Source organism: Aquimarina sp. AD10 (assembly GCF_003443715.1).
Taxonomy (GTDB): domain Bacteria; phylum Bacteroidota; class Bacteroidia; order Flavobacteriales; family Flavobacteriaceae; genus Aquimarina; species Aquimarina aggregata.
Window position 1 is genome coordinate 3,804,945 of record NZ_CP031965.1, and the last position, 57,671, is coordinate 3,862,615.

The 57,671-nt window shown below is 32.9% G+C and carries 59 protein-coding genes (2 of these 59 cut by a window edge); 23 read left to right on the forward strand and 36 right to left on the reverse strand.

Annotated elements, in window-relative coordinates; genetic code table 11:
- The 3 genes from D1816_RS15765 to D1816_RS15775 form a co-directional block, all read right to left on the reverse strand.
- On the reverse strand, positions 1-683 hold the start of the coding sequence (locus D1816_RS15765; protein WP_066312117.1) for a hypothetical protein. It extends 973 nt beyond the left edge of the window; the window shows 683 of its 1,656 coding nt (coding positions 1-683); it begins with the start codon at positions 681-683; its stop codon lies beyond the left edge, outside the window.
- Positions 684-695: 12 nt separating this feature from the next.
- Positions 696-1,562: a DUF58 domain-containing protein gene (locus tag D1816_RS15770; protein ID WP_118504051.1), complete on the reverse strand. Its 867-nt coding sequence runs from the start codon at positions 1,560-1,562 to the stop codon at positions 696-698.
- An 82-nt stretch (positions 1,563-1,644) separates the two neighbouring features.
- Entirely contained in the window at positions 1,645-2,646 is a 1,002-nt protein-coding gene (locus D1816_RS15775) for a MoxR family ATPase (RefSeq protein ID WP_118504052.1), read from the reverse strand.
- 275 nt (positions 2,647-2,921) lie between these two features.
- Between D1816_RS15775 and D1816_RS15780 the strand changes: the two genes are divergently transcribed.
- The 3 genes from D1816_RS15780 to D1816_RS15790 all read left to right on the forward strand — a co-directional run bounded on the left by D1816_RS15780 (position 2,922) and on the right by D1816_RS15790 (position 5,708).
- On the forward strand, positions 2,922-3,674 hold the full coding sequence (locus tag D1816_RS15780; protein WP_118504053.1) for an SDR family NAD(P)-dependent oxidoreductase: 753 nt from the start codon (positions 2,922-2,924) through the stop codon (positions 3,672-3,674).
- Positions 3,675-3,756: 82 nt separating this feature from the next.
- The gene (locus D1816_RS15785; RefSeq protein WP_066312129.1) at positions 3,757-4,896 is read left to right on the forward strand and encodes an ATP-binding protein; all 1,140 of its coding nucleotides are present in this window, start codon (positions 3,757-3,759) and stop codon (positions 4,894-4,896) included.
- A gap of 83 nt (positions 4,897-4,979) precedes the next feature.
- Positions 4,980-5,708 carry a metallophosphoesterase family protein gene (locus tag D1816_RS15790; protein ID WP_118504054.1) on the forward strand — a complete coding sequence of 243 codons (729 nt, stop codon included), beginning with the start codon at positions 4,980-4,982 and terminating at the stop codon, positions 5,706-5,708.
- Positions 5,709-5,758: 50 nt separating this feature from the next.
- On the opposite strand, the gene D1816_RS15795 is transcribed toward D1816_RS15790, so the two are convergent.
- Positions 5,759-5,962, reverse strand: coding sequence for a hypothetical protein (locus tag D1816_RS15795; RefSeq protein ID WP_066312137.1), 204 nt, complete (start codon positions 5,960-5,962; stop codon positions 5,759-5,761).
- Positions 5,963-6,078: 116 nt separating this feature from the next.
- Positions 6,079-7,815 carry an AraC family transcriptional regulator gene (locus D1816_RS15800; protein ID WP_118504056.1) on the reverse strand — a complete coding sequence of 579 codons (1,737 nt, stop codon included), beginning with the start codon at positions 7,813-7,815 and terminating at the stop codon, positions 6,079-6,081.
- Positions 7,816-8,098: 283 nt separating this feature from the next.
- Between D1816_RS15800 and D1816_RS15805 the strand changes: the two genes are divergently transcribed.
- The 3 genes from D1816_RS15805 to D1816_RS15815 all read left to right on the forward strand — a co-directional run bounded on the left by D1816_RS15805 (position 8,099) and on the right by D1816_RS15815 (position 11,475).
- The gene (locus D1816_RS15805; RefSeq protein ID WP_118504058.1) at positions 8,099-8,926 is read left to right on the forward strand and encodes a hypothetical protein; all 828 of its coding nucleotides are present in this window, start codon (positions 8,099-8,101) and stop codon (positions 8,924-8,926) included.
- Between the two features lie 231 nt (positions 8,927-9,157).
- Positions 9,158-10,297 carry an SPFH domain-containing protein gene (locus D1816_RS15810; RefSeq protein WP_066312147.1) on the forward strand — a complete coding sequence of 380 codons (1,140 nt, stop codon included), beginning with the start codon at positions 9,158-9,160 and terminating at the stop codon, positions 10,295-10,297.
- A 74-nt stretch (positions 10,298-10,371) separates the two neighbouring features.
- On the forward strand, positions 10,372-11,475 hold the full coding sequence (locus D1816_RS15815; RefSeq protein ID WP_118504060.1) for a DNA helicase PriA: 1,104 nt from the start codon (positions 10,372-10,374) through the stop codon (positions 11,473-11,475).
- A gap of 53 nt (positions 11,476-11,528) precedes the next feature.
- Here D1816_RS15815 and D1816_RS15820 read toward each other — a convergent pair whose 3' ends face one another.
- From D1816_RS15820 to D1816_RS15850, 7 genes are all read right to left on the reverse strand, one after another.
- Entirely contained in the window at positions 11,529-11,999 is a 471-nt protein-coding gene (locus tag D1816_RS15820; protein ID WP_118504062.1) for a hypothetical protein, read from the reverse strand.
- A 63-nt stretch (positions 12,000-12,062) separates the two neighbouring features.
- Positions 12,063-15,818: a T9SS type A sorting domain-containing protein gene (locus D1816_RS15825; RefSeq protein WP_118504064.1), complete on the reverse strand. Its 3,756-nt coding sequence runs from the start codon at positions 15,816-15,818 to the stop codon at positions 12,063-12,065.
- Between the two features lie 270 nt (positions 15,819-16,088).
- Positions 16,089-16,463, reverse strand: a complete 375-nt coding sequence (locus D1816_RS15830; protein ID WP_118504066.1) for a hypothetical protein — start codon at positions 16,461-16,463, stop codon at positions 16,089-16,091.
- 68 nt (positions 16,464-16,531) lie between these two features.
- Complete coding sequence (locus D1816_RS15835) at positions 16,532-17,917, reverse strand: trehalase family glycosidase (RefSeq protein WP_205504650.1); 1,386 nt, start codon at positions 17,915-17,917, stop codon at positions 16,532-16,534.
- A gap of 100 nt (positions 17,918-18,017) precedes the next feature.
- Complete coding sequence (locus D1816_RS15840; protein WP_066312158.1) at positions 18,018-19,571, reverse strand: aldehyde dehydrogenase family protein; 1,554 nt, start codon at positions 19,569-19,571, stop codon at positions 18,018-18,020.
- A gap of 158 nt (positions 19,572-19,729) precedes the next feature.
- Positions 19,730-20,269, reverse strand: a complete 540-nt coding sequence (locus D1816_RS15845) for a 3-hydroxyanthranilate 3,4-dioxygenase (RefSeq protein WP_118504071.1) — start codon at positions 20,267-20,269, stop codon at positions 19,730-19,732.
- Positions 20,270-20,457: 188 nt separating this feature from the next.
- The gene (locus D1816_RS15850) at positions 20,458-21,384 is read right to left on the reverse strand and encodes a nicotinic acid mononucleotide adenyltransferase (RefSeq protein WP_118504073.1); all 927 of its coding nucleotides are present in this window, start codon (positions 21,382-21,384) and stop codon (positions 20,458-20,460) included.
- 125 nt (positions 21,385-21,509) lie between these two features.
- On the opposite strand from D1816_RS15850, the gene D1816_RS15855 reads away from it, so the two are divergent.
- The 10 genes from D1816_RS15855 to D1816_RS15900 all read left to right on the forward strand — a co-directional run bounded on the left by D1816_RS15855 (position 21,510) and on the right by D1816_RS15900 (position 31,412).
- The gene (locus tag D1816_RS15855) at positions 21,510-22,505 is read left to right on the forward strand and encodes an NAD(P)H-dependent glycerol-3-phosphate dehydrogenase (RefSeq protein ID WP_066312162.1); all 996 of its coding nucleotides are present in this window, start codon (positions 21,510-21,512) and stop codon (positions 22,503-22,505) included.
- Positions 22,506-22,545: 40 nt separating this feature from the next.
- Positions 22,546-23,007, forward strand: coding sequence for a nuclear transport factor 2 family protein (locus D1816_RS15860; protein WP_118504075.1), 462 nt, complete (start codon positions 22,546-22,548; stop codon positions 23,005-23,007).
- A 10-nt stretch (positions 23,008-23,017) separates the two neighbouring features.
- Positions 23,018-23,860, forward strand: a complete 843-nt coding sequence (locus D1816_RS15865) for a sulfurtransferase (protein ID WP_233565238.1) — start codon at positions 23,018-23,020, stop codon at positions 23,858-23,860.
- Between the two features lie 20 nt (positions 23,861-23,880).
- Complete coding sequence (locus tag D1816_RS15870) at positions 23,881-24,981, forward strand: glycoside hydrolase family 3 N-terminal domain-containing protein (protein WP_158597718.1); 1,101 nt, start codon at positions 23,881-23,883, stop codon at positions 24,979-24,981.
- 48 nt (positions 24,982-25,029) lie between these two features.
- Complete coding sequence (locus D1816_RS15875) at positions 25,030-27,477, forward strand: zinc-dependent metalloprotease (RefSeq protein ID WP_118504079.1); 2,448 nt, start codon at positions 25,030-25,032, stop codon at positions 27,475-27,477.
- Positions 27,478-27,620: 143 nt separating this feature from the next.
- Entirely contained in the window at positions 27,621-28,265 is a 645-nt protein-coding gene (locus D1816_RS15880) for a hypothetical protein (RefSeq protein WP_118504081.1), read from the forward strand.
- Between the two features lie 203 nt (positions 28,266-28,468).
- Complete coding sequence (locus D1816_RS15885; protein ID WP_118504083.1) at positions 28,469-29,032, forward strand: TetR/AcrR family transcriptional regulator; 564 nt, start codon at positions 28,469-28,471, stop codon at positions 29,030-29,032.
- 71 nt (positions 29,033-29,103) lie between these two features.
- A complete protein-coding gene (locus tag D1816_RS15890; RefSeq protein WP_066312176.1) occupies positions 29,104-29,655 on the forward strand; it encodes a carboxymuconolactone decarboxylase family protein in 552 nt (183 codons plus the stop codon).
- 206 nt (positions 29,656-29,861) lie between these two features.
- Positions 29,862-30,512, forward strand: a complete 651-nt coding sequence (locus tag D1816_RS15895; RefSeq protein WP_118504085.1) for a DUF2459 domain-containing protein — start codon at positions 29,862-29,864, stop codon at positions 30,510-30,512.
- Positions 30,513-31,412: a PD40 domain-containing protein gene (locus tag D1816_RS15900; RefSeq protein ID WP_118504087.1), complete on the forward strand. Its 900-nt coding sequence runs from the start codon at positions 30,513-30,515 to the stop codon at positions 31,410-31,412.
- Between the two features lie 18 nt (positions 31,413-31,430).
- On the opposite strand, the gene D1816_RS15905 is transcribed toward D1816_RS15900, so the two are convergent.
- The 3 genes from D1816_RS15905 to D1816_RS15915 form a co-directional block, all read right to left on the reverse strand.
- Positions 31,431-32,063: a DsbA family protein gene (locus D1816_RS15905; RefSeq protein ID WP_118504089.1), complete on the reverse strand. Its 633-nt coding sequence runs from the start codon at positions 32,061-32,063 to the stop codon at positions 31,431-31,433.
- Positions 32,064-32,144: 81 nt separating this feature from the next.
- Positions 32,145-32,492 (reverse strand): hypothetical protein, encoded by a 348-nt coding sequence (locus tag D1816_RS15910; protein ID WP_066312185.1) that lies wholly within the window; start codon positions 32,490-32,492, stop codon positions 32,145-32,147.
- A 192-nt stretch (positions 32,493-32,684) separates the two neighbouring features.
- Complete coding sequence (locus D1816_RS15915) at positions 32,685-32,990, reverse strand: helix-turn-helix domain-containing protein (RefSeq protein WP_066312187.1); 306 nt, start codon at positions 32,988-32,990, stop codon at positions 32,685-32,687.
- Positions 32,991-33,094: 104 nt separating this feature from the next.
- On the opposite strand from D1816_RS15915, the gene D1816_RS15920 reads away from it, so the two are divergent.
- The 3 genes from D1816_RS15920 to D1816_RS15930 all read left to right on the forward strand — a co-directional run bounded on the left by D1816_RS15920 (position 33,095) and on the right by D1816_RS15930 (position 35,259).
- Positions 33,095-33,961: a GyrI-like domain-containing protein gene (locus tag D1816_RS15920; protein ID WP_118504091.1), complete on the forward strand. Its 867-nt coding sequence runs from the start codon at positions 33,095-33,097 to the stop codon at positions 33,959-33,961.
- Positions 33,962-34,027: 66 nt separating this feature from the next.
- The gene (locus D1816_RS15925; protein WP_118504093.1) at positions 34,028-34,909 is read left to right on the forward strand and encodes a sterol desaturase family protein; all 882 of its coding nucleotides are present in this window, start codon (positions 34,028-34,030) and stop codon (positions 34,907-34,909) included.
- Positions 34,906-35,259 (forward strand): SnoaL-like domain-containing protein, encoded by a 354-nt coding sequence (locus D1816_RS15930; protein ID WP_118504095.1) that lies wholly within the window; start codon positions 34,906-34,908, stop codon positions 35,257-35,259. The genes D1816_RS15925 and D1816_RS15930 overlap by 4 nt, the downstream gene beginning before the upstream one ends.
- A gap of 5 nt (positions 35,260-35,264) precedes the next feature.
- Here D1816_RS15930 and dprA read toward each other — a convergent pair whose 3' ends face one another.
- On the reverse strand, positions 35,265-36,368 hold the full coding sequence (gene dprA, locus D1816_RS15935; RefSeq protein ID WP_118504097.1) for a DNA-processing protein DprA: 1,104 nt from the start codon (positions 36,366-36,368) through the stop codon (positions 35,265-35,267).
- Positions 36,369-36,386: 18 nt separating this feature from the next.
- On the reverse strand, positions 36,387-36,833 hold the full coding sequence (locus tag D1816_RS15940) for a GNAT family N-acetyltransferase (RefSeq protein ID WP_066312194.1): 447 nt from the start codon (positions 36,831-36,833) through the stop codon (positions 36,387-36,389).
- 231 nt (positions 36,834-37,064) lie between these two features.
- Between D1816_RS15940 and D1816_RS15945 the strand changes: the two genes are divergently transcribed.
- Positions 37,065-38,060 (forward strand): SPOR domain-containing protein, encoded by a 996-nt coding sequence (locus D1816_RS15945; RefSeq protein WP_118504099.1) that lies wholly within the window; start codon positions 37,065-37,067, stop codon positions 38,058-38,060.
- Positions 38,061-38,270: 210 nt separating this feature from the next.
- Positions 38,271-38,780 (forward strand): acyl-CoA thioesterase, encoded by a 510-nt coding sequence (locus tag D1816_RS15950; RefSeq protein WP_066312199.1) that lies wholly within the window; start codon positions 38,271-38,273, stop codon positions 38,778-38,780.
- A 24-nt stretch (positions 38,781-38,804) separates the two neighbouring features.
- On the opposite strand, the gene D1816_RS15955 is transcribed toward D1816_RS15950, so the two are convergent.
- The 9 genes from D1816_RS15955 to D1816_RS15995 form a co-directional block, all read right to left on the reverse strand.
- Positions 38,805-40,037, reverse strand: a complete 1,233-nt coding sequence (locus D1816_RS15955; protein WP_066312221.1) for a murein hydrolase activator EnvC — start codon at positions 40,035-40,037, stop codon at positions 38,805-38,807.
- Entirely contained in the window at positions 40,034-40,813 is a 780-nt protein-coding gene (locus D1816_RS15960; RefSeq protein WP_233565201.1) for a DUF4292 domain-containing protein, read from the reverse strand. Before D1816_RS15960 ends, D1816_RS15955 begins: the two co-directional genes overlap by 4 nt.
- Positions 40,813-42,186 (reverse strand): lipopolysaccharide assembly protein LapB, encoded by a 1,374-nt coding sequence (locus D1816_RS15965; RefSeq protein WP_118504103.1) that lies wholly within the window; start codon positions 42,184-42,186, stop codon positions 40,813-40,815. The genes D1816_RS15960 and D1816_RS15965 overlap by 1 nt, the downstream gene beginning before the upstream one ends.
- Positions 42,187-42,221: 35 nt before the next feature.
- Positions 42,222-43,238 carry a sugar phosphate nucleotidyltransferase gene (locus tag D1816_RS15970; protein WP_066312226.1) on the reverse strand — a complete coding sequence of 339 codons (1,017 nt, stop codon included), beginning with the start codon at positions 43,236-43,238 and terminating at the stop codon, positions 42,222-42,224.
- A 41-nt stretch (positions 43,239-43,279) separates the two neighbouring features.
- Complete coding sequence (gene dut / locus D1816_RS15975; protein ID WP_118506274.1) at positions 43,280-43,714, reverse strand: dUTP diphosphatase; 435 nt, start codon at positions 43,712-43,714, stop codon at positions 43,280-43,282.
- A gap of 64 nt (positions 43,715-43,778) precedes the next feature.
- Complete coding sequence (locus D1816_RS15980; protein WP_118504105.1) at positions 43,779-45,236, reverse strand: oligosaccharide flippase family protein; 1,458 nt, start codon at positions 45,234-45,236, stop codon at positions 43,779-43,781.
- Between the two features lie 46 nt (positions 45,237-45,282).
- Complete coding sequence (locus tag D1816_RS15985) at positions 45,283-45,774, reverse strand: hypothetical protein (protein ID WP_118504107.1); 492 nt, start codon at positions 45,772-45,774, stop codon at positions 45,283-45,285.
- Between the two features lie 139 nt (positions 45,775-45,913).
- The gene (locus D1816_RS15990; protein ID WP_147405003.1) at positions 45,914-46,375 is read right to left on the reverse strand and encodes a hypothetical protein; all 462 of its coding nucleotides are present in this window, start codon (positions 46,373-46,375) and stop codon (positions 45,914-45,916) included.
- A 479-nt stretch (positions 46,376-46,854) separates the two neighbouring features.
- A complete protein-coding gene (locus tag D1816_RS15995; protein ID WP_118504112.1) occupies positions 46,855-48,702 on the reverse strand; it encodes a serine hydrolase domain-containing protein in 1,848 nt (615 codons plus the stop codon).
- A gap of 164 nt (positions 48,703-48,866) precedes the next feature.
- Here D1816_RS15995 and D1816_RS16000 point away from each other — a divergent pair, with 164 nt between their 5' ends.
- Together D1816_RS16000 and D1816_RS16005 are read left to right on the forward strand one after the other, a co-directional pair.
- A complete protein-coding gene (locus tag D1816_RS16000) occupies positions 48,867-50,546 on the forward strand; it encodes a histidine kinase (protein ID WP_118504114.1) in 1,680 nt (559 codons plus the stop codon).
- Positions 50,547-50,549: 3 nt separating this feature from the next.
- A complete protein-coding gene (locus tag D1816_RS16005) occupies positions 50,550-51,251 on the forward strand; it encodes a LytTR family DNA-binding domain-containing protein (RefSeq protein WP_066312247.1) in 702 nt (233 codons plus the stop codon).
- Positions 51,252-51,303: 52 nt separating this feature from the next.
- Here the strand turns inward: D1816_RS16005 and atpG are convergent, their stop codons facing one another.
- From atpG to D1816_RS16055, 10 genes are all read right to left on the reverse strand, one after another.
- Entirely contained in the window at positions 51,304-52,164 is an 861-nt protein-coding gene (gene atpG / locus D1816_RS16010; protein WP_066312248.1) for an ATP synthase F1 subunit gamma, read from the reverse strand.
- Positions 52,165-52,207: 43 nt separating this feature from the next.
- Positions 52,208-53,788: a F0F1 ATP synthase subunit alpha gene (gene atpA, locus D1816_RS16015; RefSeq protein WP_066312251.1), complete on the reverse strand. Its 1,581-nt coding sequence runs from the start codon at positions 53,786-53,788 to the stop codon at positions 52,208-52,210.
- Between the two features lie 74 nt (positions 53,789-53,862).
- Positions 53,863-54,390: an ATP synthase F1 subunit delta gene (atpH, locus tag D1816_RS16020; RefSeq protein ID WP_066312253.1), complete on the reverse strand. Its 528-nt coding sequence runs from the start codon at positions 54,388-54,390 to the stop codon at positions 53,863-53,865.
- Between the two features lie 7 nt (positions 54,391-54,397).
- Positions 54,398-54,898 carry a F0F1 ATP synthase subunit B gene (locus D1816_RS16025; protein WP_066312255.1) on the reverse strand — a complete coding sequence of 167 codons (501 nt, stop codon included), beginning with the start codon at positions 54,896-54,898 and terminating at the stop codon, positions 54,398-54,400.
- A 97-nt stretch (positions 54,899-54,995) separates the two neighbouring features.
- Positions 54,996-55,187 carry an ATP synthase F0 subunit C gene (gene atpE, locus D1816_RS16030; protein WP_066312258.1) on the reverse strand — a complete coding sequence of 64 codons (192 nt, stop codon included), beginning with the start codon at positions 55,185-55,187 and terminating at the stop codon, positions 54,996-54,998.
- 36 nt (positions 55,188-55,223) lie between these two features.
- Positions 55,224-56,291: a F0F1 ATP synthase subunit A gene (atpB, locus tag D1816_RS16035; RefSeq protein WP_118504116.1), complete on the reverse strand. Its 1,068-nt coding sequence runs from the start codon at positions 56,289-56,291 to the stop codon at positions 55,224-55,226.
- Between the two features lie 101 nt (positions 56,292-56,392).
- Positions 56,393-56,818, reverse strand: coding sequence for a DUF6168 family protein (locus D1816_RS16040; RefSeq protein ID WP_118504118.1), 426 nt, complete (start codon positions 56,816-56,818; stop codon positions 56,393-56,395).
- A 31-nt stretch (positions 56,819-56,849) separates the two neighbouring features.
- The gene (locus tag D1816_RS16045) at positions 56,850-57,014 is read right to left on the reverse strand and encodes an AtpZ/AtpI family protein (protein WP_118504120.1); all 165 of its coding nucleotides are present in this window, start codon (positions 57,012-57,014) and stop codon (positions 56,850-56,852) included.
- A 34-nt stretch (positions 57,015-57,048) separates the two neighbouring features.
- Positions 57,049-57,492, reverse strand: a complete 444-nt coding sequence (locus tag D1816_RS16050; RefSeq protein ID WP_066312266.1) for a polymer-forming cytoskeletal protein — start codon at positions 57,490-57,492, stop codon at positions 57,049-57,051.
- Positions 57,493-57,515: 23 nt separating this feature from the next.
- Positions 57,516-57,671, reverse strand: the end of a protein-coding gene (locus tag D1816_RS16055; protein WP_233565202.1) for a hypothetical protein. It continues 2,478 nt past the right edge of the window; 156 of the gene's 2,634 nt are visible here — the last part of the coding sequence; its start codon lies off the right edge, out of view; it ends in the stop codon at positions 57,516-57,518.

Below are 57,671 nucleotides of genomic sequence, written 5' to 3' on the forward strand. Positions count from 1 at the left end.
GAGTAGTATTCTTTATGTGAATCATCCTCTAACAAATGGGATTCATCTATGCGTTTAAGTGCTAACATTGCTTTCTCGTAAGGCGGAAGTTCGTCTTTTTTAGCATCTTTTCGTTTTTTTCTTCTAAAAAGTAAAAACGCTATTAATCCAATAATTAGTAATGGTGTTAAAATCCACCATATATATTTCTTCCAATTAAAAAAAGAAGCATCGACATCTGCCATTGGTTTGATCTCAAACATCTTTTGTTTGGTAGTGTCTACCAAAACGTCCCGCACCTCTACTTTTAGTGAATCTGTAAAGAATATTTGATCTCCAACCATTACCTTTTGTCTAGGAATCGTATAATGACCAGAATCAAATTGTGTAAGTGCATATTCTTTTGTTAATCCTAATTTATTACCATTCTTAGCGGTATCAATTTTATAGGATTCTATGACTTCTAGCGGAGTAAATGTTTTCCCCTCTGGAAAAACAACAATCTGGGTAGAATCTGCTTCTACTTTCATTTTGTATCGCAACTCATCTCCTATTCGTATCGAAGTAGAATCAATAGTGGCGGACACCTGTGCAGAAGCCCCATGACTCGCAAATGTAGCCAGTATAAGGATAATGATTATCCGTAGCGCATTTATCCGATGCAAACTTTGTCTATTTTTAATTGCTAATTCGTAATTCTTCATTCGTAATGTCTGCTATCCTCTTCGTTTAAAATATCCTAGTAATTTTTTTACATAGCTTTCATCTACTCTGCTACTTAATGAACCTGCACCACTTCTAGTAAAGCTATCTTTAAAATAATCAACTCTTTCTTGATAATATTTACTATAATTTGTTCGTGTCTTTTTTGAACCTGTATTGACTAATAATAACTCTCCTGTTTCTTCATCTTCCATTTGTACCATCCCTAGATTTGGAATTTCTTCCTCTCTACGATCATACACCCGTATTCCGGTAACATCATGTTTACCTCCTACGATTTTGAGCGTATGTTGATAATCATCTGCTACAAAATCTGAAAGCATAAAAACTATAGCTTTCTTTTTCATCACATTTGATAAAAACTTTAATGCTTCTGTGATATTTGTTTTTTTGCTTTTAGGTTGAAATTCTAAAAGCTCTCTAATAATACGAAGCACGTGAGATCTACCTTTTTTAGGTGGTATAAATAATTCTATTTCATCTGTAAACAGAATAAGGCCAATCTTATCATTATTTTGAGTGGCAGAAAAGGCCAATGTAGCAGCAATTTCAGTGACATTTTCTTTCTTAAACTGCTGTTGTGTACCAAATAATTGAGATCCCGAAACATCTACCATTAGCATCATGGTAAGTTCTCTCTCTTCTTCAAATACTTTGATATAGGGTTCGTTATACCTGGCTGTTACATTCCAGTCTATATTACGAACATCATCACCAAATTGATATTGCCGTACTTCGCTAAATGTCATACCTCTACCCTTGAAAGTAGAATGATATTCTCCTCCAAAGATATGGTCGCTTAAACGACGCGTCTTAATTTCAATTTTTCGAACTTTCTTTAGTAACTCTTTAGTATCCATAATCTTGTTTCAGGTTGTTTCACTTGATGAATGTCTTAGTTTTGTATTTTACATTGAAACTAAAACTTCAAACAATAAACTACTATGGTACCTCTATTTCGTTTACAATTTTGCTTATAATATCTACTGAAGTTACATTTTCGGCTTCGGCTTCATAAGTAATACCAATACGATGGCGCAATACATCATAAACTACTGCACGAACATCTTCTGGAATAACATACCCTCTTCTTTTAATAAAAGCATAACATTTTGCTGCGGTTGCCATATTAATACTACCACGAGGAGATGCTCCAAAACTAATTAATGGCTTTAACTCTTCAAGCCCATATTTCTCAGGATAACGCGTAGCAAAAATGATATCAAGAATGTATTTTTCGATTTTTTCATCCATATAAACTTCTCGTACTGCTTTCTGTGCATTTACGATTTGCTCTATAGAAACTACTGGGTTTACTTTTTCAAATGATCCTTTAAGGTTTGCGCGAACAATTAACTGCTCTTCTTCCAGTTTTGGATAATCGATAACTGTTTTTAACATAAAACGGTCAACCTGAGCTTCTGGTAACGGGTACGTTCCTTCTTGCTCTACTGGGTTCATGGTAGCCATTACCAAAAATGGTTTATCCAGAGTAAACGTCTCATCACCAATAGTTACTTGTTTCTCTTGCATTGCTTCCAATAATGCACTTTGTACTTTTGCCGGAGCACGATTAATCTCATCTGCTAAAACAAAATTAGCAAAAATGGGTCCTTTCTTAATTAAGAAATCACTCTCTTTCATATTATAGATCAAAGTTCCGGTAACATCTGCAGGTAATAAATCCGGAGTAAACTGAATTCGACTAAAACTACCATGAACAGCTTTAGACAAGGTATTAATAGCTAGAGTTTTTGCTAATCCAGGAACACCTTCTAGTAAGATATGCCCTTGGCCTAATAGTCCAATTAGCAGGCGCTCTACCATATCCTTCTGGCCTACAATTACTTTGTTAATCTCTAAAGTAAGTAATTCTACAAATGCAGATTCTTTTTCTATTTTCTGATTGATTGAAGCAATATCAATAGCACTATTTTCTTCCATCTATTTTATTTTTTTAAAGGGGTGAATTTAATACTCCTAATCCAACATTGCAAATTGTCGAAATAATTTTCACATTCTTGTTAATTCTTGGTTAAAAGTACATTGATGCACCGGCAATACCCACAAATTTTACAGTATATTTAAACCGCTTTACAAAAAATTAGACATAACAATTTACATCATATTCATGATGAGTTTATCAAAAGACGAACGATATACATTGGTGTTGCATTTTTTAAACAAAGATTAAAAAAAGTCTCAAATCTATTATTTACATGAAAACAGCATTAATAACTGGTGCCACTAGTGGAATTGGAAGATCTACTGCAATTGAATTGGCTAACCACAATATAAACCTTATTATTTGTGGAAGAAGACAAGATCGCCTTAACGCTTTACAAAACGAATTAAGCAAAACTGTAAATGTTCATACACTCTGTTTTGATATTAGGGATAAAACAGCGGTTCACGAAGCCATCGAAAGCCTTCCTGAAACATTTAATCAAATCGAAATTCTTATAAATAATGCGGGAAATGCTCATGGTCTTGACCCAATACAAACTGGGGATATCCAAGATTGGGATGCTATGATTGACATTAACGTAAAAGGTCTATTATACATTTCTAGGGAAATTATTCCTAAAATGATAGCCCAAAAATCCGGTCATATTATTAATATTGGCTCTACAGCAGGAAAAGAAGTATATCCTAACGGAAATGTGTATTGTGCTAGCAAACATGCCGTTGATGCTATCAACAAAGGTATGCGTATCGATCTTAATAAACATGGTATTAGAGTAGGCGCTGTACATCCTGGATTAGTAGAGACCGAATTTAGCAATGTGCGTTTTAAAAATGATGATAAAAAAGCAGATAATGTGTACAAAGGTTTTGACCCGTTAACTCCAGAAGATATTGCAGACGTTATTGCCTTTGTAGTCACTCGACCCTATCATGTTAACATAGCTGATCTGGTAGTTTTACCTACGGCACAAGCAACTAGTACTATTTTGAACAAGAATTTATAACTTCTTTGTAACCAATGTATTGTTGAGCCAATAAAAATGGCTAAGTTTATCTAGGGAAAATATCAATTGCTATTTCAAAGGAATGATTAACAAACGTCTTCTTATTAAAAACCTCTTAGCTCATAATGACGAGAATAGTTTTTATGATAAGAAACGTAAACTCAATATTGGTGAGAAAGAAGGCAAAGCTAAGCTTTTGAAACATATTTGTGCCCTTGCCAATTCTAACCCAAAAAACAACTCGTATATTGTTATTGGTGTCGAAGATGAAGACAATCAAATTATAGGTGTCGATTTTTTTGACGATAGCAAAATTCAAAACCTGGTTAATGCATACCTAGCTAACCCCCCAAGAGTAGCATACGAAAATATTCCTTTTCCTCATCTTCCTAGCGATAAAGTGGTGGGTTTGGTTTCTATAAAAGCCCAGACCAACAAACTTTGTTCTCTAAGAAAAAACATATGGAAATACTACGGTGGAGCTGTCTTTTTAAGAGATGGTAGCATTAGTATGCCCAAAGTATTTGATATCGAGATTAAAGATGTTAATTCAGAAATTGTAAGCGCAATTGAAAGTCATGCCCAAAACAATATCGAACTAACTTTGGATGGGGTTTTTGATTTTATGAATTCTAGAAAAGATTACAATCCAACTTATAAAGTTTTTAAAGAGTATTTCGTGGTTTGCTGGGCGGGTAAAGAGAAAAGACAAAATGGCAAAACATATTATTCAAGAGTTGATATTGAACTTATAAATGAACAAGTAAAGTTATTTTATTCAGAACTCGACGAAGTAAGTATATCAATAGACGATGATCAATATAAAATTATTGAATACGTACAACTAGGGCTTCATGACACCAATAAATATTATCCTCTTGAAGAAGTAGTAATAACCTTTAAAGATAATGCAGGTTATGATATCGAAAGCAAATTGTTATTTGAACCTCCACAATTTGATCGCAAAACACTATATCATCTTTATAACAGCAACAATGCTTTATTGGATAAATTAAAACATAAATCCCAACTATCTAAACGTGAAGAAAAAGACCTTCTTAATCTTTCTGCAACTTATCTAATTTGTTATTTTAATGACTTTAGTGAAGCCAAAGAAAAACTAGAAGAAGCAAAACCATATTTAAAAACATACAACAACCCAACTGTGTATTCTCTTTACAAAGAGAGTATACGTATATTAAGAAAAGTACGATACAGCTAAAAACCCAAAGGCTATACATTTAGCTAAAGTCTTTTTAGTACAGAATAAAATTAAAACCAAACCAACAACAATCAATTATTAAAATGGGCAGAACGCTAGTCATAGGAGATATACATGGTGCATTAAAAGCATTACAACAAGTATTTAGCAAGGCAAAAATAACACAAGAAGACACCTTGATTTTTTTAGGTGATTATGTCGATGGTTGGAGTGATAGTGCTGCATTAATATCCTTTTTGATCACCTTAAAAAAAACTCATAACTGTATTTTTATTAGAGGCAATCATGATGAACTGTGTTATGAATGGCTTACTAAGACCACATACAATCTGGATTGGATAAAACATGGTGGTCAAGCGACTATGGATTCCTACGCAAAATTATCCTCTGAAGAAATTAATACCCATCTTCAATTTTACCAAGAACTGGTTAATTATTATGTAGATGATAACAACCGCCTATTTTTACACGCCGGCTTTACGAACCTACATGGTCCGGATCGTGAATATTTTAGCAAGTTGTTTTATTGGGACAGAACACTTTGGGAAACAGCACTTGCAATAGATCCCAATCTTAAAAAAAGTGATATGCTCTACCCACAAAGGTTGCGTTTATTTAATGAAATCTATATTGGGCACACACCGGTAACTAGAATTAATAAAACTACTCCGGTAAATGCCACTTGTGTTTGGAACATTGATACCGGAGCAGCTTTTAAAGGCCCTCTTACTATTTTGGATGTACGCACTAAAGAATTTTGGCAAAGTGAGCCAGCTTATAAACTATATCCTAATGAAAGCGGAAGGAATTAAGTTTTTTTCTCTCTATGCTCCAAAATGACCCTTTTTAAATGACGAAATGATTATCTCCCTAAGATAACACAACGTATCATACTTTGACATCCCATACCTTTGGTGTCTCCTGGACATTCTCTTTCAATATCACTTTCAACAGGAGGTATTGGCACTGTGATAATAATACTACCCCCATGCACAGTATTTATATTATCAAGTTTTGCAATTTTAAGTTTTTGGAGACTTAGTTTTTTTGTTTTTGAATTTTTCATAATCTGAGTTTTTACATTTTTTCCATTATACTATTGACAAACAAACATAGCTTAAGAGTCAACAAATCAGCACTATAACATCCGCTGCTATCAAGAAATTCATGAATTTCGATAAATTACTCTGCATTTAATGCGCAAAGTTTTTGCAAAAAGTAAGATGGTTTAATTCCTGTGCTTCTTTTAAAAGCTGATGAAAAAGATTCTGCACTATTAAATCCCATTTCTTCAGCAATTCCTTGAATAGTATAGTTTTTAAGTTTTTCGCTTTCTTGCAATTGCTCTACACTATACTCTACTCGCAATTCATTTATATAATGAGTGAAACTCTTATCTTTATGATGGTTAATTATCTTTGACAAATACTTTGTATTTGTATTCATCCTTTTAGCCAAAGAACCAATACTAAGGTTTTTCTTTAAAAATTGATTTTTTTGCTCAAATACTTCTAGGCTGTTTAGAATATGTTCAACCACCTCTTCTGCTATTCCAATTTCATCAAGAGATTTTTTTTGTGTCTTATGTATCGTTTTATTCTTATTTACTAACTCATTAAATTTTTGCTTATACTCCTTCTTATTTTTATACTGATAATACATAAAGACACCAATTATAATAGAGAGAATTATTAAAAAGCTAATCAGAAAAATCATACCTCTTGCACTATTTTTTAACTCTAATATCAATGACTCTTTATCTTTTAATAGCATTGGAGTATCAAACTCTTTAAACAACTTATTAGAAATTGAATCTCTTTGTTGATTTAGAATTTTGTCAAAACTTAATAAGCGATTAACATATACTAACTCTTGTTCTGTATTATTGTTTGCTTTATTCAAACTTATCAAAAACTCATACCCTTTTCTAGTTTCTAACAATGCAATTTCTTCTCTTTGAATAATAGAATCCATTTTAATGAATTCTTTTTGAGCTAATAACGTATCCTTTTGTTCTAATTTTAATTTCCCTAAGTAAAAAAAACCAAGTATATAACTTTCTTGATTTGCTGCAGAACTGTTATGTAATAAAGAAATACCCTTAACTATGCTATCATAAGAACTCTCATATTGTTCTTTATAGAATAGGTTGATTCCCTCATTTAGGACAAGTTTTCCATAATATCTACTACGTAGTTTTTTATTTCTTATCGATAACCGTATTCCTTCTCTATTATATATAGTAGCAGAATCCAACATTTTATTGTACCTATATGACTCTGCCATAGGGATTAGAGATTTCAAAACATAAGTATCATTTTTAGGATATTTCTTTTTCTTGTATTCAAAATTTGCTTTAAATAATATAAGTGCTTCTTTATGCTTAGCTATTTTTGTTTTAATACATGCTATATTATGTTTTGTAATTTCAATATACGGTTCGTTATGTACTTCTTCAGATAGTTTTAATGCCTTTATATAATTATCTAATGCTAATTGATACTGACCTTTCTTTAAATAATATCCCCCTTTAAAAGAATAAGATTTAATGGGGTATTTATCATCATTTAATCCTTCACTAATTGCTATAGCCTCGTCTAACAAAGCAATTTTTTCTGATTCTTCAGAAATATAGCAGGATATAGCACTATATGCCATTGCCATTTTTATAGTATCCTTGTCTTTGATTGCTTTTTCTAAATATGCCGATAAATATAATTTTGATTGTATCGTATCTCGATTCACATTTCTATATGAAGCGTACAACTCATCATAACTCTGTTTTTTTAGAGAATCAGGAACTTTAAAACCTTGTTCCTGACCAATACTAAACTGTATTCCGAAAAGAATATATATACATAGTAGTATTAAACTACATGATTCATAAAAGAAGTATGTTTTTTTTGGTTTCAAAAGCATCAATTATTGGTTAAAATAATCTAATTGCAGGTAGTACAAAGGTACTATCTAGAATAAAAAAAACACTTCATAAAACACCCCATATCACTATCAGAAAAAACCTACTTTTCAACAATAACTATTCTTAAATATTGATATTGAATTTCCGTGAATCTGGATACTGATTTCCGTGAATTTCGATATACACCACTTGTTTACAAGCATATAAGCTAATTACATTTGCCTCGTGCACAGATCATTAAATTTTAAAAAAATAACACACTAATCTTAAAAGAGACCAAAAATGAAAAAACTATTCAAAATAAAATCAAGCATAAGCATGATCATGATTGCCACATTACTATTATGTTTCTCATGCTCAAAAGAAGACGAGTCTATTCCTGAAAATAATGCAGAAATAGAAACAGAAGACATTGCATTACAGCCAAAAACTTTAGCCACTATTGAATTTTCTAATGATGTAGAAATTACTTTTAAAAGCGAAGAAGATGGAGTAATATTTGAAGCAACCGGCCATCCTGATACATTTAAAGGATTGGGAGACTTAGAAAACTTAAGCATTTTGGGGAAATTTTTAGCACTAACTAATGACAATGTGTTGGTTCCTGAAGACCTTGTTCTTCTAGAAGACAATCAAAAACTCAAGAGTGAAGCTTTAAAAAGAGGTACAAACCAAAAACATATCACAAAAATAAACGCTAAACTATCCTTATCAGATCTTAAGGCTCCAGCTAATCCCGCTCATTGTTCAGGATCTCCGGGCTACTATAGTACAGATGCTTTTGGTCAATATTATCGTACTTATAAAAACTATCTTGCAGGTGGCAATGGCACTACTATCTATAGTTCCTGGAAAAGTGGTGGTAATAAATGTAAAGAAGTAAAACTGTGGCTTTCGAATTGTAGCAATAACAAAACATTAAAGGCCAGAACATATTACAAAAATGCATTCAATAATTACAAACATCGTCACACCATTAATATTGCTCCAAATACTGCTAGATTCTGGAGTAAAGGATATCTATCAAAGCGTTACAGAAAGACTACTGTGAGTGCTACAGGACAAGCGGGGCATCGTTTTGGAGGGTATTTATTGTTCACAAATTATTAATACAAAACATAAAATTAATTACCAGAAAAAGTTGTTTCTGATTCTACCCCTCACAGATTCAACCATTAGATCAATACAAACGATCATTAAGCACTTCGGAGGATCTTTATCCTTCGAAGTTTTTATATCTACCTACTATTACTCCCTTCTTTTCTATAAATGTAAAATTAATTTTTCTTCAACCCCACAATTTTGTAGATTTAGGACACCAATTTTAAAATTTATTCATCAATGGGAATTTTTGACAAGATAAAGGAAAAGCTTAGCCACGAATTTATAGATATAATAGAATGGTTAGATTATACAGATGATACCATTGTACATCGGTTTGAACGCTATCAAAATGAAATAAAAAACGGAGCGCAACTTATTGTTAGAGAAGGACAGACAGCTGTTTTTATTAATGAAGGACAATTGGCTGATGTTTTTAAGCCTGGCACTTATACCTTAAACACTCAAAATTTACCCATTTTAGCAACCTTGAAAGGTTGGAAATACGGATTTAACAGCCCATTTAAGGCAGAAGTATATTTTGTGAATACTCATTTATTCACAGACGAAAAATGGGGAACAAAAAACCCAATCACATTAAATGATGATCGTTTTGGATTAGTAGAAATTAGAGCTTTTGGTACTTATGCCTTTAAAATTAATGACGCCGGTAAATTTATCGTAGACATTGTTGGTACTGATGCTAATTTTACCAATTTTGAAATTAATGAGCATCTTAAAAGTTTAATCTCAACTCGTTTTACAGACACTATCGGTGAAGCAAATTTACCTATAGAGCTATATGCCGCTAATACTACAGAATTATCCGAGACTTGTCAGGATGTTATGCAACCAGAATTTAATTCGGTAGGAATATCTCTTGAAAAATTCTACATAGAAAATGTATCTATGCCAGAAGAATTGAAAAAAGAGATTTTTGAATACAGCCGAATCGACAAACTAGATCTTGATAAGTTAACCAAATTCAAAACAGCAAAAGCTATAGAGGCGGCAGCTGCAAATGAAGGAGGTACTGCTGGCGCAGGAATGGGAATGGGAATGGGATTTGTACTCGCTCAACAAATGGGAGGTATGATGAATCCAATGACAGGACAACAAAATGCTGCTGTGCCACAACAAAATGTTCCTGTTACACCACCGCCAATGCCAATACAAGTACAGTATTTTTATGCTAGTAATGGTCAACAAGCTGGACCCGTAACCATGGATCAGTTAAAAGTCCTTTTTGCCAACAGAACCATTAACAAAGATTCTCTAATCTGGAAACAAGGAATGGCCAATTGGACTGCATTAAAAGATATCGAAGAATTAAAATCATTTCTTGGCGGAAACACACCCCCACCATTACCAGGTGCCTAATTTTATTGATATATTCATGAAGATTCTTACCTAAAATTTATCCTAGCGATATAAAGGTCAAGAATAACAGCCATATGGAAGAAGAAGCAAACAAAGTCGTTTCAGAGCGAAAGAAATCCTGTGTCAATTGTGGTGCAGAATTAAAATATAAGCCAGGTACCACGCAAATTACTTGCGAGTACTGTGGCCACGAAGAAACTATCGTTCAGCATCAAGATGGGTTACAAGAATTAGACCTTATACCTTATCTCGATGAGATGGGTTCCCAGTCACACTCTGAAGAGATTATGATGCTACATTGCAAAAACTGTGGTGCAAATCAGCATATCGAAGAGAATTATAAGTCATTGCATTGTGTTTATTGTACCATGCCTTTAATTATCGAAGACGCCTACAAAGAAGATTGGATTTTACCAGGAGCTGTACTTCCTTTTCAGTTCGATCAAAAAAAATCGCATCAAATATTTTCTAAATGGGTAAAGGGATTATGGTTTGCACCAAATAACCTTAAAAAGGCTGCATTAGATCCTCAAAAAACAAAAGGACTGTATTTGCCCTACTGGACTTTTGATGCGCAATTATACGCATCTTATACAGGGCAACGAGGAGATTATTATTATGTAAGCGTTCCGTATACCACTAAAGTAAATGGAAAAACTGTACAAAGAACGAGACAAGAGCGCAGAACAAGATGGACACCCGCTCGTGGAAACGTAAATGGTTTTGTCGATGACACATTGATTAAAGCCTCTCATCAAAGAAAAAATACAATCCCCCAAAAAATTTCAAATTGGAACCTTAATGCCCTTGAAGCTTTTAATACTAGTTTCTTATCGGGATTTGTTACAGAAAAATATACTATTCCGTTAAAAGACGGTCATTTATCCTCTACCAAAGAAGCAGAAAAAATAGCAATCACTTGGGCAAAAAGAGATATTGGCGGGGATACACAACGAGTAAACAGTGTTGATATGAGTTTGAGTGAAGAAACCTTTAAACACATTTTGTTACCTGTTTACATTAGTGCATACCAGTATAATGGTAAAAAGTATAATTTCTTTGTGAATGGGCAAACTGGTAGTATATCAGGAAACAGGCCTTATTCTTTCTGGAAGATATTCTTCTTTGTACTATTTATCTGTAGCATTATAGCACTACTATTTCTTGTTTCTAAGTAACAACTTTCGAAAGTTTAGATAGAGTTAAAGAAAGTATTATCAGCTGCATAAAGCTAATCCAAAACTTTATAATAGTCGATAGTATAAATAGTCTGAGTCATATCAAGACATAACCCTTCTCTAACTTGCATAGACATTTCACTACCCTTCACCAATTTATTTTTTAAAATATCATAATCTGTACTAGAATTTTTACTATTCATAAACACTAATGTAACCTCTTGTCCTTTTGAAAGTAAATTTACGATCCCTTGACCAGAATTAACAATACGACTTACCTTTGCTAAAACTGACACTTTATACGAGGTACCACAAACCACTGTATCTTCATTAAGAGATACTATAGATCCTATAAGTTTTATTGTACCGGGTTCGATTCTATGGTTGTCTTCTAAACCACTTTGTACAAGTTTCTGTTCTGATTTCGGTTTTAAATCTGTTTTTTGCACTTTCTCCTGGGCTATACTATTAGATTTACAAGAGAATAACATTACTACAATTATAAAGTATACTATTTTATTCATGTTCTTAAAATAAAAAAAGGAGCTGAATAAATCAACCCCTTTTAAATATATAATAATTTTCAATTAATTTTTAGCTAGTTTAAAAAGCATTGGTGACATTTTACCTGTAATTCTTGCATAATAAAATCCAGAAGATAAGTTAGCCGCATCCCAAACAAAACCTTTACTCATATCAACATTTTTATCAACATGAACTAAATTTCCAGTAGCATTAAATATACTAAGAGTAGCTTGTTCTCCCGATTTAGATAATTTATCTCCAAAGTTAAATATAAACTGTCCATTAGATGGATTTGGATACACTGAAGCACTTTTTACTGCATCTACAACAGCTAATGGATTAACTTCTCCTTCACCAGTTCCTCCATCAGAACCAACCACATCACCAAAAATTCTAAAGGTTTGATCAAGTGGGTTTCCTCCAAACACAACATTAAAAGGTGTCCAGTCAGTAGCTCCTGCTCCAAAAATGTTTGCAAGATCTCTAAATTGAGTTTCTTCACCTACAGCATTATCTTGTGATGCCCAAAACCATCGGTTAGCTCCAGGATTAAATGCTAGGTTAACATAGATTGAAATCCAGTAATTACCACTTTCTAAAGTTAAAACCTCTGGAAGTACTATATTAAGATTTGCATCATCATCATCTGATATTGGTGCTATTCCTCCACTATTATAAACCTCTTCACCTGGTACTCCTGCATTATCTTCGTATATTACTATATTTACATTATTAAAAACAGCAGCATCTCCTCTACCTACTCCGAACGCTAATACTCTATTTATGTTCCAAGTATTACCAGCTGGGATTGTAAAATCGTCTGCAGATTGTGTTAATGCTCCAAAATCTAAGAAATTCTGTGATGTTGTACTTTCTACCACAGCATTAGTTTGCTCATAGATTGATGGTTCAGAAACTGTTACTGTGAAACCTTCAGAAACTTGCTCTTCACCAGAAGTCGCTACAAAACCAATTGAAGCACTTCCTAAAGAATCTGGAGCATATGACAATGTCAATATACTACCTACCAATGTAGCGGTTACCAGTTCTGGATTTGTATTGATTAATTCAATATTTATTGGTAATCCTGCAGATTGCACAAATAGACCTGTGATATCTATTTCTGTATCATCTCCATTTTCATCTACTCCAAAATCATCCAAAGTAAATGCAGTACTTAATGTAGATTCTGGTAATGGATTAGAAATTATCGGAAAACGTGCACTAAAAGCTCCATTTCCATGAGAAGCTACTGCGATAAATCCATCTTTTCTAGTTACTACTTCATCAGTAACAGCATTTCCAATTGCAATATTTTCTTTTCTCCAAACAGTATTTTGCCCATTCAATCTATTAGCGTAATATAAACCAGTACTAGTAGCAGCGAATACTCTTTGTAATCTTGATCCAAAGAATCCTCGACTACCTCCTAAAAATGCTGTGCTTCTTACTGAAGGTCCATTTCCAGAACCATCTGCATTTTCTTCAAGGTTACCACTAATATTAGTCCAAGTTTCTCCTGCATCCTCAGTAAGAAATAAACTTATGACTCCGTAATTAGAATATGTTATAATAACACGATCAGAATCAGAAGGATCGATATTAACATCATTAACAAACGCTCCAACTGGCAAGCCTTCTTTTCCTGTTGTTAAATCGACAACTTCTTGTCCATCAATATTTGCATTATCCATTCTAAATACTGTACCTCTATTTGTTCCGTAATACAATCTATTTGCTACAGGAAATTTAGAAATATCAACGGCAGTAATCGTTGAACCTGCAGGAGCTGCAGTTGTAGTTAAATTCACCCAATTTACGGTAGGGTTAGTACCTGCGAACAATGGTATTTCATCTAAATTGTTATTTCTCCAGATAGAAGTACCTACTGGCATGTACATTACATTATCATCTATTGGATCTAGTATAAATGGATTGATAAATGCAAAACCACTTGCAGCGCCAGGGGCAATTCTAGTAAAAGAAACTCTGTTTCCTTCTTCATCAAAATTAAGACGACGAACGCCTCCATTTTGAGAAGAAACATAACGTGTTCTTCCTCCATCTGCAATAGCACTATATGCACCGTCTGCTCCTAATTGTTCCTGCCAAGCTACTTTTGAATCATTTGAATTTGTAAACCAAGATCCATTATCTTGAAGTCCGATTACTAAATCTTCGTTTTCTGCTTCAGGATCAACAGCAACATGATAAGGTTGTGTAGTAATATAACCATTACTTAAAGATCTCCAAGTCACTTGCTCTGCTTCGTCACTTACCACTGTAATATCTTCTGTTATAGAAACACCTCCGTCATGACCAGATATAGCTCTATTCGGATTTGAAGGATAAAATACCAAAGCATGCTGATCGGCATGATGATTAGGATAAGAAGCTCCAGTACCTATGGTATTCAATAAAACATCTAAATCTCCTGCTCCGTTTCCACCAATCCAACTTTCTGCTCCTGCTGGCGTCGTAAATCCTGTTGTTGATCTATATAAATTAGTCCCTCCAATAAATACAATATTTGATTGAGTAGGGTGTACTTTCATGACCATATCGTATCCTCCTTGAATACTTAAATTTCCTAGGCCTTGATTTACTGGTATGAAAGTAGGTAAATTAGCACTAAGATCAACCCAAGTTTCTTCTGCAGTAGTTGCAGATGCATCATATCTCCATAATACTGCTTGGTTATTAGGATTTCGGTCGGCGGTAAAGAAATATACTATGTTTTCATTTGAAGGATCAATTCCTACCTTAGTTCTTCCAAAATTAGGAATGAAATTTGGTGGTGTAATATTTACCCATGTTTCTCCATCTTCTGATGTTAAGAAACCTGCATTAGGTGCTCCATCAGATTCTATAGTAGCGTATAATGTTCCAGTAGAAGAAACACTAATTTCTACAAAGTTATCAAAACCTGATTCAAGTACTTCTGCAAAAGAATTACCTCCATCTTGAGATCTAAATAGCCCGTTAAACGTAGCTACATAAAGATCTCCATTAGTTGGGTCTATTGCAAGAGAGTTAATCAGATCAAAACCGGATTCAAAAGTTCCAACATTTTCATTGGCTGTTGCTCTTAATTGTTCCCATGTACGCCCACCATCTTGTGATTTATAAACTCCGTTTCCTTGAAAGAAAGACCCTCCTCCACTAGCAGAGTTTCCAGAACGCTCTCCAGAAGCGTAATACCATGTAAAACTACGTCCAGGTCTTGGATCTTGCACAATTGCAGTGATACTTGGGTTTTGAAAAGTTCTAGTTACTTTTCTCCAAGTTTGTCCACCATTTTCTGATCTCCAAAGACCTCCAGAAACACCTCCTGCAAGGATTACATTTTCGTTTCTACGGTCAATAGCCAATGCTCTTGTTCTTCCTCCAACATTGAAGGGACCTCTATTTTTCCAAAAAGAAAAACGACCTGCTTTTGCAGATTTTGATACACTCTTTAGAGATTTTTGAGAATCATCTCCAGTAGCAATTTTGCTTGAAAATTTAAGCTCTTGTTTTCTGATGTCTCTTGGTATATCACCATTTGGAGTTTTTAATCGATTAAATTCATAGTTAGCTCTTTCGACAGCGTTATCTACTTGTATTCCAAGTTTAGTACTTATAGAACCATCTTTGCTATCAAAGACTTGTACGTTTTTGACAACCTGATTCTTTTTGGTCTTAGAATTTTTAGCCTGCGCTTTGCTAATTTGACTTCCCCCTGTAGGGCTTAATTGTTGGGCATTTGTGAAAGTAATAGCCCCCAACATAGCTACTCCCCAAACAGAACGTTTGAGATAACATAATGATGTTTTCATTTTTAAAGCTGATTTGTGAGTAATTCGCAAATCTAACTCAAAAATTTTGATTTTTTTCTTAAAATTTAAGGAATTTTAGCAAATTATTGGTTTTTCTGTAACAAAAACTTAAAATATTACGGTTACATATCCCGTGTTATTTAGCCATTACTGGGGTTTTAGAGTATTTTTTACAAGGTTTTAAAGGACCTAAGTTTACGGTAATCAACTACTTTAATCTATACAGGGTAAAGAATGTATTAAGATGAACAAATGATTAAAATGTTAATTTTAATTACTTTTTTCTAAAATTACCTCTAGGTTTTGAGTAATCACATGACAAGCATCTTTTGTCACTACAATAGGTTCTGTGGTCATTGTACCATATCCTTCTTTACTAACGGTTATAACATATGTTCCTATACGTTCTTGTGCACCATAAAAAATATCGATTCCATTATTTAATAACGTTTCTTTATATTCATTTTCTGTTGCAATAACTTCTACCCCATCAATAAGAGGTGACCCTCCAATACCATCCTTTACTTGCACTACTAATCCTGATTTAACATCTAGTGTGCAAAAGATTGGATTATCTGTAGCATCATCATCGTTTCCGCATGCTATTGTTATACATAATAGACCAATCAAAAAAAACTTATTCATCTCTCCTATAATTTTTGTTTATGTTATAAAGATGCTATAAACTTAATGTGGTTGCGTTTGTTTACTAATTAGCTAAGGTATTCATGATATATCGCAACAGGAATCAAAGCCGTCCAACCACAAAAATCTTTTTTAGCTGGCATACCATAAGATACTAAATCTGGTGAATAATTTTCCCAAAATGTATGCGTCATTGCGAAAACTTCTGCTACCCTTGAATATGTTTTAGTAGCAAGTCGCTTTGCCAAATCATGATGGCTGTATTTTGTTAAACCTTTAAGGACCATATATGATGTTGGAGCCCATACCCCACCGCGCCAATAATCTCCCCACCCTTTATACTCTGGTTCGTCTGCAGAAAGTGCAGGCAATGGTGTTTTACGACCAAATTCTTTTGGGTTTTCGAGATGAGAGATAAATTTTTCTATTCTATTATCAGGAACAACTTTTCCTAATAAAGCCCAATACATACCAATATGTTTACGCTTTATTTGTTTACCAAACCCAAGGTCATAATACATTCCGTCCTCTTCATTCCAACAGTACTTATTAACTGCTACTGTTATGGTATTATGAATTGAAGTATACTCTTTAATATCTTCTGAAACATTTATCAATCTTGCAATAGTTCTAAGTTGATCAGCTACCATTGCCATTTGACAAGAAAAATCAACTAACCTTCCTTGTACATTCCAAACACCTTGCAGAGTCTTTTGATACTCTAGGATGAAGGTACTTAACCATTCTTCTCCAGAAACGCCCATTTTTCCTAATTTTTCACCAAGCTCATGATGCGAAATCCCCTTACCTTCATTATTCCATCCATTCGGATATCGCTGTATGTTATCCATACCCATTCCTAAAGTGTCTGCATAAAAAAGACTATCTTCTGCCTGATAATTTTTAATCAAAAACTCAAAATTCTTTTTTAAACTAGGGTACACTTTTTTTAACCGTTCTTTATCATTTGTAACAGAGAATAGTTCTAATTCTGCAAACGCCAATAACGGTGGGTTTATAGAAACAGGATGGTCTTTTGGCCAAAGAGGTTGTCCGCTATGACGATATTCTCGACAAATAAATCCATCATCATCCATCTGATCATAAAAGTTATCTAAAGCCTGAAAAACAGGAAGTTCATCAAGATGATATTTAGCAAAACAAACCATAAAACACGTATCCCAAAGAAAGATGTTTTTGGAAAAAGCAGCATCTATAAAAGGTTTTTTAAAAAATGCTTCGGTATCTCCGCCTCGTACTTTTGATTTTGTAATTTCTATCGCTCTATCGTACATCTGTTTAGACAATTCGTGAGTTACTTTAAATATTGAAGGGCATTCTTTTTCATTTTCTAATTTAGTGGTAGTTTCAGTATTGCAGGCATATATTCCTGAAAGACTTGCAAAGCTTGCGCTCACTCCTATTTTTTTTGCAAATTCTCTTCTTTTCATCATATCGATGTTTGTTTGTAGAAAGTTACGCAATCCAAAGAAGTCAACAAAAAAAGCATCTTGATTGATCAAGATGCTTTTTTTGTTTTAAACTTATTTTATGTTACAAATCGAATTTGATCCCTTGTGCCAAAGGCAACTCTGTTGTATAATTTATGGTATTCGTTTGACGGCGCATATATACTTTCCAGGCATCTGATCCAGATTCTCGACCACCACCGGTTTCTTTTTCTCCACCAAAGGCACCACCAATTTCTGCTCCGGATGTACCTATATTTACATTGGCAATACCACAGTCTGATCCAGCATGTGATAAGAATCGCTCTGCTTCTCTTAAGTTATTTGTCATAACGGCTGATGATAATCCTTGAGCCACTCCATTTTGCACATCAATTGCATCTTCTATATCGCCACTATATTTTAAAAGATAAAGCACAGGCGCAAATGTCTCATGTTGTACAATTTTGAATGAATTATCGGCCTCTGCAATTGCCGGTTTTACATAACATCCACTTTCATACCCTTCACCAGATAACACTGCTCCTTCTACAACAATAGTTCCGCCTTCTTCTACTACTTTTTCTAATGCATTTTGATATCCTTTTACTGCATCTGTATCAATAAGCGGACCTACGTGATTATTTTCATCTAAAGGGTTTCCTATTCTTAATTGCCCATAAGCATCCACAACAGCATTCTTTACTTTATCATAAATTGACTCGTGAATAATCAATCTACGAGTAGAAGTGCATCGTTGACCTGCGGTTCCTACAGCTCCAAAAACAGCACCGATAACAGTCATCTTTATGTCGGCATCTGGAGTAACAATAATGGCATTATTACCTCCTAGTTCTAAAAGTGATTTTCCAAGACGTTCACCTACTGTTGCACCTACAATTTTACCCATTCTTGTAGATCCAGTTGCAGAGATCAATGGAACACGTTTATCTGTGGTCATCATCTCTCCTACTTTATAATCTCCATTGATTAAACAAGAGATTCCTTCTGGTAAATTATTATCTTTTAAAACCTTGGTAATAATGTTTTGACAAGCCACTCCACAAAGCGGTGTTTTTTCACTTGGTTTCCAAACACAAACGTCTCCGCAAATCCATGCCAAAGCGGTGTTCCATGCCCAAACAGCCACAGGAAAATTAAATGCAGATATAATTCCTACGATTCCTAAAGGATGATATTGTTCATACATTCTATGGCCCGGACGCTCAGAGTGCATTGTTAAACCATGAAGTTGTCTTGATAATCCAACAGCAAAATCACAGATATCGATCATTTCTTGAACCTCTCCTAATCCTTCTTGATATGATTTCCCCATTTCATAAGATACTAGCTTACCTAATGGTTCTTTTAGTTTACGAAGTTCTTCGCCAAATTGTCGTACAATCTCACCTCGTTGCGGAGCCGGAAGAATTCGCCAACTCTTAAAAGCTTGGGTAGCTGTTTGAATTACTTTTTCATAATCTTCGGCAGTAGTGGTTTCTACATTTCCGATTAATTCACCATCGACTGGCGAAAATGATGAAATAGTCTCTTTTGACGAAAACCAATTAGCTCCCGTTGAAGTTCCTTTATTATGATCTGAAACACCTAGTTCTTTAAGTGCTTCTTTAATTCCGAAATCTACTATTGCTGTTGCCATATACTATAATGCTTTTTGAAAAGGTAAAGATACTGCGTTTTGCAGATAAATTAAATTTTGATAGATTCTAAAGTTAAAATTGAATGATTTTTCAGAAAAAGGCATCTAAAAAAATCAAATCGATAAAAAAATAAAATTGAAAGCATCAATTTGACACCCTATTCTTCTGATATAAATCGTTTATCTGTTGGCATCACTGTGCCGCAATTATTACAAGTTCTTAATGTCTTGTTTCCATAAAAATCTTTAAAATGTTTTAGGAAATCTTTTTCTATATCTTCTAATTTAAAATATACATCATGTAATTTCTCATTACAATTATCACAAAACCATAATAATCCATCTTCTGCATTAAGATCTACTCGTTTTCTCTCTATTACCAACCCTATTGATCCTTCATGTCGCACGGGAGAATGTGGAACTTTGGCTGGATGTAAATACATATCACCAGGTCCTAATTTCATGGTTTTCTTTTCACCTTCTTCTTGTATATGTACCTCGATTGTTCCTTCTAATTGATAGAAAAGCTCTTCTGTTTCATTATAATGATAATCTTTTCTGGCATTTGGCCCTGCAACAATCATTACGATATAATCTCCTGCATCTTTATATAAGTTTTTATTGCCAACAGGAGGTTTAAGCGTCTCTCTATTTTCTTCAATCCATTGATTAAGATTGAATGGTTTTTGAATTGCCATATATGCTATTTTAAAGTGCTATAAAAATAAGGAATTGGCATTGAAAATTTTAAAATTCAATCAATAAAGAGTTTTCTATTTAGAAAAAACAGAAAAAAGAAATCGCTCAAACAAAATTTCTTTTGTAGAGCGATTCCCAACTAAATAACCAACCAAAAAGTTAATGCTGTAAAGTGCTGTCCTTACTTTTATTTTGAAAGCTTAAGAAAATCAGCCTTTTTTAGTCTTTTTATATCATTTTGAACAGATTTGCTTCCGTTCTTAGCATTTTTAAATTGTAATTGCCCTAAGCCTTTAAAATGATAGACTGTACCTGACGGTTCGTGCAACAATTGTATTTTACTGTCATTAATAACGGATAATTCAAAGATTTCATTGTCCGGAGAATCGTAATCAAGTGTTAAAGTTTTCTTATCAAAAATATTTGCAATGTCATATACATCATAATGTCCTGTATAATCATAGTAAATATCATCTATCGGAATTCCGTTTTGATCTTCAGAACTCTTAAAATTATCGCCTGCTCCGAAATATTCGAACCTTAAATAGTTTTCATTGTCAAATGCATTTAATGCTCCAAATTCACTAGTGTATACTTTTTCCCATGTTTCATACTCTTGTAAGAAATAATGAATATTATCATAAAACACTCTATCATAATCAAACGAATTTCTTTGATAACCTATTAAATAGTAACTCGTATTTGTTGAACGATTATAAACTTCTATTTCGTTATTAGAAAGTTGTGATATTACCAATCGATAAAATCCATCGATATCATGATCTATCTCAAGTTCCATTCTGTTAGTATCATAATAACCAACATCTAACCCAAAACCGTTTCCGTTGCTACCTAGCCCTACTAAATTATTATTGGCATAAAACGCACCATTTTTAAAAGATACTGTAAACGCTTTTTGAAAAAATGGGATTTCGACATTCCCTTTAGTTCGTTCTACATCAACATACCAAATTTCATATGAATTTAATAACGCATTTAAACTAATTCTAGGTTCATCAATAATAGTATCATCATCAATTATTACCTCTGCAGTACATGCAGATAATGCTATAGCGCCTAAAAATATGATCGAAAGTAATTTAATAGTTTTCATAAGCCGTGTATTTTTCAATATTCTTTTACTGAAAACCAAAAGGCGTGCCAAACTTATATTTAATTGATTATCAGTTTTTTAATTTGCGCTCTATTTTACTTATTTTTGACTACACAATCTTCTCTATGGAAAAAAAGCTAAAATTTGCTGTTTTAGGTGGTGGTAGTTGGGCTACCGCTATTGTAAAAATGCTTACCGAAAACCTAAATGAAGTAGGTTGGTATATGCGCAGCGTCTATGCAATAGAACACCTAAAAAGACAACAACACAATCCTAACTACCTTAGTTCGGTAGAATTCAAAATTGATCAGCTTAAACTTACAAATGATATTAATGAAGCTGTTGAATATGCAGACTATCTTATTTTTGCGATTCCATCTGCATTTCTGCATACAGAACTTCAAAAGCTCACAGCATCATTAAAAGACAAAGTGATTTTTTCTGCTATCAAGGGTATTGTTCCGGAGACTGGCCTTATTGTAGGAGAACATTTTCATGATACATATAATATTGATTTTAATAATATAGGTGTTATCACCGGGCCTTGTCATGCAGAAGAAGTAGCTTTAGAGCGTTTATCCTATCTTACTATTGCTTCAAATGATGAACAGAAAGCCACTATAATGGCAAATCATTTAAGCAGTGATTACATTAAATGTAAAACAAGTGATGATATTATAGGTACAGAATATGCTGCTGTATTAAAAAATATTTATGCCGTCGCCGCTGGAATTGCACATGGATTAGGGTATGGAGATAATTTTCAAAGTGTTTTGATGAGTAACGCAATTCGTGAAATGAAACGTTTTATCAAAAAAGTACATAAAATGAAACGAAATATTAATAACTCGGCCTATCTAGGTGATTTATTGGTAACCGGTTATTCTATTTTTTCCCGTAATCGCATGTTTGGGAATATGATCGGTAAAGGGTATACTGTAAAAAGTGCCCAAATGGAAATGAATATGATTGCAGAGGGATATTATGCTGCCAAAACAGCCTATGATTTAGATGCCACAGCAGAAGCTAGAACTCCAATTATTGATGCCGTACACGATATTTTATATGAGAATAAAAATCCAAAAAAAGTTTTTAAAAAGCTAGCAGATAAATTAGATTAAGCACAAAAACATACATTATTCACACTTAAATTTAGTACTTATGAAAGAGCTTATTACAACATTTTATACTGGTTTAAGTGAACTTGATGCCGATAAGATGATTTCTTGCTATCATGAAGATGTTATTTTTGAAGACCCTGGTTTTGGTCAACTAAAGGGAGATCGAGCAAAAGCTATGTGGCGTATGCTGTGTAAAAATGCTAGAAATTTTAAAGTAGAATTTTCAAAAATCGAAAGCGATGACCAACATGGTTCTGCACATTGGGAAGCATGGTACACATTTAGCAAAACAGGAAGATCTGTTCATAATATCATCGATGCTAAATTTGAATTTAAAGATGGTAAAATTATAAAACATACAGATCACTTTAACTTACACCGTTGGGCATCACAAGCAATTGGTTGGAAAGGAAAATTACTTGGTGGAACTAAATTTTTTAAGAAAAAACTAACGCTACAAACCAATACATTGCTAGATAAATTTATGGCCTCTATATCTTAATACCTAAGTAATGAACACTCTAGAAATCTCACAACCACTTGTTTCTGTTTCCTGGCTTGCAGAACATATCAATCACCCTGACCTCATTCTCTTGGATGCTACTATTCCAAAAGTGACTTCAAAAAAAGATTCAGACACGATTACTACTATTAAAAACGCAAGGTTTTTTGATATTAAAAAGACTTTTTCTGATACCACTACAGACATTCCAAATACACTTCCTTCTCCAGAAGATTTTAGTGTTTCTTGTCAAGAATTAGGTATAAGTTCTAATAGCACTATTATCATCTATGATCGATTAGGGATTTATTCGAGTCCAAGAGTATGGTGGATGTTTATGACTATGGGACATAAAAATGTTGCTGTATTAGATGGTGGTTTACCAGAGTGGGACAATTTAGGATACCCTTTAGAAAAAACATATGCCCAACAATGGGATAAAGGTAATTTTACAGCTACTTATAATCCTCTTTTAAATTCGAACGCCGCAGTCGTTTTGGATAAAATAAATAGTGAAAACACTTTAATATTAGATGCACGATCACCAGGAAGGTTTGAAGCCAAAGAACCTGAACCAAGAGCAAGTCTTAAAGGTGGTCATATCCCTAATTCTATGAATTTATATTATGCCACTGTATTACAAAATGGCAAAATGTTACCTACCAACGAACTCAAAGAGTTACTTAAGAATTTTAATATTGAACATAAAAAACTGATATTTACTTGCGGATCAGGAATCACAGCATGTATTATTATGTTAGCTGCAACGCTTGCAGGATATAAAAATATGTCTGTTTATGACGGGTCTTGGAGCGAATGGGGGCAATTAGACAATGTTCCAATCCAATGTTAATACTATATACCTTTCCAAACATGAAATATTTTTTCGTATTACTCCTACTTATTATTCTTCCATTTTCTATATGTAATGCTCAAAATTCGAAATTTGATTTGGATGATTTTTATACTGTTAATCCAAAACTAGACCGTGCTGTAGACTCTATATTTAATGCACTAACCGATAAACAAAAAGTAGCGCAGATGATTATTAGCTGCACTGGCGAATTAGGTAAACCAGAGGCTATAGTTAAAAAATTAACCGAAGATGACATTATTGGAGGAGTTGTTTTTCTAAAAGGAAGTAAAAAAACCCATACAGAAACAATTGATGAGCTTAATGCGATTTCTAAAAAAAACAAAACCTTACCGCTTATCTTTAGTATGGACGCAGAACCAAGTTTATTTGCAAGTAGAATAAAAGGTGCCCAAGATGTGGGAAAAACTATAGATATCAAGACAAAATCAAAATCCGATTCTGTAGTAACTATTATCAATCGCGAACTTAAGGAAATTGGTGTACATCATAATTTTGCTCCAGTCCTAGATATAAGCCCTAGTAACGAAGCTATTAAATCTCGAAGTTATGGCAATAATAAAGACTCAGTTATTAATCTGGCCAATCGTTTTATAAAATGCACTCAAGAAGGAGGCATTATTGCCACCGCTAAACATTTTCCTGGTCATGGTCTAGTAAAAGGCGATACGCATAAACAAAGCGTTTATATAGATGGCCCTTTACAAGAAGTAGACAACTACATCCCAATTATTGCAGACGGTGTACTATCCATTATGATTGCTCATATTACTGTAGTAAATAATGATGTTTTTGGAACTAATGGACTGCCATCTAGTTGTTCTCGAAGAATTATAACTGATTTGTTAAAAGATGGTATGTGTTTTGACGGCATCGTTATTTCTGATGCCTTAAACATTATGAAAGCCGTTACGATCTTAGACAATGCACCTCTACTTGCCTCAAAAGCAGGTTGTGATATGATATTGATGCCACAAGATGAGAAAAAAACTATGAATTCAATATTAGAAGAAATCAAAATTAACGAAGGTTATAAAACACAGGTAACCGAATCTGTTAAAAAAATATTACGATTAAAACTTTGCGCAGGAATGATATAAATGTTCTCTTGACACGCATTTAGATAAATCAATAATACCAAACTAAGAATGCATCAAATAATTAAAAATATTTTAATTCTCTCTTTAAGTGTTTTGTCAGTACAACCCATTTTAGCACAAAAAGAAAAGAATCAAAAACAAGAGGATAAGACAGACATCGAAATAAAAAAGTATAATGAAATAATTAACACAAAAACAATTTCTGATAATGGGCTTTTTAAGGTTCATAGAGATGGAGAAAAGTTTTATTATGAAATTCCATTTACCTTACTTAATCAAGATATGCTTTTGGTAAGTCGTATTTCTAAAAATGCTTCAAAACTGGGAGGAGGATACATGAATGCTGGCTCTAAAACTAATGAACAACTTGTGCATTGGACACGAGTGCGAAATACAATTCATCTTAAATCTGTCTCTTATAATAGTATTGCGAATGATAGTTTACCTATTTATAATTCAGTAAAAGACAATAATTATCAACCTGTTATATCTGTATTCAAAATTACTGCGTTTAACAACGATTCTACAGCAGCCGTAATTAAAATAAACGATTTGTTCTTAACAGATGTTCCTGCAATTAGTGGTTTATCTCAAAGGTTACGCAAGCAATACAAAGTAAAAAGTTTAGATAAAAAGAGGAGCTTTATTAATTATATTTCTAGTTATCCAAAAAATATCGAAGTAAGGCATGATATGACTTATGCCGCTACAGAGCCCCCTTCTAATTCTAGAACAGGAACTATTTCATTAGAAATGAGTCAATCCATGTATGTATTACCTAAAAAACAAATGCAAGCAAGGTCATATGACAAAAGGGTTGGCTGGTTTACTATAAATCAATTCGATTACGGTTCTGAAGCTCTTAAGGCCGATCGTAAAACTTACATTACTAGATGGAAATTAATTCCTAAAGACCTTAAAGCTTATCAGCGAGGAGAGCTGGTCGAACCAAAAAAACCAATTGTATATTACTTAGACCCTGCAACTCCAAAAAAATGGCGCCCTTATTTTAAAAAAGGTATTGAAGATTGGCAAGCCGCTTTTGAAACTGCAGGATTTAAAAATGCAATTCTAGCTAAAGATGCACCAACAAAAGAACAAGATCCTGACTGGAGTCCAGAAGACTCAAGGTATTCTACGGTAAGATATGTAGCCTCGACTACAAGAAATGCTGTTGGACCCAGTGTAGTTGATCCCCGATCAGGAGAAATTATTGAAAGTGACATTATTTGGTATCACAATCACCTTAAATCGTATCGCAATAGATATCTACTTGAAACTGGTGCCGCAAATCCTCTGGCACGCTCTCTTGATACTCCAGAGAGTGAAATGGGAGAGATGATCCGAAGAGTTATTTCTCACGAAGTAGGTCATGCTCTTGGCCTACCTCATAATATGAAAGCCAGTTTTGCGTATCCCACAGACTCTCTAAGATCGGCTAGTTTTACACAAAAATGGGGTCTGGCAAGTACAATAATGGATTATACGCGGTATAACTATGTAGCGCAACCTGGAGATAAAGGAGTACGATGGATACGTATGTTAGGTCCTTATGACCATTATGCTATAAACTGGGGCTACCGATATATTAGCAATACTGATACTCCACAAAAAGAAAAAGTAACTTTAAACACCTGGATTAACGAAAAATCAGGAGATCCAAAATACCTCTTTGGTGGTAGAAATTCATATGACCCCAGTTCTCAAACAGAATCTGTAGGTGATGACCCAATTGTAGCTAGTTCGTATGGTCTCTCAAACCTAAAAATAGTAGCTCCAAATCTGGTAAAATGGACTACTGCCAATGGCGAAGGTTATGAAGATCTTGAAGAATTATATGCAGAATTAATTCAAGTTTGGTCAAGATATGTCGGACATGTAATAACGAATATTGGAGGAATATATGAAAAAATTAAAACCTCGGATCAATCTGGTATTACCTATACGCACCTTAATAAATCCCAGCAAATAAAAGCTATGGAGTTTTTAAATAAGAATGTATTTACTACTCCAAAATGGTTATTGCAAAAAGAAATAATAAATAACATAAGTCCAAGTGGATCTGTAGACAGAATTAGAAGTATGCAAACAAGACAACTTACTAATTTATTGAACAAAGATCGACTAAATCGAATGATTGATAACCAAGCTCTTAATGATAAACAAGCGTATTCGATAGTACGTATGTTTAAAGAATTGCGTATTGGCCTTTGGAGTGAATTAGAAAAAAATAAATCTATAGATGTTTTTCGTAGAAACCTGCAAAGAGAGCATGTAGCCATTTTAAGAAAACTAATGTTCGAAGATAAGAAACAAAGATCAGACATTAGTGCCATTGCAAGAGCAGAACTTAAAACAATTCAAGCAATGACAAGTAATTCTGCATCAAGATATAATGATGGAATTATTAAATTTCACTTATTAGATATAGAGGCCTTGATTAAAAGATCCCTTGAAACCGAAAATTATAATAGTATTCATAAAACGGCGGAGTAGTAATTTCAATTTTATAGATAATTTGTCATCCTTTTTGGATTAAAAATATTGCGATTTGTTAAGATCTGTAAAATAGAGATGTCTATTTTATTTGATCATAATTGTTTTGAGAAATTAATCAAAAATCATCAAACTCTTAGTATATGATAAAGTGGACAGACATATTGATTAGTATATCAGGTGCATCTGCAATTTTTATTGCATTTTTAAAGTTTTTTGGAAAAAAGTTTATCGACTTATCATTTCAAAAAGAAATGGAAAATCATAAACAAACTTTGATTTCAAAAACAGAATACTTAAAAAACGAATTAGCTGTCTATACACATCAACAAAACATAAGATATAGTAGGTTAGATGAAAAAAGAGCTTCGGTTTTGGAACAAATATTTGAATCCATTTATGAAATTCAAAGAGTAATTTATGATGGGTTGGACTTTGATTCTAAAGACCCTGAAAATTATATCGATAATCTCATCCACTCAGATAATTTAACAAGTAAATTGTCTACTTTAATTAGAGACTTATCATTTTACCGTGGCGTTAAAAAGATTTACTTCACTTCTAAATTAGATAAGCTTTTAACCAACGCATGTGTAGAATTAACAAAAGTAAGAGAGATAACCTACACTTTAGAAAATTTCACTGAAATGCCTAAGGATGATTTAAAACTGTTACATCAAAAAACCCAATTAAAATGGGAAGCAGTTCACAAAATTTATACAACAAACTTTGGACCACTAAAAAAAGAAATAACAAAAGAGTTTAGAACACTTCTTGGAGTTAAGTAATGTCTAAAATAGATGAGTATGACAATTCTTATTTGAGTATACCTCATTGAGAAGTAGTATATTTTAGCACACTTCGACATACATCAAATAAAGAATCATCATAGTAAAAACCTATACTGATCTTTATGCACTCTTAAAAACAAAATGTTAAAACATTTTTTGTTTCTAAACGGTTGTTTAGATTTGTATGGTATTTAGAATATATGGCTCGAAAAAAAGAATATATTGAAGAAGAAGTAATTGAAAAGGCTATGAATTTATTCTGGCAAAATGGATACGAAACTACATCAATGCAAATGCTTGAAAAAGAAATGGGCATTAACAAATTTTCTATATATTCTAGTTTTGGCAGCAAAAATGGCGTCTTCCTTGAAAGTATAAAATGTTATAAAGAAAAATTAAGAAAAATTACCGATAAGCTAAAAGCCTCTTCTAATGGGTCTATAGGATTAAAACAATATTTCTATGATTTCGTAGAGTTTTCAAAAGAAACTAATATCGCTAAAGGTTGTTTAATCACTAATACCGCTAATGAATTGGGTGAAGATGCTGATCCTAAAATACAAGAAGAGTTAACCAAATTTATTAATACTATTAGAAGTTTGTTTGCAAATAATTTAAAACAAAATTCAACTCAAGATGATGCTACCTTGATAGAACAAGCAGATTATTTAATTGTTGCTATGTTCGGATTGTCTTCTGCCTCTAGAGTTTTTAATACCAAGCAACTAAACAATTATATAGAGAATACATTTACTAATCTTTAACCTTTTTTTTAATCCATAACTAAACGATCATTTAGTTTTAAATATATATAACAATAAAAATTAGAAAACCTATGAGTACATTACAAATTCACAGTATTGAAACAGCTCCAGAAGCCAGTAAATCACAACTAGAAGCATCTGTAAAAAGCTTCGGTATGCTTCCTAACTTGCACGGTGTATTATCTGAAGCTCCAGAGCTATTAGAAGCCTATAAAATGCTTCATGACTTGTTTCAACAATCTTCATTCAACAATGAGGAGTTAACAGTGGTATGGCAAACTATAAACGTAGAACATGAATGTCATTACTGCGTACCGGCACATACTGGTATCGCCCATATGATGAAAGTTGATCCAGCTTTAACCGAGGCTTTGAGAAATGATGAAACCTTACCTGATGCAAAATTGCAAGTATTAAAAGAAACAACACTTTCGATTGTAAGAAACAGAGGAAATATAAGTGGTGCAGAAATAGAAACGTTTTATGCAGCTGGTTATACACAAAGGCAATTGTTAGAGATTATTTTAGGGTTGTCTCAAAAAGTAATTAGTAATTATACCAATCATATAGCCAAGACCCCTGTTGATGATGCTTTCCAAAAATTTGCTTGGGAAAAGAAATAACTTCTAGTATTATTTAAACAAAAGTTATAGCGGCTTGAATTAACATTCGAGTCGTTACTTTTTTATGATTACTTCAATAAAAACCCTCATCCACCAACTTCAGTTTATATGCTTAAAATACAATTGGTTTTAAGCTATTTGTCACTTACTATCATGATTTTTACCTTTTAATTGTAAATCGCAGCTTATTTTTCTTAATTAGCAATATGGTCGAACTAAAAAAGATACTAAAATACATATCGTTTGTTGTGTTTCTTCCTATTACATATTTTTTACTATCCTTAGTTCTTAGTTATATCACTATAAATCCAGAAATAACAGGAACACATAAAAACTCGAGTATATACTTAGCATCTGATGGCGTTCATCTTGAGATTATTATCCCCAAAAACAAATTAGACACAGCACTTTTAAATGGTTTAAAACAAAATAGTCAAGAAAACTATTTATCTTTTGGTTGGGGAGATAGAACTTTTTACATCAAAGCATCCACTTCGTCTAATTTCACATTTAAAAATAAACTGCAAGCAGCATTTATGAATACTCCAACTTTATTACACATTAAAGGGTATTTTACTAAACAAAATGACTGGGTAGAAATAAAAATAACCGCCTCTCAACTTGCTACACTACAAACGTATATAAACAACACTTTTAAAAGAACAACTACACTTCAAAAAATAAGATTACCAGATATTAGCTATGGCACTACTGATAATTTTTATGAAGCTAACGGTAACTATAATTGCTTTAATACTTGTAATACATGGGTGAACGAAGGTTTAAAACAAAGCCAAATAAAAGCTTGTCTTTGGACCCCATTTGATTTTGGACTATTGCATATTCATAAAAAATAGATGAAAAAAACCTTACTAATTTTTACGGTATTCCTTTATTTGGGATGTACTAAAAGAGCCGAAACTCTGAAACCTAAAGAACAGTTCTTGGCGGGTCAGGTTCCTAAAGAAATTCCTGTTGCATTTATGCCTAATCTAGTATCCAAAGATTCTCTTATTCATAAAGGGATATTCTCTAATGATTATACAAGATATTACTACACTGTTTCTGACAAGAAATTCTCAAAATTTGATATCAAAATGATCCATAAAAAGAATGGTAAATGGTCGAAGCCTACTATTGCCTTTTTTAATAGTTCGTATAATGATCATGGTATGAGTTTTTCTCCCGATGGAAACACTTTATATTTTAGTTCAACAAGACCTACGGATATTAAAGGTATTCCGGATACCTGGCATTTATGGAAATGCGAAAACATAAACGGAAATTGGAGTACACCAAAATTCATAGACATTCCAAATTTAAGCAACAAACTAATTTCTCATCCAAGTATTACTGATAAAGGCACATTGTATTTTCATTCTAGCAACATAGATTACAGTGACATGACCATCTATTTTTCGAATCAAAAAAACGGCAAATTTGGAGATGCAAAAAAAGTACATTTAATACCACAACACTCTAATGGATATTGTACGCCCTATATTGCTCCAGACGGTACTTTCTTACTTTATGCCTCAATAGGTGAACCTCTAACACTAAATATTAGCTACAAAAAAAATGACAGGTGGTCAACGCCAGAACAATTACCATCCCCCATTAATCAAAATAATCAAGGAAATCCATATATAACACCAGATGGTGCTTTTCTTTTTTATACACATCAATATAAAGACGACAAGATGGGGTGGGACATATTTTGGGTATCTACAAAATCCTTTTTACATATTGAAGAATAATAAATCTCTTTTTGATTATTATATTAATTGACTTAATTTTTGGTCAAGCACCTCGAAATCAACATACCCATTTGATAATAAAATCCTGTCTTCTCCACTCTTCAATAGTGTAGCAGGATAACCTCGCACCCCATCAGAAGCCACTGTGGCAAATTCTTCTTTGGCTATCTTTACATATTTTGGATCTCTTATTTTTGTATTAAAATCATCTAAGTTAATATCAAGTTTTTGAGCATAGTTTGAGAAATTAGCTATATCATCTGGGTTTACACCATCAACATAAATTGCTTTATGTAGCATAGCCGCAAATGCCATTTCTTTTTCAGGATAGTTCTCTTTAACTACACAAAGAGCTATTGCTGGAGGCAAAGAATTTAATACCATCGTATTGTGTTCTAGTGATTCGTTGATAAATTTTTCACCAAATTTAGTTCCAGTTCGTTCCTCTACAGTTTTATATGCTCCAGCTTTTATGTAGGGAGCAATATCATTAATTGCTCCTACTCTATCTCCTAAAAACAATCCACCACTTACTACCTCAAAATCTATTATGTCTTTATACTTATGATAAATTTTCTCTATAACTGGGCTAAATCCATAACACCAACCACATAGTGCATCATAGTAATAGGTAATCTTGTGTTTTTTCATGAAAATAATATTATTTACAAATTATATATTCTAATATACCGAATCTACCAAATAACAATGAGTATATAGAATCATTGCTAATTATACACTCTTTTTTTCTGTTTCTAACTTTACTTGTAGTATGACATAAAAATCAAAAACCACCTCATTAATCGAATTTTGATTTTCGATATCAATTTTTGCTGCATAACTATCTAAAGTAGTATGATACCAGTCCCATAAACTATCATTTCGGTTTTTAAACCCCATTAACGATAAGATCATTGTACCTAACTCGATAGTAAAAGCAGAGGTGTCAAATCCAATTGTATGTAATTGGTTCACAAATTTAATATGTAGCAATTCATTTTTAATCAAAAACAAGATAATATCTTGTGATGTAGACAACTGAAACTTCGGAAAGTTTTTAGGATCCAGAACTAATTGCATCTTTTATTTATTTTAGATTTTTAAAATTATAGTATAAAATAGCGTAGTTCCCGGCCTTTGCTGAAAATATGCATTATATCTTAATGTCATACCAAGTGCTGTCTTTCTTATGAAAGCGGGTATAATTTTGCTCTTTGTTAGAGCGTGGCTTTAAAATGAAACGATTGGTTTAAATTTAAATATTGTACAAAATTACTTTTTTAATGTTCTTCGATAAGCAGCTTTTTCTTCTGCAACTTTTAATAGTTCTGAAGAGCAATCCATTTCATAAATATGCTTTGCCAATCGATCACTAACATATTCATCTTGCAATTCTTGAGCGCTTAGCTCAAAAATAGCTGCTAATTTACTAAGCCGCTTCTCGTCAAAATCACGTTTGCCATTTTCAATTTTACTCAAATTTGCGGCATCTAAATCTAACTGAGCCGCTAGTTTTGTTAATGTGAGCCCATTTTTGGTTCTAAGAAGCTTGATGTATTCTCCAAAAGTTTCTTTCATTTGACTTGTCAATCTTTGACAAAGATATTTTTTATTTTTTGATTGTCCAAAATAAACAAGTACCTATATTCAAGATATTAGTACCTTTCTCAAAAGCTATATTCATGAAAAATCTTACTCAATTAGATCGATATACGTCTTTACTAGATTTTTTAGATAAAAAATTCAAAGAGGATATTAATATTAATGATATTGAAGAAATCTCCTTTTATTCTTATCGAAACATTAATCGCATTTTCATGGCATTACATCATGAAAGCATCGGGAAATACATCAAAAGAATGAAGCTTGAAAAGGCAGCACAATACTTAAAATACTCTAACACTTCTATAACCGATATTGCTTATGAAATTGGCTATAGTGATATAGCCGCATTTAGTAAGGCATTCAAAAATCAGTTTAATTGCGCTCCCTCACAATTTCGACTCACTCAAGAAATCAAACATACTATCCAAAAAAAAAGCATAGATCATAAACATCCCTCCCCTTCACTAACTTATGAAATTGAAGAACTACCAAGTATCGCCATATTGTACCTAACGTACCAAGGCACCTATGACAACATAAAAGGTATTAAAGAAACCTGGGATCGACTTATAAATTATGCCACTAAAAAAGGCTTATTTAATAAGGATACTATTTGCCTAGCAGAAATACTAGACGATAATGAAATAACAGAAAATGTGTACTGCAGATATAATGCTGGGATTATTATTGAAAACACTAAAACTGTCGAATCAGATGGTTTGTTTAGAACTAAAATTATACCTGAGCAGAAATATCTAAAGTTTATTCATAAAGGTAGTCATGAAGATTCTCTACTCACCTATGATCGCATATACTCCTATTGGATCACAGATATATCTTTGGAACTCGAAGACAAACCGACTTTAGAGTTTTTTCTAAATGATGATGCTACTACTCCTGCGAGTGAACTCCTTACCGAAATTTACATTCCTATTAAATCCTAGATTGTCCAAAAATGACAAACAGTTGCGCATCTATCGTATATATTTTTGTGATATATACTTATGACTATGGATATAGAAGAAATTTTAAGTTTATTTGAGACTTCAGAAATATTAAATTATGTAGCTTATTTTTTTATTTTTAATAGCCTACTCACTCTTTTTGAAATTTTTCTGGATATTTTTACTTCAAAAGAACGTCGATGGAAAGATACGGGTGCTAATATTATAATCTTCTTTTTGGGGCAATTACTAGAAAAAACTATACTTGGCACTATAGGTATACTATGCTTATTGCCATTCTATTATCTATCTCCTTTCGAAATACCACTACATGGTTGGACATGGATTTTTAGTATTATAGCTGCTGATTTTACATATTATTGGATGCATCGACTTGAGCATGAACATCGGATTTTATGGGCAAACCATAGTGTTCACCATTCTTCGCAAGATTACAACTTAACCGTAGCAATGCGATTAAGTATTATAGAAGGCGTCATAGAATGGATTTTTCTTATACCGATGATACTTATAGGTTTTAACCCTTTTCAGGCAATAATTTCATTAGTTTTTGTAGCACAATATCAAACTTGGATACATACAGAACGAATCATCAAACTTGGATGGTTGGATGAAGTGTTTAACACTCCTTCTGTACATAGAGTACATCATGGATCTAATGATAAATATATTGATAAGAACTATGGAGGTATTCTTATTCTTTGGGATAAATTATTTGGCACTTTTCAAAGAGAAGAAGAAAAGGTTGTTTATGGTTTAACTAAAAATATACATACCTATAATCCCATTACAATTAATTTTATTGAATATAAAAACATCTGGAAAGATGTAAAACAATGCAAAACATGGAAAGATAGATTCAAAATCATATTTGGCAGTTTAATCTGGAGACCCGTTTATTTTAAAAATTCAAAACAACAATCATGATCACCAACATAGCGAACACTTTAGTAACATTACTTAGACAAAAACAATTTGTAGCAGCACAAGAACAATTATTTGCTCAAGATGCCATTAGTCTTGAACCCAGTATATATAAAGAACGATCTGTAAAAGGTTTAAAAGCAATACTTAAAAAAGAAAAAACTTTTTTATCTAACATCAAACATTGGCATCATTTTCAAGTTTCTGATCCAGTAATTAGCAAGGACTATTTTAGTATACGTATGATGACAGATGTAACTTTACTAACGAAACAAAAAGTTACTATTGATGAAATCATCATTTACCAAGTAACTAATGGAAAAATTAGCAAAGAACAATTCTTTTATCAATAATGTAATTACACGGCTTCAAAAAGTTTTCCTGGTAAAGGTTTTACAACGCCTTTAAGTTCCATATTAAGTAGTGTAGATGCTACTTTAAATGTTGGCATATCGCAGTGCAAAGCGATAACATCCAGCAATTCTTTTCCGCTATCATTAAGGTAGCTATAGATCTTTTTTTCATCACCTTCTAACTCGATAAAAAGTTTTTTTTGTACTACTTGATGTTCTTTTGTTTCTACATCCCAGTTTAGCATATAGACAAGATCAGCGGCACTAGTAAGCATATGTGCTCGTTGCGTTTTAATCAACATATTACAACCTTTACTTAAAATGTCATTAGCCCGACCCGGTACTGCAAAAACATCGCGATTATAAGAACTAGCAATATCAGCAGTAACTAACGATCCACCTTTATCGGCACTTTCGATAACAACAGTCGCTTCACTAAGTCCAGCAATAATTCGATTACGTCCCAGAAAGTTTTTACGATCAAAAGTATCTGTGCTCCAAAAATCAGTAAAGAAACCACCATTTTCTTCGATTTCGGCAACATATTTTTTATGTGCTTTAGGGTATATTTGATTTAATCCATGTGCAAGACATCCTATAGTTTGCAAATTGTTTTTTACTGCAGCTCTATGTGCCGTAATATCTACCCCATAAGCAAAACCAGAAACGATAACAGGATTAATCGGAGTCAAAGCCTCTATTAGTTCTTCACAGAACTGAACCCCATAGCGAGTCACTTTACGCGTACCCACAATGCTTATTATTTTTTTATGCTCTAAATCTATGTTTCCAGAACCAAATAAAACAACTGGACCATCTATACAATGTTTTAGCTTTTCGGGATACGCTGCTTGATCATATGTCCAATATTTGATGTTATTATCGACAACAAATTTCAATTCGTTTTCTGCAGCTTTTTGATGTTCAGGATTGTACAAATCCTTAATTTTTGTAGTTCCTATGCCATCTATTTTCAAAAGATTGCTAGGCTTTTCAGTAATAACCCCTTCTGCAGAACCTACAGTATGTATTAGTTTTTTAATCGAGCTATCTCCTAGGTTAGGAACTTTTTTAAGCGCAAGTAAAGCAAGCAGATTTTTGGTGATCATGTACAACTTAGTGTTTAATTATTTTAAGATAAGGTCACAATTTAGTTCCACATCACTAATATTGGCTCCTATTTTTTTATAGAACTCTTGTGCATTTTTATTCCAATTAGATACTTGCCAACGTACTCTATTACAATTTTCTTCTTTAGCCAGTTGAATTACAGCGTCAATTAATCTTTTACCAACACCATTCTTTCGAAAAGCCTCTTTCACAAATAAATCATCCATATAAAGGGATTTTCCAACCCATGTGTGGTACGAAAAAAAATAGGTAGCATATCCAATGATTGTATCATCATTGGTATGGGCAACAAAACCATTAAAATAGTGTTTTTCTGCATTCATTTGGGCTACAGAATTTATCATTTTGTCTTCACATTCTTCAAAAATGGCAAACTCCTTAAATAATTTTATCAATTCAGAAAAATCCTTTTCGCCTGCATTTCTAATTGAAATAGTACTCATACATTTTGTTATTTTATTCTTTAAAAACTAGATAATGACCTTACTAGCGTTACTTCTATATTTTATCAAAAAGAATAGCTTGTAAATTTGAAATAAATAATACGTATACAAGAAACAAAAAAAAACAAGACTGTTAATAAAATCACAGACTATTGTTCTGATCGGTTTCATTTTTTCATACCTTTGAAATAAGGAAACAACACTAACAAACATCATATTTTAAGGGGTACAATGAATAACACAGCTACATATATAAGCGAATTATTATATCGATACGAATGCGTAATCTTACCCGGTTTTGGCGCATTTTTAACAAGACGTCAATCCGCTACCATTGAAGAAGCTACACATTCTTTTTACCCTCCAAAAAAACTAATTTCTTTTAATAGTCAGTTAAAAAATAATGATGGATTACTAGCTAATTATATTGCTGCTGCAGAAAACATATCTTATACAGATGCCGTTGCAAAAATTCAGCGCTATGTATTATCTCTAAAAGAGCAAATAGGGCAAGGTAAACGAATCACTTTAGACAAAATAGGTTCATTTTATTCTTCTGTAGAAGACACATTACAATTTGAACCATTAGATGACGTAAATTACTTGTCAGAAGCCTTTGGTTTAAGTTCTTTTGTTTCTCCTGCCATAAAACGTGAAGTTGAGATTACACGTGAAGTGTATAAAGAAGAAGTTGAAGCTATTGAAGAAGCCATACCGCTTACTTTTACTCCTGAAAAACGAAGAGAACAACCATATTTGCAATATGCAGCAATTGCAGTTGTAGTTTTAGGTTTGGGTGGTTTTTTTGGTTTGAATCAAGTAAGTAATCAAAACATTACATACAACGATACTCAAAACAACGAAGCTGATATAGAAGTTAAACATAGAATACAAGAAGCTACTTTTGAAATTTCAAATCCTTTGCCAGCAATAAACCTTGTTGTATCTAAAGAAGAAAGTTTAAAGAACAGCACAACTTCAGAAAGCATATCTGAGAAATACCATATTATAGCTGGAGCTTTTAGAATTGCTTCTAATGCAGATAACAAAGTACAAAAACTTATCTCTAAAGGATATGATAATGCTCGTCTTATCGGCAAAAACAAATATGGACTTCATCAGGTTGTATACCAAAGTTATTCGAATCGAATAGAGGCTTTACAAGCCTTAAGAAAAATCAAAAAAGAACAAAGTCCTAAAGCTTGGATGTTAGTTCAAGAATTATAATCGGTATTCTATAAAATTTTTCTTTCATAAAAAGACCCAAAACACTTCATTTTTAGCACTATTTTGGTGTATTTTGTTTTGTCTTTTCAGTTTATCTATAAAATCTTACAGAAATCTTTAATGCTACGATTATAGGCTTAATTCACTTTTATTCAATCGTATAGTAAAAGTTCTCTCAGCGTCACTATCTTTGTCAAAAAAAGTATTTCTATGGAAGTTAGACACCCTTCAGAATCTCTTGCTATACTCACTGATTTTGTACTAACCGGCGAGACCAATTCGTTAAACAATTTATTCGGAGGAGAGCTATTGGCTCGTATGGATCGCGCTGCAGGAATTGCTGCAGGAAGACACTCTCGTCGTATTGTAGTAACTGCATCTGTAAATCACGTAGCATTTAACAAATCTATTCCTTTAGGAAGTGTTGTCACAGTAGAAGCAAAAGTATCAAGGGCGTTTAACACCTCTATGGAGGTTTATATAGATGTTTGGGTAGAAGATCGCCAAAGTGGTGAAAAAACAAAAGCTAATGAGGCCATATACACTTTTGTGGCGGTAAATGAAACTGGAAATCCAGTAGCAGTACCCCTTATAGAACCACAAACCGCATTAGAAAAAGAACGTTATGACGCTGCTTTACGAAGAAAACAATTAAGTCTTGTTTTAGCTGGAAAGATGAAACCAAACGATGCAACAGAGTTAAAGGCGTTGTTTGTTTAATTTATAGTACATCGTATTTTGTGCTTACATCTTATACACCCAAGTTTGGGGATTTAAACGTTTTGCATTCTGGTAGATTAAAAACTTCATAATAGCTCTACCGGTAGTTGGATTTACTCGTACTTGACCTATTGATTGTTTTGTAGCTACCTTTTGTCCCTCTTTAACAGATATGTTTTCTATATTATAATAGGTAGTAATATAATTACCGTGTCGTATTTGCACTAGGCGGCTGGCTCCTCTTAGTTTTTGTATAGCGATGACTTCGCCTTCAAAAATAGCTCTAGCCTTCTCTCCTTTTCGAGTTTCTATCTCTACACCACTACTATTAATCTGTATGTTTGGAAGCGTTGGATGTGGTTGTCGTCCAAACTTTTTGGTTACGCGCCCAGTTCCTACAGGCCAAGGCAGTTTTCCTTTATTTGAAGTGAAGTTATCTGCTAATATTTTTGCTTCGGCAGTTAACGCAAATGTTGTAGCAGATCCCTTTTTTGTAACTTTTTTACCTGCTTTTTTATTTGCTCTGGCGATTGCTTCACGAATTAACTTTTCGATAGCTTTATCTATCGCACTAGCCTGCTCTTGTTTTTTCTTAATTTGTTTGGTGTAGGTTCCTCGCTTTTTGCGAATAGAAGCCATTAAAACTTGTTGCTCTTTCTTCTCTTCTTTTAGCTTTTCTTGAGCATCCCGATTTTCTGCAATAAGTCTTTGTTTATCTTCTTTTTGATTCGATAAATTAGCATTTAATCTTTGAAGTTCTTGCGTATCACTCTCTATTCTATCTGCCTGATCTTTGCGGTGCTCGTTGTATTGCTTCATGTATTGCAATCGCTTATAGGCTTGTGCAAAATCTGATGAAGACAATAAAAACATAATCCTACTTTGATGTGATTTACTTTTATAAGATTTAATCACCATTTTAGCATAATCCTCTTTCAGCGCTTTTAACTCTGTACGATACGCCTCCATCTTTTTGAAATTAACATTAATTTCACGCGTTAATAAATTAGCTTGTTGATTCGTAATCTTAATAAGGTTTTGTCTTGTATTGATCTGTGAGTTAATTGTTTCAACCTCATCAAGAACCGAACGTTCTTTGAGTTTGTTATTTTCTCTCAACTCGATCATTTGTTGGATCTCTTCTCTAAGACGCTGACGTTCTTCTTCTAATTGCTGTTGTTTTTTACTTTGTGCAAATGATGGTGTACACATGCATAACAGCAAACCAATCAAATATGTAACTTTTAGAACCCTCATTGAATAGTAACTTCCTTATAGCCTGATGGTATTTTAAACGGAAAACTTACCTTAGCATTGTAATCTACTGCCTTATATTCGATATCAATTCTTGTAGTTTCATCTCCTTGTACAGCCTCTATACCAATTTGCTTCGGAAAATCCTGATTGCCAATTTTTTGATACGTGTGATAATTTATAGCAAGATTTCTATTTTCTATAGGTTGCTTTAATTGTTGAGATGCCATCTTAAAACTGTCTGGGCGTATTAAAAACAGCCGTTCAAATAGTGCTAAGTCTGCCTTAGGAACTAATTGGTATGCTTGATCTGCAACTGTAGATTTATACTTATCTTTTCTTAGATTAAATAGCGCTTGTCCTAATAACATTTGCTGTACTTTATCAAAATCCAGATCATTAGTGCCCAGCCATTCACTTAAAACCGTAAAATCTCCTTCAAAATAGGTGTTATTTATTTTCTCGTAATAGCTTACTTTTTCTGGAGTGATCAGGACTTTTGCCAGAGGTATAATCATTTTAACACTAATCCAAATGGCTTTATCTTTTTCCATTCTTAATGTAACTGCAGGGCTATATGAGTTTTTACCATCATCATATTTTACTCTAAGTTTAGCATTAAGTGTTTCAAAATTAAAAGATCGATTATAATGATTAGCAATGATCTTTTCTGAACTTAACTTTTTAAGTCTAGTACCTGTTACTGCATTTGTACTTTTACAAGAACTAAGCAAAACCAAAGAAAATAACATATACCCTACTATCCTTATTTTACTCATTAAGATTTTTTCTGAAGTTTATTTGATTTTTCGAGATATTCTGCTCCTTTTTTTTCGTTACCTGTTTTAAGATATGCTTCTCCTATTTGCTTATAAAAATCAGCTTCCATTTTAACATCATCTATCACATAATCTATACCTAACGATAGAATATCTATTGCATCTTTTGCCTTTTCAAGTTGAATTAAAGAAACTCCATTTACAAGATAAAAAACAGGCTGTGCAGGGTACATTTCTATTGCTAATTCGCTTCCGACCTCTGCTTTCTCAAATCGCTTTAAGTCCAATTGTAAAAGCAAAATTCTTTTAAGAAGACCAAAATCATTTGCATTACTTTTTATACCTCTTTCATAAAAATTAAGCGCCTGCTCTTTTCTATCTTTCTTATAATAAAAGTGTCCTAATTCTGTAAAAACCTTAGCATTATTACTATTACCCGACAACAAAGAAATAATTCCTGTTAGCTCTGACTCATATTGCGGATTTTTATCTAAAAACGGAAGAAAATCATTAATCACCTTATATTTAGATTCTGTATCTATTTTATCACTTTTTAAAGTAATTTTCATAGATTTAATTGCTTTTTCAGTCTGATTATCTTCAAGATAAAACTTATACAAAGCCATATGTGCTAACTCTGATTTTGGCTTTTTGGCTATTAGTTGTTTTGCAATGCTATACGCTTTCTCTTTTTGATTATCCTTACTATATAAGAATATAAGGTTAAGGTAGTTTTGTTCTACTTTAGGATTTTGTTGTATTTTTTTTTCAAGAATAGCAATACGACTATTTGGATTTGTAATTTTTGAAGTTATTCTTTGTCTTAATTGATTTCGATAAAGATCAGTACCATACTCTTCGTTTAATCCATCAAGCACCGTTAGTGCTTCATCATATCGTTTTTCAAGAAAATACAAATTTGCCAACTGTTCTTTAAACATGGTATCAAAATCAACAAGCTTTTCGACAACTTCGATACATTCACTATACTTTTGTTGCTGAAAATAGACTTCGTATAAAAGTTCTAGAACATGCCTATCACTTGGCTTTGCTTCTAGTACTTTATTAAGGTTTTTCTCGGCTTGTCCAAACACTTTTAGTGCCAAATAGTTTTTACCCAACTCATGATATAAAAAATCAGGTTTTGGATCTAATGCAATGCATTTTTCTAATGATAGAATTGCCTTGTCATAATTAGTAATTGCTTTTTGTTTCAAAGCTTCAAAAAAGTGTTCTTGAAATTCGTCTGAAACATTACCCAAATCATCAATATTAATCTCTTGCTTAGGTTCGATATCTTGTGCTACTGCATACGTATATCCAATTCCAAAGAATATGTAAAATAGACCTATATGTTTCCAACTCCTAAGCATAAATTGTATTAAGGGTATTCTTATTTAATCATAAATTATTCTAAAACCGAGTAATCACCAATACTTATTGTTGTGTGACTCCCATTATACACGGCATTATTACCGATCATAGCATTATCTAAGGTAGCGTTTTTTATGACAGTTTTAGTCTGCACAAGGCTATTTTTAATGGTTGTATCTTCTAGAACACAATCATCACCAATTGAAACATTAGGACCAACCGTTGTATTTCTTAGTGTGACATTGTCTCCGATATAACATGGTGGTATTATTGTAGCATTCTCTTGAGTAATAGCACCGCTTATTAATTTTTCTCCATCTTTTTCTAAAAAACCTAGCATTCTAGTATTGGTTTCTACAGTAACATTTTTGTTTCCGCAATCCATCCATTCGTCTACCTTTCCTGTCACAAAAACTTTGCCATTGGCCATCATTCTTTTGATACCATCATTAATTTGATATTCTCCTCCATTAATAATGTTATTGTCTAAAACATATTGTAGTTCATTTTTTAGTACTCCAACATCTTTAAAATAATAGATTCCTATCACTGCAAGATCCGATACAAATTCTTGTGGTTTTTCTACCAATTCTACGATTTCTTTATTATCGTTAAGTTTTACCACACCATAGGCTTCTGGTCTATCTACTTGCTTTACCCAGATTGCGGCATCTGCATCTTTATCCAAATCAAAATCTGCACGTATCAACGTATCTGCATATGCTATAACAGCAGGTCCAGAAAGTGATGGTGCAGCAGACATAATTGCATGCCCAGTTCCTAATGGTTCGTCTTGTCTATAAATAGAGGCTTTTGCCCCAAGGCTTTCTGCCAAAGATGTCAAACTAGAAACCACATCATCACCAAAAAAAGCAGGGTCGCCTAGTATAAAAGCGATTTCTTCAATGGGTTCTCCTAAAACTTTAGCGATATCAGACACTAAACGATGCACAATAGGTTGTCCTGCTACTGGGATTAAAGGTTTTGGAACAGTAAGCGTATGAGGCCTTAATCTAGAACCTCTTCCTGCCATAGGTACAATAATTTTCATGCTATTTTTTTCTTTTTGATTGATTTTAAATGCTATTCTTATTATTTGACTCCCGTACTACCAAATCCGCCTTCTCCTCTTGAAGTTTCAGACAATTCAGCAACTTCTAGCCACTCTGCACGCTCGTGTTTTGCAATCACCATCTGCGCAATTCTTTCACCATTTTCGACTACAAAATCCTCATTAGAAAGATTTACTAAAATTACACCTACTTCTCCTCGATAATCTGCATCTATAGTTCCTGGTGCGTTTAAAACTGTTACTCCTTTTTTTGCCGCTAATCCACTACGAGGTCTAACTTGTGCTTCATAACCCACAGGAAGTTCTATAAATAATCCTGTTTTGATAATGGCTCTTTCTAAAGGTTTTAACGTAACTGGTGCATCTATATTTGCTCTTAAATCCATCCCTGCCGAGGCAATAGTTTCGTAATGCGGTAACTCGTGAGATGATTTATTTATTATTCTTATTTGCATACTACTAGTTTTAAACGATACAAATCTGTTTCTAAACATAAGAAACAACGTTTTAGTAATTCGTTTATTTTTTTAAAATCTGTTTTAATTCTTTTCCTTCAAAGGCGTACAAAATTACTAAAAACACAAGTAACAGGGGAATAGAAACCATATAATTACTATCAAAAACATAAAATGACAGTATTGAAAAACTAATTGATGTGACAAGATACATCCCAATCTTCTTTAGGTTATATGGAATTGGATAGTATTTTCTTCCAAAGTACCAAGATAAAATCATCATAGTCCCGTAAGCTGACAATGTAGCAATCGCAGATCCTACATAAGTATATTTAGGAATCAACAAAAAATTAAGTGTTAGGGTGATTATTGCACCCGTTACCGAGATATATGCGCCAAATTTTGTTTTATCGGTTATCTTATACCAAACTGATAAGTTGTGATAAATCCCCAGACATAAATTAGCCAATAAAATAATTGGCACTATTATCATCGCTTCCCAAAATGTTGAATCGGGAATAATTAATTGTTTCAAAAAATCAGAAAAAACGACTACTCCAAGCAATATACAACTACCCAAAATTGAAAAATACAATGTAATTTTTGCATATGTTTCTTTTGCATTTTTAGAATTTGCATGATTAAAAAAGAAAGGTTCTATACCTAGCCTAAACGCGGTGCTATATAATGTCATAAAAACCCCTAATTTATAGCAGGCTGCATACACTCCTACCTCACCATCTGCAATATTTTCTGGCAATAAATATTTCAGAAGTAATTTATCAAACGCTTCATTAATTGAAAAAGCAATTCCGGCTATTAATACCGGAAAAGCATATTTAATCATTGATTTCCAAATAACACTAGTAAATCCAAATCTGATTTTAGCATAGATAGGAAGCAATAGTAAAAGTGTAACTGCGCTTGCAATTAAATTTGCGATAAATACATATATGACCTTATCGTTTTCAAAATAAATTGAATCCCAAAAAGTATCATTTCCTATGGCTAAACGAGGTAGTATTAAAAAGAAGAAGAGGTTAAACCCCAAATTAATGATAACATTAAAAATTTTAATTACGGCGTACCGCATCGGTCGCTCATTGATTCTAAACCAAGCAAATGGCAGCACTACTAAAGCATCTAAACTTAGGATTAATAATCCAAATACAATATATTGAGTTTCAAATTCTAGGAAGGTTGCTAATTCATTTCGGCATAAAATCCCTATTCCTAATAGAAGAATTGTCGTACTGGTTAATGACGTTAAAGCGGTAGATTGTACACTGTTTTTCGTTTTTGGATCTTTACTTACGAATCTAAAAAAGGCAGTCTCCATACCATAAGAAAACAATATATTCCCGGTAATTAACAACGCCATAATAGATGCATAAACCCCATATTCATTTTTATTTAAAACATCTACATATAGCGGTACTAACACGATACCAAGAACTCTTGGTAACACAGTAGCCAGACCATAAATAAAAGTTTGCTTAAAAAGTTTCTGAAATATGCTCAACTGGTAGTTTAATTGTATGGGTAAAAATACAATTTTATTGCCTCAATTACATTGGAAAGTTTTTCAAGGGTTTTTCTGGTAAATTATCTAGTTTAAAGATTTCTTGTTTATTGTCTTTAGTGTATTCTATGACACACTCTCCTTCTTTTAATGCAAACGGAATCTTTTCGGTTATCCCCGGAGGTTTATTTTTAAACTCTTCTTTGGGGTCACTACTCATGATAAGATCGTTTATTTGTCGGGGATACATGTAATGCCCTATATAAACTGTTTTGTTAGTAGATTCAGGAGCTAGTTTTACCTTTTTGCCTTTGAAATATGCATACTTCAAGTTAATTCCTGAAGTATCTTTAAGTTCTATAGCGATCAAAAAACCATTAGCGCCACCTTTAACTCCAGATAAAATTTTCTGAAAGTACGCTTCTTTAATTGGTAAAGGATTTTTCATATCTAATTGTTGACCACTAGCACATTGTATATGTATCATAAACAAGAATAAAGATCCTATTATTGTGCCCACTGTTCTCAAAGTATTCATATGTAATTGCTTTTAACTACTCTCAAGATATCAAAACTAATACCATTTTGTAATTTTAGTAAAGATAAAAAATTGAAAATAGGCTTAAAACAATTATTTCAATGGTTACTTATTAATCTTAAAATCTATTTTAATTCTATTATTTTTTAACCGATTGACGAACTCCAGAAATACAGATTACATCATCGCCCGATAAATGTTTTACTGCTACATATACTTCTTTAGAATCCTCTAAAAACTCAACAGTATATGTTTCTTCTATATCTGAAGTACTTAGTATTCTAACCCCATAATTTATGAGTTCCTCTTCTGCGATAAAAGAAAAACATTTTTCAATTACAATAGATTCTGCTATACCCCAAATCCATCCTGGATTATCTAATGTATTGGTAGCACCATACATTCTAATAGCACCTGTTCTTGGTATTGAATCCAAATTGTACAGTCTTACGCCGCAAGTTTCATCATCTTTATTAATAAAATCTGCACAAGGATCTTCTTCGATACGGTCATCAAAACTTGTATTGTCATCATTATTACAAGAGACGAGCATGATAGCGTGTAAAAAGACAACCAGTAATTGTATGTGAGATTTTTTCATAATCAGAGCTTAAAATTATTCGTACACCCTTTAGACTGTCTAATTTGTAAAAGTTGCGTCATCAATTAAAAAAAGAAGTTTAAACTAGTTGTCCGCTCAACAAATGCAGTTTATATGTTTTATGCATATAGTCTTCATCAATAGAGCCCCGGGGTGTAATTTTAGGCTTCGCAATCTAAAATTTGAGCTACCTATACCATGCTATGAGCCTTTTTAACCTTCCGTTGGGTCATTTTGACGAAGTGTTGAATCTTTGGGGTGTAATTTTGGGTCAATACGGTTAAAATTTGAGCCCTATAAGTTAAAAATTAGACCATGCCTCTCTAATTTTAGCGCTCTGCCGTCTAAAATTCGGTCTAACAGGTCCAACCGAGGGCCTTTTTGGCCCAACGGTAGGTCTTTAGCACTTACTTAGCACTATTTTTTGTTTATTTATACATCTTTTTGTTTTCGCCAGCAATGTTATTCTGAGCTTATCATTATAATTTACGAGTTAATTCTAAAACTTTTTGCGCCACGCGTTCCTTGTAATCATTAGAAGTATTAAGTGCTGCTGCTTTTTTATAATTAGCGATAGATTTTTTTATGGCTCCAGTTAACTCATAAATCTCTCCTAAGCTATCATATGTATTATATGATGATGAATGTTCTTTTGCATTAAACTCTAATACTGCAATAGCTTTTTCCATATTATTTTCTATATAAAACTGATATCCAAATTCGTTAAGCATTGCTTCATAATTTAAACTAGGTGCTTCTTTTTTTACTTTTTTATATGTGATTATCGCATCATTGATGTCATTCTGCATAAAAGCATTGATCAACTCGGTTTTATGATTTCTAACAGCTTCTTTTTTAATAATCACTTTATTTTTTTTATCTACATCTCGATAAATTACTATTCCTTCGAATTTATTTGTTGCACTTAGATTAAACTGTACATAGTTTGGATAATCTTCAATTTTAAAAGTGTTGTTGCCCAAGTAGAACATTTTATTTTTTTTCTTATTTAATATGAATTCAAACAGAGGAGAATTAATGTATACCTCTCCATTTTCTTCGAAAATTTTATCGATGACTTGAGCACTAAATAAAAAATCTAAATAAGGTCCTTGAATGGCTGATATCAATTCTTGAGGCGCTTTATGTAGTAGTGATTTTTGAATAGGTTTTTTCCAACCGCGCATGGTAATTACCTCGTTTCTTAAAAACCCCATTACTGGCATTCTATTGGGTTTATCTCCGTTAGCTAATATCGCAATCCCATTACCACCGTTCATGGTTGCCATAAATTCTCCGCCAACTCCTGTATTTGATCCCCCGTGAGAAAACCAATCTAGGTTACCGATTCCAAAAGATCTTCTCCAACCAGCGCTCCAACCCCCAATTTTGTCAAGAGTAACAATATCAGTAATTCTTTTGGCGACAGCATTTGATATTACTTTGTTGTTTTTATTACGTAACGCATTTTGCATTTCGATAGCGATCACAGATAAATCCGATGGCGTAGACCACATTCCGGATGGTGCAACTTGTGGAGTAATAGGTAATCCTGTTTTAATAATCTCTCCTTTACTATTGTGCACTTTTGCAACATTGGTAAGAAAACCATCCTCATTTGGCTGTTTCATAGTTGTGTTTTCTAATCCAAGAGGAGTCAAAATATGTTCTTGCATTAATTCTGATAATGGTTTTTTGAAATGATCCTCTAAAGCCATCTGAATAATTACATATCCACCACCACTATACTCCCAATCTGTTCCTGGTTCAAAAATAAATCCAATTTCTTTATCATATCTCGGAAGCAGTTCTCCTTTTAAACTCTGCACAATAGTTGGGATTTTATCACCTTCGTAAAAGTCAGCAAAACCTCCTTGAGTAGTTCCTGCCGTATGTGATAATAGTTGCATCCAAGTGATTTGACCTGACTTTTTAAAATTACTTTTTGGCAACTTCCAACGTTGCAGATATTTTGAAATTGGACTATCTAAATCTATTAATCCTTTCTCTTCTAAAACTCCACACAGCATTGCCACTACAGCTTTTGATGTAGAAGCTGTTGAAAATGATGTATTGGCATCTATTTTATCATCAGAATTTGCAGCTTTTATACCCCACTCTTGTGTCCAAATAACTTTATAATCTTCAAAAACAACTACACTTAATCCATACAGCTTATGCTTTTCCATTTTTTCTTTAATAGTTACCGCCAAAGCATCAAATTCTGAAGATTGTTGAAGGTTGCTATTTTGTTGTGCATTAATTTTAAATGTATAATCGCTAACTACGATTATAAGGGCTACAATTATAAATTTTATCGTTTTCATAGTAATAATATATTAGTTCGTAAATTGATTTTGATACAAATTCATGTTTTATTTACGAGATTAAAAGTGTTTTTTTACCAACTGCTCTATAGCTATTTAAACTGCATTTTTGAACTCTATTTTTAAACTAACTTAGCCGTTGATAATCGATTTATTTTTAATACATGCTATATAAACTGTTTAAAAAGTTGTCTTTTCTTATCATCGTCTTGCTTGTGATTTCATGTCAAGATGATTACCTGGTGTTAGCACCTAAGGCCAAATACAAAATAGGCGATGATCCTTCATGGGCACAGAAAAATTTTGATGATAGTACTTGGGCAAATCAAAGAGACAATTATAACGATCGCATTTTTTGGGTACGTATGAAAGTTGTACTTCCTGAAGATCCAGAACCATTTAAACCACAAGGTGTACTTGTTTATGCTTTTGGCGCCTATGAGCTATATTGGGATAACGTTCTTATTGGCACCAATGGGACGCCTGGTAAAGAAAACAATATTGATAAGATAGGCGAGGTTGATAGGTCCTTTATCATTCCTCATCATTTAGCAAAAAAAGGAGAACATAGCGTAGCATTTAGAGTATCACAAAAATATCATCCAGATAAAGACAGAGGATTTGGCTTGGTTTTCTCAAATTACAAGAACTTAATTCAAGCACCTCTTGTATTAACATCAATTACATATATTCTGGCAGGTGCTTTTTTCCTTACCGCCATTTACTTTTTTATACTTTATTTCAATAATCGAAAGTTTTTCCCTGTTCTATTATTTAGCATTTGCTCATTTCTCTTCTTTCTTTTAATCATTATAGAATATGTCAAATTCTATCTCCCCATACATTACAGTGATTTTTATATTAGATTAGAAATTATAGGAGTATTGACCTTTTTGATATCATTTTTGATACCTGTTTATTTTTCTATTCAGTTTTCACTTCCAAAAAGAAAAATACTAGTCCCATTATACTTTCTTTTTTTGATTTTACTTTACTTTCTAAATAGAGGTCATTATGATTTTACTACCAAATTACTAATCGTTAGTATGTGGATAGCATCTGCAGGTATTGTTGGGCATGCTGTTTTTAGAAAAAAATCACAGGCTATCGTTGTACTTACTACTCTATTAATCAATGTTCTATTATACAATTTCTTAGCATATGACATGAGTTTGATACTAAGTTTTACGCTTCTTTTACTTTGTATGTTCTATCTTCTTGCACTACAAATACGAGAACAACGTAAATCGTATGAGCATTCATTACTACAAACCAGTCGATTAAAAAACGAGTTACTAAAGAAAAAAATACAGCCTCATTTTTTAATGAATACACTTACTTCACTAATAGATTGGGTAGAAGAATCACCTGCCAAAGGGGTTAATTTTATAGAGGCTTTGGCAGAAGAATTTAATTTATTAAACCAAATCGAAGACAAAAAACTAATCCCGATCACTCAGGAAATACAACTTTGTAAGAGTTTTTTAAATATCATGAAATATAGAAAAGAAATCGTTTACTCATGGGATGAAAAGAACATTGATCAAACCAAAAAAATTCCTCCGGCTATAATTCACACTTTAGTCGAAAATGGCATCACACACGGTCTCCCTAATGAACATAATGAAATAAGGTATCGATTTAGTCATGAATCTGATTCTGATAGCACCAAATACATTTTACAAACCATCGCTTCTCTAAGAAAACCTGATAAAAAAATACAAGATGGAACAGGTAATGCGTATATAAAAGCTCGATTAACTGAAAGTTATGATGAAAAATGGCACTTTACCTCCCAAAAAACAACCAATGGATGGGAAAACACAATAACAATATATCACTAGTTTATGAATATTTTAGTCATTGAAGATGAATCAAGAATAGCTAAAAGAATTTTGAGAATGACTCGAGAATTCTTTTTAAATACGTTAAATGAAATAACACATATAGAGTCATTACAAGAAGGTATAACTTATATACAACACCATAAGGTTGACCTGGTACTCCTAGATCTTAATCTTAATGGAGATAACGGATTTGATCTTTTAAAAAATACAGTTTCTGAGTCTTTTCATACCATTATTATATCGGCATATAAAGAACAGGCTTTAAAAGCTTTTGAACACGGTGTTTTGGATTTTGTTCCCAAACCTTTTAATAAAGAAAGGTTAGATCTTGCATTTAATCGCGTACTTAATAAGGAAGATATACATACAAAAAACATTAAGTTTTTAGCCGTAAAAAAGCGTGGAGAAATTCAACTCGTTACTATAGAAAACATTATTTATATCAAGGGTGCTGGTATGTATTCAGAACTTGTGCTTACTAATGGAAAAAGCTTTTTACACGACAAATCTCTAGAAAAACTAGAGCAATTGCTTCCAGATACTTTTATTAGATCACATAAATCTTATATTCTAAAAATTGAAGAAATTAATGCTATTAAAATCAGTTCGGGTAGTAAGTACTTTGCAGAGTTAAAAAATGAAGAATTATTACCTATTGGGCGAACGCGATATAAATACTTAAAAGAAAGAATGTTTAAATAAAAAAAGCCTCTTCTGTAGTATAGAAGAGGCTTTATAATATGATTTAAAATAATTAGTTATTCAATGCTTCTGCACCACCAACGATCTCTAAGATCTCATTAGTAATTGCAGCTTGTCTTGCTTTGTTATAAGACAATTTAAGCGCATCTCTAAGCTCTGTAGCATTATCGGTAGCCTTATGCATCGCTGTCATACGCGCACCGTGCTCAGAAGCAAAAGAATCTCTTATAGCCTTATACAATTGTGTCTTTAATGACTTTGGAATTAACTGTTCTACAATTTCTTCTTTAGACGGCTCAAAAATATAGTCAACATTAGTGGCAGTACCACCTTCTATAGGAACAATTGGTAAAAACTGTTCTGTAGTTACCTCTTGCGTTGCAGCATTTTTGAACTTATTATATACGATTACAATCTTATCGTAAGAACCGTTTGTAAAGAACTCCATTAATTCTTCGGCAATAGCAGCTACATTAGCAAAAGTAAGATCATCATACACCTCACTTTTATTAGCTACTACTGTGTGTGTTTTAGAAACTACATCGTTGATTTTTTTACCTATAGTAACAAAATCTACTTGTTTTCCTGCATAGTCATTTTCATACAATCCTTTAACACCTTTAGCAATATTAGTATTAAAAGCACCTGCTAGTCCACGATTAGAAGCAATCCCTACAACCAATACTTTATTTACTTCGCGTTGCTCTGCATAAACACTAGCACTATCTCCTTCTAGAGAAGCACTTAAGCTTTGTAGAAGCTCTGTAAGTTTATCTGCATATGGTCTCATAGCAGTAATCGCCTGCTGTGCCTTGTTCAACTTTGCGGCAGATACCATTTTCATGGCACTTGTGATTTGCATCGTTGAAGATACAGAGGTAATTCTACTACGTAATTCTTTTAAATTAGCCATTTCTTATAATTATGAATTCTGAATTCAGAATTATGAATTTTTATTAAGCTTTATATTTAGCTGAAATCTCCTTACAAGCTGATAATAACACATCTGTTACCTCATCTGTTAATTTTCCAGCTTTTAAAGTATCTAGTGTATCTCTATGCTTAGCATTAAGGTACTCGATAAAATCACCTTCAAATTCTTTGATCTTATTTACAGGAACATCTCTTAATAAGTTCTTAGATCCTGCATAAATAATTGCGATCTGATCTTCTACAGTGTATGGATCATTTTGCGCTTGCTTTAAGATCTCAACATTACGCTTACCTTTTTCAATTACATTCAAGGTAGCTGCATCAAGGTCAGAACCAAACTTAGCAAAAGCTTCTAGTTCACGAAACTGTGCTTGATCCAGTTTTAGCGTACCCGCAACTTTCTTCATTGATTTTATCTGTGCAGATCCTCCAACACGCGATACCGAGATACCTACGTTAATTGCTGGACGTACACCAGAGTTAAATAAATCAGAAGTTAAGAATATCTGACCATCGGTAATCGAAATTACATTGGTTGGGATATATGCAGATACATCACCAGCTTGTGTTTCGATAATTGGTAATGCTGTTAATGATCCACCACCTTTTACTTTATCTTTTAAAGTATCTGGTAAGTCATTCATATCTTTTGCGATACTATCATCAGCAATCACTTTTGCAGCACGCTCTAATAATCTTGAGTGAAGGTAGAAAACATCTCCAGGATACGCCTCACGTCCTGGTGGACGACGTAATAATAAAGATACCTCACGGTATGCTACAGCTTGCTTAGATAAATCATCATAAATGATTAATGCTGGACGACCTGTATCACGGAAATATTCTCCGATCGCAGCTCCTGCAAACGGTGCATATACTTGCATTGGTGCAGGATCAGAAGCGTTTGCTGCTACTATCGTAGTATATGCCATTGCTCCTTTATCTTCTAAAACCTTAGCAATAAGTGCTACTGTAGATGCTTTTTGCCCTATAGCAACATATATACAATATACTGGCTCACCAGCATCATAAAATTCTTTTTGATTAAGAATCGTATCAATACAAACTGTTGTTTTACCTGTTTGACGGTCACCGATTACCAACTCACGTTGTCCTCTACCGATAGGTACCATTGCATCGATTGATTTGATCCCTGTTTGAAGAGGTTCTGTTACCGGCTGACGGAAAACTACACCAGGAGCCTTACGCTCTAATGGCATTTCAAAAGTTTCACCTTCAATAGGTCCTTTACCATCGATAGGGTTACCTAAAGTATCCACTACACGACCAACGATTCCTTCTCCTACATTGATAGATGCAATACGTTGTGTACGTTTTACTGTTGCACCCTCTTTAATTTCTGTTGAAGAACCTAAAAGTACTACCCCAACATTATCTTCTTCAAGGTTAAGTACAATACCCTCTAAACCAGATTCAAATTCAACTAACTCCCCGTATTGAGCGTTAGACAATCCGTAAACTCTGGCGATACCATCACCTACTTGTAATACAGTACCTACCTCTTCTAATGAAGCTGTTGCCTCAAATCCAGATAATTGTTGTTTTAATATTGCTGAAACTTCAGCAGGATTCACTTCTGCCATTTTATAATAGTTTGTAAGAACAAGTATTAACTACTCTTTCTCTTATTATTAAATTTATATAATTGGTGTAATTATTAATTACTCAACTCTCTTTTTAAATTCGTAAGCTTATTAGCTATACTAGCGTTGTATTGTAAATCTCCTACTCTAAGAATAAATCCACCGATAATACTTTCATCGATTACATTCTCTATAGTAGCCTCATTACCTGTTAACTCTTTTACTTTTGCTTGTACTTTTGCACTTAATCCTTTATCTAAAGGGATGGCCGTAGTCACTGTAGCTACCTGAGTGTTATTTGACTTATCTAATAAAACAATATACTGTTTTGCAACATCACCTAACAGATCAACTCTTTTATTTTCAATCAAAACATCAAAAAGGTTTTGCGTAAGTTCTCCAGTACTTTTAAATATCTCTTTTAAAGAAGCTAGTTTAATTTCACTTTTTATAAGAGGGCTATTTAATACCATTTTGAGCTCTGCGCTATCACTAACGGTAGTGATAATACTTTGCATATCCTTCTGAACATCTTCAGTAGTTTTTTTGTCCTGAGCCAAACTCAAAACTGCTTTAGCATAACGTATTGCTGCTCTACTCATGTTATGATTAGTTTAAAGTAACATCTCCTAACATAGACTCGACTAATTCTAATTGCTTGTCTTTGTTATCTAATTCTTTTCTTACTACTTTCTCTGCAATTTCTACAGAAATTCCAGCTACTTGACTTTTTAGGTCAGCAATCGCAGCTTTCTTTTCGCTTTCGATAGTAGCCTGTGCTTGTGCAACGATTTTATCAGCTTCTGTTTGCGCTTCAGCTTTTGCATCAGCGATTATATTTTCTTTAAGCTGCTTTGCTTCTTTAAGCATACCATCACGTTCTGCTCTTGCTTCATTTAAGATGCGCTCATTATCAGCTTGAAGGTTTTGCATTTCTTTTCTTGCAGACTCTGCAGACTCTAATGCATTTTTAATTCCTTCTTCTCTGTTGTTTACAGCTTCTAAGATAGGTTTCCAAGCAAATTTTCTTAATAATAAAAGTAATCCTACAAAAAGTAGTATCTGCCAGAAAAAAAGACCGAATGAAAAATCGTTTATTAACTTATCCATAATTAATTTATGTTATTTTCTTTATGGTTTAATCTTTAAAAATCTAAAACAACAACTGTAACCAACCGTTACAGTTGTTATCATTTGTAATAATGAATTAAGATGCGAATAACGCAGCAAATCCAATACCTTCAATAAGAGCGGCTGCAATAAGCATAGCTGTTTGGATTTTACCAGAAGCTTCTGGTTGACGTGCGATAGCTTCCATCGCTTGTCCACCAATTCTACCGATACCAACTCCAGCACCTATAACAATTAAACCTGCTCCAACAATTCTTGGGATATCCATGATTATATAATTAAAAATTAAACTTCAAATTAACTATTAATGATGTGCCTCTTCATTTGCCATACCAAAGTATAGTGCAGACAACATCGTAAATATATATGCTTGTAATGCAGCTACCAATAATTCTAATATTGATAACGCAAATGCTAAACCAAATGATAATGGACTACCAATCCAACTTTTGAAAATAAATATTAACCCAACAATACTCATAAGTACAACGTGACCTGCAGTCATGTTGGCATACAAACGAATCATTAATGAAAATGGCTTAATGAAAATCCCTAGTAATTCAATCGGCGCCAAAACTATCTTCATAAATGTAGGTACACCAGGCATCCAGAAAATATGACCCCAGTAATTTTTATTCGCTGTAAAGTTTGTGATTAAAAAAGTAAGCAATGCCAAACCTAAAGTAACAGCTATGTTACCTGTAACATTAACTGCCAAAGGAGTCATTCCTAATAGATTTAACAACCAAATAAAGAAGAATGTTGTAAGCAAAAAGCTCATATACTTCTTATATTTTTTCTCTCCGATATTTGGGATTGCAATATCATCCCTAACAAAAAGCACTAAAGGCTCTAAGAAACGACCTACCCCTGTAGGGATCCCATTATTTTTCTTGTATGATTTAGCTAAACGACTAAACATAAAAAACATTAGTAAGCCAATTAGTAACATACTTACTACATTTTTAGTAATCGAAAAGTCTAATGGCTTTGCATTTTTTGCATGATGATGGTCATCATAATTAATGGTACCTGCTGCATCTGTTTTGTAGATTTTAGAATGGTACAATTTGTAGAAGTTACCATCTACTTCGGCAACAGTTTCGCCATGATGAAATTTTGAAGAAGAAAACACCTTTACCCCATTATCCCAAAGAATTACTGGCAAAGGAAAACCATAATGTTTATTTGCTTCTTTATCAGAAAATAATGTAAAATCGTGAGAGTCTTGAAGGTGATGATCTATAAATTCTTTGATCTCAGTTTTTAAATCTCCATTACCTTCTTTTTCAGATTCTTTTGCGGATAAATTTGCAGTGGTAAAAACCAAAGCAAATATCAATAAAATTCTAACTACAGTACGGTTTTGCATTTTCACGGAAAATTTCGGTTCCTAAATTTCGGTGCAAATGTACATAATTATGTTATAATCTTAAACTATATTTAACTAAATAAGTTTGATATTATTAGTTATTATTTAATTTGTTGATTATCAGCGTATTGTGTATTCTTCAGGATTTTGGAAATATAATAGACTTCTAAGACTACTGAAATCACATACGGAATAAAAAAATCCAGAAAGATCGTTTTATCAATTTCTACTCCTCCCATTTTTGTAATAGCTGCAAAAATCCCAAGCTTAATAAGACTTCCTGCCATAAAAATAAAACCTATTTGGTCTTTAAACTTTTTTCTAAACACAATGATTATAAGAAAAAGCACAACTGTAAAGGCTCCATTAAAAAGATAAGACAGATCTAATATATAGGTATTACTATGAAACGAGAAGTATTGTATAGTTTGGCTATGTATAAAATAACCTACTACTAAAATTCCTATAAATAGTATTAAAAAGCGGGATAAACTCTGAAGTGTTTTACTATCAAAAACGTTGTTCATGTTTCAAAAAAAATACGGGATTAAAGTCGATTTATTTTTTAGAATTATTAATTCTATCGAGTTGTTTAATCACCAAATATAATGAAGCAGCAACCCCAAATAGCACTAACCCCATAGTAAACCATTTTTTTTCTAATTGGTAATATGAATCGAGTTTTTTTCCAGCATAGGCGCACAGAAAAATTGTAGCTCCCATTTGGAATGCTATTCCTGTTAAGGCTATGTACTTTTTAAGCTGATTTTCCTTGCCCTTGTGGTTGTCCTGGTTGTCCTGTTTTTTCACCTGGTTTGCTCAAAGATTTTACACCACCTTTCATAGAACATGATGCATTAAAGTTTGCTCCTGGCTCTACAGCTAACTTACCTACGGTAACTTCGCCTTCTATATGTGCTGTTGGTTTTAAAGATAGTGTGTTTGCAACATTAAGAGTTCCTGAAAATTTACCTTCAAAATCTGCATCTGAACATTCTAACGTTCCTTTTATAAACCCTGAGGATCCTACTACTACTTTTCCTGTAGTTTTAAATGTACCCTCAATGGTGCCTTCTATTCTAAAACCTCCTTCAGAAACAATATCACCTACGATTTTTGTTCCTTCTGAAATTTTGTTTTGATTACGAGAAAAGTCAGTCATATTGCCGTGATCTCTTCCTTTTTTATTGTCTGAAAACATATTCTTAAGGGGGATTAAGTTAATTACTCGGTTTCTTCTGTTTGTGGTTGTTTGTTATATCCTTCAAGATTTTTATGAATCTGAAGTATGCGATAATTAGGAGATGCCACCGTAAAATATTCAGCTTCTACCTTTTTATAATATTTTTTTCTTCTATTCCATTTAGTTAAATCAACACC

Excerpts from the sequence above, each read along its gene's own strand:
- D1816_RS15870 (WP_158597718.1), top strand. The coding sequence starts at position 23,881 with ATGAAATATTTTTTCGTATTACTCCTACTTATTATTCTTCCATTTTCT.
- D1816_RS16040 (WP_118504118.1), bottom strand. The coding sequence starts at position 56,818 with ATGAACAACGTTTTTGATAGTAAAACACTTCAGAGTTTATCCCGCTTT.
- D1816_RS15880 (WP_118504081.1), top strand. The coding sequence starts at position 27,621 with ATGATAAAGTGGACAGACATATTGATTAGTATATCAGGTGCATCTGCA.
- D1816_RS15840 (WP_066312158.1), bottom strand. The coding sequence starts at position 19,571 with ATGGCAACAGCAATAGTAGATTTCGGAATTAAAGAAGCACTTAAAGAA.
- dut (WP_118506274.1), bottom strand. The coding sequence starts at position 43,714 with ATGCAAATAAGAATAATAAATAAATCATCTCACGAGTTACCGCATTAC.
- D1816_RS15890 (WP_066312176.1), top strand. The coding sequence starts at position 29,104 with ATGAGTACATTACAAATTCACAGTATTGAAACAGCTCCAGAAGCCAGT.
- D1816_RS16045 (WP_118504120.1), bottom strand. The coding sequence starts at position 57,014 with ATGGGAGCTACAATTTTTCTGTGCGCCTATGCTGGAAAAAAACTCGAT.
- D1816_RS15920 (WP_118504091.1), top strand. The coding sequence starts at position 33,095 with ATGAAAAATCTTACTCAATTAGATCGATATACGTCTTTACTAGATTTT.
- D1816_RS15775 (WP_118504052.1), bottom strand. The coding sequence starts at position 2,646 with ATGGAAGAAAATAGTGCTATTGATATTGCTTCAATCAATCAGAAAATA.
- D1816_RS15965 (WP_118504103.1), bottom strand. The coding sequence starts at position 42,186 with ATGCTTAGGAGTTGGAAACATATAGGTCTATTTTACATATTCTTTGGA.
- D1816_RS15790 (WP_118504054.1), top strand. The coding sequence starts at position 4,980 with ATGGGCAGAACGCTAGTCATAGGAGATATACATGGTGCATTAAAAGCA.
- D1816_RS15780 (WP_118504053.1), top strand. The coding sequence starts at position 2,922 with ATGAAAACAGCATTAATAACTGGTGCCACTAGTGGAATTGGAAGATCT.
- D1816_RS15905 (WP_118504089.1), bottom strand. The coding sequence starts at position 32,063 with ATGAAAAAACACAAGATTACCTATTACTATGATGCACTATGTGGTTGG.
- D1816_RS15970 (WP_066312226.1), bottom strand. The coding sequence starts at position 43,238 with ATGAAAATTATTGTACCTATGGCAGGAAGAGGTTCTAGATTAAGGCCT.
- D1816_RS15900 (WP_118504087.1), top strand. The coding sequence starts at position 30,513 with ATGAAAAAAACCTTACTAATTTTTACGGTATTCCTTTATTTGGGATGT.
- D1816_RS15865 (WP_233565238.1), top strand. The coding sequence starts at position 23,018 with ATGAACACTCTAGAAATCTCACAACCACTTGTTTCTGTTTCCTGGCTT.
- atpH (WP_066312253.1), bottom strand. The coding sequence starts at position 54,390 with ATGAGTAGAGCAGCAATACGTTATGCTAAAGCAGTTTTGAGTTTGGCT.
- dprA (WP_118504097.1), bottom strand. The coding sequence starts at position 36,368 with ATGATCACCAAAAATCTGCTTGCTTTACTTGCGCTTAAAAAAGTTCCT.
- D1816_RS15915 (WP_066312187.1), bottom strand. The coding sequence starts at position 32,990 with ATGAAAGAAACTTTTGGAGAATACATCAAGCTTCTTAGAACCAAAAAT.
- D1816_RS15910 (WP_066312185.1), bottom strand. The coding sequence starts at position 32,492 with ATGCAATTAGTTCTGGATCCTAAAAACTTTCCGAAGTTTCAGTTGTCT.
- D1816_RS15825 (WP_118504064.1), bottom strand. The coding sequence starts at position 15,818 with ATGAAAACATCATTATGTTATCTCAAACGTTCTGTTTGGGGAGTAGCT.
- D1816_RS15850 (WP_118504073.1), bottom strand. The coding sequence starts at position 21,384 with ATGAAAACTATTAAATTACTTTCGATCATATTTTTAGGCGCTATAGCA.
- atpE (WP_066312258.1), bottom strand. The coding sequence starts at position 55,187 with ATGGATATCCCAAGAATTGTTGGAGCAGGTTTAATTGTTATAGGTGCT.
- D1816_RS15950 (WP_066312199.1), top strand. The coding sequence starts at position 38,271 with ATGGAAGTTAGACACCCTTCAGAATCTCTTGCTATACTCACTGATTTT.
- D1816_RS16025 (WP_066312255.1), bottom strand. The coding sequence starts at position 54,898 with ATGGATAAGTTAATAAACGATTTTTCATTCGGTCTTTTTTTCTGGCAG.
- D1816_RS15960 (WP_233565201.1), bottom strand. The coding sequence starts at position 40,813 with ATGAGTAAAATAAGGATAGTAGGGTATATGTTATTTTCTTTGGTTTTG.
- D1816_RS15945 (WP_118504099.1), top strand. The coding sequence starts at position 37,065 with ATGAATAACACAGCTACATATATAAGCGAATTATTATATCGATACGAA.
- D1816_RS16050 (WP_066312266.1), bottom strand. The coding sequence starts at position 57,492 with ATGTTTTCAGACAATAAAAAAGGAAGAGATCACGGCAATATGACTGAC.
- D1816_RS15925 (WP_118504093.1), top strand. The coding sequence starts at position 34,028 with ATGGATATAGAAGAAATTTTAAGTTTATTTGAGACTTCAGAAATATTA.
- D1816_RS15860 (WP_118504075.1), top strand. The coding sequence starts at position 22,546 with ATGAAAGAGCTTATTACAACATTTTATACTGGTTTAAGTGAACTTGAT.
- D1816_RS15855 (WP_066312162.1), top strand. The coding sequence starts at position 21,510 with ATGGAAAAAAAGCTAAAATTTGCTGTTTTAGGTGGTGGTAGTTGGGCT.
- atpG (WP_066312248.1), bottom strand. The coding sequence starts at position 52,164 with ATGGCTAATTTAAAAGAATTACGTAGTAGAATTACCTCTGTATCTTCA.
- D1816_RS15815 (WP_118504060.1), top strand. The coding sequence starts at position 10,372 with ATGGAAGAAGAAGCAAACAAAGTCGTTTCAGAGCGAAAGAAATCCTGT.
- D1816_RS16000 (WP_118504114.1), top strand. The coding sequence starts at position 48,867 with ATGCTATATAAACTGTTTAAAAAGTTGTCTTTTCTTATCATCGTCTTG.
- D1816_RS15895 (WP_118504085.1), top strand. The coding sequence starts at position 29,862 with ATGGTCGAACTAAAAAAGATACTAAAATACATATCGTTTGTTGTGTTT.
- D1816_RS15940 (WP_066312194.1), bottom strand. The coding sequence starts at position 36,833 with ATGAGTACTATTTCAATTAGAAATGCAGGCGAAAAGGATTTTTCTGAA.
- D1816_RS15845 (WP_118504071.1), bottom strand. The coding sequence starts at position 20,269 with ATGGCAATTCAAAAACCATTCAATCTTAATCAATGGATTGAAGAAAAT.
- D1816_RS16005 (WP_066312247.1), top strand. The coding sequence starts at position 50,550 with ATGAATATTTTAGTCATTGAAGATGAATCAAGAATAGCTAAAAGAATT.
- D1816_RS15810 (WP_066312147.1), top strand. The coding sequence starts at position 9,158 with ATGGGAATTTTTGACAAGATAAAGGAAAAGCTTAGCCACGAATTTATA.
- D1816_RS15785 (WP_066312129.1), top strand. The coding sequence starts at position 3,757 with ATGATTAACAAACGTCTTCTTATTAAAAACCTCTTAGCTCATAATGAC.
- atpB (WP_118504116.1), bottom strand. The coding sequence starts at position 56,291 with ATGCAAAACCGTACTGTAGTTAGAATTTTATTGATATTTGCTTTGGTT.
- D1816_RS15930 (WP_118504095.1), top strand. The coding sequence starts at position 34,906 with ATGATCACCAACATAGCGAACACTTTAGTAACATTACTTAGACAAAAA.
- D1816_RS15835 (WP_205504650.1), bottom strand. The coding sequence starts at position 17,917 with ATGATGAAAAGAAGAGAATTTGCAAAAAAAATAGGAGTGAGCGCAAGC.
- D1816_RS15805 (WP_118504058.1), top strand. The coding sequence starts at position 8,099 with ATGAAAAAACTATTCAAAATAAAATCAAGCATAAGCATGATCATGATT.
- D1816_RS15955 (WP_066312221.1), bottom strand. The coding sequence starts at position 40,037 with ATGAGGGTTCTAAAAGTTACATATTTGATTGGTTTGCTGTTATGCATG.
- D1816_RS15875 (WP_118504079.1), top strand. The coding sequence starts at position 25,030 with ATGCATCAAATAATTAAAAATATTTTAATTCTCTCTTTAAGTGTTTTG.
- D1816_RS15985 (WP_118504107.1), bottom strand. The coding sequence starts at position 45,774 with ATGAATACTTTGAGAACAGTGGGCACAATAATAGGATCTTTATTCTTG.
- D1816_RS15770 (WP_118504051.1), bottom strand. The coding sequence starts at position 1,562 with ATGGATACTAAAGAGTTACTAAAGAAAGTTCGAAAAATTGAAATTAAG.
- D1816_RS15795 (WP_066312137.1), bottom strand. The coding sequence starts at position 5,962 with ATGAAAAATTCAAAAACAAAAAAACTAAGTCTCCAAAAACTTAAAATT.
- D1816_RS15800 (WP_118504056.1), bottom strand. The coding sequence starts at position 7,815 with ATGCTTTTGAAACCAAAAAAAACATACTTCTTTTATGAATCATGTAGT.
- D1816_RS15830 (WP_118504066.1), bottom strand. The coding sequence starts at position 16,463 with ATGAATAAGTTTTTTTTGATTGGTCTATTATGTATAACAATAGCATGC.
- D1816_RS15820 (WP_118504062.1), bottom strand. The coding sequence starts at position 11,999 with ATGAATAAAATAGTATACTTTATAATTGTAGTAATGTTATTCTCTTGT.
- D1816_RS15995 (WP_118504112.1), bottom strand. The coding sequence starts at position 48,702 with ATGAAAACGATAAAATTTATAATTGTAGCCCTTATAATCGTAGTTAGC.
- D1816_RS15990 (WP_147405003.1), bottom strand. The coding sequence starts at position 46,375 with ATGAAAAAATCTCACATACAATTACTGGTTGTCTTTTTACACGCTATC.
- D1816_RS15885 (WP_118504083.1), top strand. The coding sequence starts at position 28,469 with ATGGCTCGAAAAAAAGAATATATTGAAGAAGAAGTAATTGAAAAGGCT.
- atpA (WP_066312251.1), bottom strand. The coding sequence starts at position 53,788 with ATGGCAGAAGTGAATCCTGCTGAAGTTTCAGCAATATTAAAACAACAA.